Consider the following 56,855-nt stretch of genomic DNA (forward strand, 5'->3'; position numbering starts at 1 on the left):
GCGCTTGAGAGCATCAGCTTTGAAGAATACGCCGAAGCAGTTGCGCCCTATACGCTGGAATACACCTCGGAACTGTCGGGCGTTCCAGCAGACAAGCTGGAGAAACTCGCGCAGCAATATGCGGACCCAACCCGTAAGGTCATGAGCCTTTGGACCATGGGCTTCAACCAGCACACCCGCGGGTCTTGGGTGAACTCGCTGATGTATAATGTGCATCTGCTGGTGGGTAAGATTTCCGAACCGGGCAACTCGCCCTTCTCGCTGACAGGTCAGCCGTCAGCTTGCGGGACTGCACGCGAAGTCGGCACCTTTGCCCACCGCCTGCCCGCCGACATGGTGGTGGCGAATGATGAACACCGCGAGATTTGCGAAACTGCGTGGAACATCCCCGAAGGTACCATTCCGCCCAAACCAGGCTTCCACGCTGTGTTGCAACACCGCAAGCTGAAAGATGGTGAGCTGAACGCCTATTGGGTGCAGTGCAACAACAACATGCAGGCCGCGCCCAACATCAACGAAGAAGGCTATCCCGGTTATCGCAACCCCGAAAACTTCATCACTGTCTCTGACCCTTATCCCACGGTCACCGCCGTCTCTGCCGACCTGATCCTGCCCACCGCCATGTGGGTCGAGAAGGAAGGCGCTTATGGCAACGCCGAACGCCGCACTCAGTTCTGGCGGCAGCAGGTGCAGGCCCCGGGTGAGGCCAAATCTGACCTGTGGCAGCTTATGGAATTCTCCAAACGCTTCACCGTCGAAGAGGTCTGGGGCGAAGAACTGCTGGCCAAGATGCCCGAACACCGAGGCAAAACCATGTTCGACGTGCTTTATGCCAACGGTAAGGTGGATCAGTTCCCGCTGTCCGAGACAGCGGAAGGGTTCCACAACGACGACGCCGAACATTTCGGCTTCTATGTTCAGAAAGGTCTGTTCGAGGAATATGCAGAATTCGGACGCGGACATGCACACGACCTTGCACCGTTCGAAATGTACCACCAGGCACGCGGTATGCGCTGGCCGGTCGTGGACGGCAAAGAAACGCTGTACCGCTTCCGCGAAGGCTTTGACCCGTATGTTCCCGAAGGCGCTGACGTAAAATTCTACGGCCACAAGGACGGCAAGGCCAAGATCATCTTTGCGCCCTACGAACCCGCGGCTGAAGAGCCGGATGAAGAATTTGATCTGTGGTTGTCCACGGGACGTGTGCTTGAACATTGGCACTCGGGCTCGATGACCCGCCGGGTGCCGGAATTGCACCGCGCCTTCCCATCCGCTGTCGTCTACATGCATCCGCAGGACGCCAAGGATCGGGGTCTGCGCCGCGGGCAGGAGATCGTTCTGTCCACTCGCCGCGGCGAGGTCACCAGCCGGGTCGAAACCCGCGGACGCAACAAGGTGCCGCGCGGTTTGGTCTTCATGCCGTGGTTCGACGAACACCAGCTGACCAACAAACTGACGCTGGACGCGACCTGCCCACTGTCGAAAGAAACCGACTATAAAAAGTGCGCCTGCAAGGTCGAGCGCGCGTAACCGGCCCGGATCGCAAAGGTAGCCCCCATGTCTCTGGCTGGTACACCCCTCTCGCCGCAACGGCGCCGTTTCCTGCAGGATTCGGCGCGCGCGGCAGGCGGCTGCGTGGTCGCAGGGTCTTTGCTGGCCTGGCTGGCCCGTGATGCCCGTGCGTTACCGGCCGAGGCGTTGCGTCCACCCGGCGCACTGCCTGAGGAGGCGTTCCTGTCGGCCTGCATCCGCTGTGGGCTGTGCGTGCGGGACTGCCCTTACGATACGTTGAAACTGGCCGAACTTGGGGTGGATGCCGTGGCCACTGGCACCCCCTATTTCACGGCGCGTAATGTGCCGTGTGAGATGTGCGACGACATTCCCTGCGTTGCCGCTTGCCCCACAGGTGCGCTGGACCCGGGGCTGGACAATATCGACGACGCAAAAATGGGCGTTGCCGTTCTGGTCGATCAGGAGAACTGTCTGAACTTTCAGGGCCTGCGCTGCGACGTCTGCTATCGCGTCTGCCCCGTCATTGATGACGCGATCACGCTGGAAGCGGCCCATGACGCCCGATCGGGCCATCATGCGATGTTCATCCCCACCGTGCATGCCGAGCGCTGCACCGGTTGCGGCATGTGCGAAAAAAGCTGTGTCCTACCGGAAGCTGCCATCAAGGTTCTACCGGAACGACTGGCGCGGGGCAGCGCGGCCGACCACTATCGCAAAGGCTGGGAAGAAAAAGAGGCCCATGGCGGGCCTTTGGTGGACGGCTTGATCGATCTGCCCGACCGCTTGCCGGGACCGGGCACAGACAACCTGACCACACCGGGCGGCTTTGCACCGTCATATGACCTGCCGGGGGTAGGCCAATGAGCGCGCGCACGCATATTCCTGTCGGTCACGAAGCGATCGAAGCCAAAGGCTGGATCGGAGCGCATCGTTTTCTGCTACTGCGTCGCACCAGCCAGTTGTTCTTTCTGGTCCTGTTCCTGTTGGGCCCCTGGTTCGGCATCTGGATCGTGCAAGGCACACTGGCCGGGTCCCTGACCCTAGGCGTGTTGCCTCTGACCGATCCGTTTATTGTATTGCAAAGCATCATTGCCGGGCATTGGCCTGAATTGACTGCTCTGATCGGCGGGCTAATCGTTCTGGTCGCCTATGCGCTGATCGGGGGCCGCGTCTATTGCTCGTGGGTCTGCCCAATCAACCCGGTAACCGACGCCGCCAATTGGCTGCACCGGCGACTGGACCTGCCGAAAGGTTGGCAACCAAAACGCAGCACACGCCTGTGGGTGCTGGCAATGGTTCTGGTCGTGTCGGGCCTGACCGGCGTGATCGCTTGGGAGCTGATCAACCCCATCACCATGCTGCATCGCGGGCTGATTTTTGGTGCGGGTTTTATCTGGGCCATGGTTGCTGCGATCTTTATCTTTGACCTGTTCGTCGCGCGCCACGGATGGTGCGGTCATATCTGCCCGATCGGCGCTTTCTATGGTCTGATCGGCAGCAAAAGCTTGCTGCGGGTCAGCGCCGCAAACCGGGCGGCCTGTGACGATTGCATGGATTGCTATGCCGTCTGCCCAGAAAATCAAATCATATCCCCCGCGTTGAAGGGCAAGCCCGGGACAACGCCACTGATCCTTTCCCCGGACTGCACCAATTGCGGCCGCTGCATCGACGTATGCGCTGTCGATGTCTTCACCTTTACTCACCGGTTCGACGACCATGTCGCCGCGCCTTCTGATCCAGTTCCCGCGCCCGACCGGCGCGCAGCCAGACCTATTTAAGGGAGTGCCAAGATGAAAAAATCAATCGTGACAGGCGGAATGGCCCTGATCCCCGTTTTGCTCCTGAGCGGGTTCGCCCTTGCCCAGTCGGCCCAAGTGGAAACCCTGCGTGGGGCGGATGTGGATGAGCTTATTCCACTCGATCAGATCCACAAAAATGTCGAAGGACGCATGCAGCGCAACTATCGCCAGCAACCGCCGCTGGTTCCTCATTCGATCGAACAATACCAGATCGACGTGCGCACCAATCAGTGTCTGTCCTGCCACGACTGGACCAAGGCAGGTGAACGCAACGCTCCGACCCTGTCGATGACCCACTATCTGGATCGCGACGGCAACGAGCTGGATCACATTGCGGGCACCCGCTATTTCTGCAACCAATGTCACGTGCCTCAGGCAGACGCGCCTGCGTTGGTCGACAACGTGTTTGAACCCTCGTCCGGCAACTAATCCAACGCATGTCTGAAAGGAGCACCAAGATGGCAGACTCCCCCGAAAAACGCGGTTGGTTTGGCCGCCTCTGGAACTGGATCTGGACACCGGCCGTGGCGTTCAGCTCGGGCTTTCTGATCCTAGCAGGCTTTCTGGCCGGCATCCTGTTCTGGGGTGGGTTCCACTGGACACTGGAACTGACCAACACCGAGGAGTTTTGTACCTCGTGCCACACGATGGAGGTCAATCTGGGCGAATATCGCGAAACGATCCACTACAACAACCATTCCGGCGTGCGCGCGATTTGTTCCGACTGCCACGTGCCGCATGAGTGGAACCACAAGATCAAGGCCAAGATCATGGCCGTCAAAGACGTCTATCACGAACTGGCCGGAACCATCAGCACGCCCGAAAAATACGAAGCGCACCGTCTGAGCATGGCTTCGGCCGTCTGGAAAAAGATGAAGGCGTCGGACAGCCGCGAATGCCGCAATTGCCACAACTTCGACTATATGGACTTCACCATTCAGGAAACCCGCGCCGCATCCGAACACCAGCGCGCCATCGACACCAACATGACGTGCATCGATTGCCACCAGGGCATCGCGCACAGCCTGCCTTCGGATTACCTTGAGGAATACCAGAGAGTTACGGATGAGCTGGCCGGTGAGACAACGGGCGCACAATCGCATCAGGTTGCAGATAGCAGCGATGAGATCCGGTCATTTCTGAACAAGAGCGCGGACTAAAGAGAGGCACGATATGCTGGAACTTCTGGGAACAATCGGGGCCAACATCATCAGCCTTCCGGGCATTCTGGGCCTTGCGCTTGGCATGATGACCCGCCGCCTGTGGCTGGGCGGCTTGATGGGGGCCGTGGTCGGCGTGCTGGAAACGGTGATCTTCGCCCATTGGAACTTTGCCAATGTCAGTATGGTCGAATTGTTAATCGCCGTCGTCATCGGCCTGTGCGCAGGTACGTTGGGTTCGGTCATCCGCATCAAGGGTGCGACAGTCTGAATTCGCCAAACTTTGCATCAATTCGGCGCCCCGCTGCGGAATGCAGTCGGGGTTCGCCCGAATTCGGCCTTGAACGCACGGGTCATGGCGCTGGCGTTTTCATACCCGCAGCGACCGGCAATTTCCGCGATGGTTTGTTCGGTCTCCTCGACCAGTTTCCGGGCCATAGTCAGCCGCAGGCGCCGATACAGTGCCTGCGGCGTGGTGCGTAATTCGGCCTGAACCCGCATCTCGATCTTCTTTTGCGAACAGCCAAGTTTGCGGGCAACGTCCCGGATCGTCAGCGGTGTTTCTATGTTCCCCTGCATCACCGTTAACGTGCGATTGACCAGCGTATCTTCGGATTTCAGAGGTAAGGCATAGGGATCGGTCGCGCTGCGGCTCATCAGCAGGTGGGCTACCTCCATCGACAGTAGCGGGCCATGATCCCGACGAATGAGGGCCGAGGCCAGATCAAAGGCCGCCATCGCCCCCGAACAAGTCAACCGGTTGCCGTCTAAGACAAAGCGTTCCTGCACAACGTCGACTGCTGGAAAAGCTTCTTCGAACCGCGACAGCTCATCCCAGTGAATCGTCGCGCGGTGATCGTCCAGCAAGCCAGCGCGCGCCAGTAGCCAACTGCCGGTATCCAGCCCGGCCACTTGCGGATGGGTCCGCGCCGCCGCCAGCAGGGCGCGCGTGGTGGCACGGGTATCCAGCGACAAATAGCCGTAAGATGGCATCACGACCAATACATCGCCGCTGTGATCGTGCAAGGCCCCATGCGGCGTGACGACCAGCCCGCTGGAACTTTGCACGGGCTTGCCATCCAACGAACAGAATCGCCAGAGATACAGCGTCTGCCGCGACAACGAGTTGGCCGCCCGTAGCGGTTCGACCATGTTGGCGAGGCAGTGGTTCGAAAACCCATCAAACAACAGAATGTTATAGCGTTGGGACAATTTTTTCTAACTCTGCATACTAAGCGGCTAACTTTGCATGTCGTGACCGTGACCTGTGGCGTTTCATTCGTCAACCACCAGCCAGGGAACACGCGCCATGCAATTCGGTCTGTCAGAAGAACAGGAAATGATCGTTTCAACGGTCCGCAGCTTTGTCGAGAAAGAGATCTACCCCCACGAAGACGCGGTGGAGCGCAGCGGAACCGTGCCGTCAGAGCTGGGCGAAGAGATCAAACAGAAGTGTATCGACCTTGGCTTTTACGCCTGCAACTTCCCCGAAGAAGTCGGCGGCGCTGGTCTGTCGCATCTGGATTTCACATTGGTCGAACGTGAATTGGGCCGCGGTTCCATGGCGCTGACCCACTTCTTTGGCCGTCCGCAAAACATCCTGATGGCCTGCAACGATGATCAGCGCGAGCGCTATCTGCTGCCCGCCGTGCGTGGTGAAAGAATGGACGCGCTGGCGATGACCGAACCGGATGCCGGGTCGGACGTGCGGGGCATGAAATGCCAGGCCGTGCGCGATGGCGGGGACTGGGTCGTCAATGGTTCGAAACACTTCATCTCGGGCGCGGAACACGCGGATTTCTTCATTGTCTTCATAGCAACCGGGGTCGATGAGACCCCGAAAGGTCCAAAGAAGCGGATCACCACCTTTCTCGTGGATCGCGGCACGCCGGGGTTCGAGGTTCGCGAGGGCTATAACTCGGTCAGCCATAAAGGTTACAAGAACTACATCCTTTATTTCGACAATTGCCGCCTGCCCGATGCGCAGGTCCTCGGCGAAGTCGATGGTGGCTTTGCGGTGATGAACGAATGGCTATATGCTACCCGGCTGACGGTCGCGGCCTTTTCAGTCGGGCGCGCGCGCCGGTGCTTTGACTATGCGCTGAATTATGCGGCCGAACGCAAGCAGTTCGGCCAACCCATCGGCAAGTTTCAGGGCGTCGGCTTTCAGATCGCCGACATGATCACCGAGATCGACGCTGCCGACTGGTTGACCCTCGCTGCCGCGTGGCGACTGGACCAGAACTTGCCATCGAACCGCGAGATCGCCTCGGCCAAGCTCTATGCCTCCGAGACGCTGGCGCGGGTGACCGATACCACACTGCAAATCTTCGGCGGCATGGGTCTGATGGATGACTTCCCGATCGAACGGTTCTGGCGCGATGCAAGAGTTGAACGTATCTGGGACGGCACCAGCGAGATTCAGCGCCACATCATCAGCCGCGACCTGCTGCGTCCCTTGGGCGCCTGAAGATGAGCAAAGATCTGAACCGGCTGCTACGCCCGAAATCCATTGCCGTTATCGGCGGTGGGGCGTGGTGTCAGCAGGTCATCCTTCAATCGGAACGCATGGGCTATGCCGGCCAGGTCTGGCCGGTCCATCCCAAGGCAAGTGATATCGCAGGGCACACGGTTTTCGCCCGTCTGGAAGACCTGCCACAGGCCCCGGACGCCGTTTTCATCGGCATCAACCGACACGCCACGATTGAGGCGGTACAGACCCTGTCCGCCATGGGTGCCGGTGGGGCGGTATGCTTCGCCTCGGGCTTTTCCGAAGCAGTGGCCGAAGATGACACCGGCGCGGACCTGCAGGCGCAGTTGCTAACCGCCGCAGGAGACATGCCCATTCTGGGACCGAATTGTTACGGCTTCATCAACGCGCTGGACGGGGCGCTGCTATGGCCGGATCAGCATGGTGCAACGCCGGTGGACAAGGGCGTTGCGATCTTGACGCAAAGCTCGAACATCTCGATCAACTTGACGATGCAGAAACGCGCGCTGCCGATTGCCTATATGGTGACTTGCGGAAACATGGCGCAAACCAGTCAGGCCGAGATCGCCTCGGCCCTGATCGACGACCCGCGCGTGACCGCCGTTGGCCTACATATCGAAGGGTTCAAGGATATCCGACAGTGGGAGGCGCTGGCCGCTAAGGCGCATGCAAAGGGCATCCCCCTGATAGCGCTCAAGGTCGGCGCGTCGGAACAGGCGCAGGCGGCAACCGTGTCGCACACCGCGTCTCTGGCAGGCAGCGACGCCGGGGCGCAGGCGCTGCTGGAGCGATTGGGCATACCGCGCCTGTCTGCCCTACCCGATTTCCTGGAAACGCTGAAACTGTTGCACTGCTACGGGCCATTGCCGGGTGGCAACATCGCCTCGATCAGTTGCTCGGGGGGCGAGGCCAGCTTGATCGCCGATATGGCCATTGGCACTGGTCTGAGTTTCCCTCAGTTGACTGACGACAAGAAAACCCAACTGCGTGATGCGCTTGGTCCGATGGTCGCTTTGAATAACCCGCTGGACTACCACACTTATATCTGGCGCGATGAGGGTGCGATGACGCGGGCGTGGTCGGGAATGACAGGCGACGATATCGACCTGACCTTCTCGATCGTCGATTACCCGACCACTGATCCGACAGATTGGACCTGCGCATCGCGAGCGGCGCTGAAAGTGCGGGCCGAGACCGGAGCTCGTTTCGCCATCGCGGCAACCCTGCCTGAACTTCTGCCCCAGGACATCGCGCAAGACCTTATGGCCGGTGGCGTAGCCCCTCTTATGGGTCTGCAAGAAGCGCTTAGCGCCACCCGTGCAGCGGGTCAGGTCAAAGCACCCGCCGAGGCCGTAGTTTGCCTGCCCGGCACGATCGAGGCAACGCGTACATTGACCGAGGCCGAGGCGAAATCAGCGTTGGAAGTGTGTGGCTTGCGCGTCCCTCAGAACCGCACAGTTCGGGGCGCTGACGAAGCACGCGCTGCGGCGTCGGATATGACCGCGCCCTTTGCTATCAAAGGCATCGGGTTGGCCCATAAATCCGAAAACGGCGCAGTATGCCTTGGCGTCCAGGTTGACGACGTGGCCGATGTGGCCGCCGATATCGGGACGGATGAGGTGCTGATCGAAGAGATGATCACCGGTACCGTAGTCGAGCTTTTAATCGGCGTCGTCCGCGATCCGGCGCATGGGTTCGTCCTGACGCTGGGCGCAGGCGGTGTGCTGACCGAAGTGCTACGCGATACCGCGTCGCTGTTGGTACCCAGCACATCCGACGATATGCGCGCCGCACTTGCCAAGTTGAAAATAGCCCCGTTACTTGCGGGCTATCGCGGCCAACCTGCCGCTGATATGGATGCGATCATCACCGCAATTCAGGCCGTTCAGGCTTATGTCATGCAAAATGCCGACACGCTTGGCGAGGTCGAAATTAACCCGCTTCTCTGCACGCCCGACACGGCGGTTGCAGTGGATGCCCTGATTAGAAAGGCCTGATACATGGACCCGATCAAAACCCGACGCGACGGAGTGATCCTTGAGGTGACGCTGGACCGGCCCAAGGCCAATGCTATCGACCTGATCACCAGCCGCAGAATGGGTGAGGTCTTTGCCGAATTTCGCGATGACCCCGAACTGCGCGTCGCCATTCTGACAGGCGCGGGCGAAAAGTTCTTCTGCCCCGGCTGGGATCTGAAAGCCGCTGCCGATGGCGATGCAGTTGACGGCGATTACGGCGTTGGCGGGTTCGGCGGCCTTCAGGAACTGCGCGATCTGAACAAGCCGGTGATCGCAGCGGTAAACGGGATCGCCTGTGGCGGCGGTTTGGAACTGGCTCTGTCAGCCGACATGATCCTGGCGGCCGAGCATGCCACATTCGCCCTGCCCGAAATCCGCTCGGGCACTGTTGCGGATGCGGCCAGCGTCAAACTGCCCAAGCGTATCCCCTACCATATCGCGATGGAGCTGCTGCTGACCGGGCGCTGGTTCGACGCCGAAGAAGCCAACCGCTGGGGGCTGGTGAACGAAATCATCCCCGCCAATCAGTTGATGGATCGCGCGTGGGAGTTGGCCCGGCTGCTGGCCTCGGGCCCTCCTCTGGTTTACGCCGCGATCAAAGAGGTCGTGCGCGACGCCGAGGACAGCAAGTTCCAGGATGCCATGAACCGCATCACCAAGCGCCAGTTGCGCACGGTAGATGTGCTGTATGCCAGCGAAGATCAGTTGGAAGGCGCGCGCGCCTTTGCGGAAAAACGCGACCCGGTCTGGAAAGGAAAGTAAGCGTTCAGCGCGGCGGCGGAGTCAGCCATTGCGCTGACATCCCGAAGTTTGACTCTTTGATCTCCTGCTTCGCGATGGCTTGCAGATGCACCTCGTCCGGGCCGTCCGCATATCGCAATGCCCGCGCCCATGTATAGCTGTCGGCCAGCGGCGTATCCGGCGTCATCCCCATGGCACCAAAGACCTGCATTGCACGGTCGGTCACGGCGGCATGCACATTGGGTGCCACTACCTTGATTAGGGAAATCTCACGCCGCGCCGCCTTGGCGCCCACCTGGTCAATCTTCCACGCAGCCTGCAGGGTCAGCAAACGTGCCTGTTCGATCTCAAGCCGCGATTTCGCGATCCATTCCCGGATTACGCCTTGGTCTGACAGTTGCTTGCCAAAGGTTTTCCGTTCTTGCGCGCGTTCAACCATCAGCGACAACGCCATCTCTGCGGCCCCGATTGAGCGCATACAGTGATGGATACGTCCCGGCCCCAGCCGCGCCTGCGCCAGAGCAAACCCGCTGCCTTCTTCGCCCAGAAGATTGCCGACCGGCACGCGTACATCCTTGAACAGCAGCTCGGCATGGCCTTCGGGGTCATGCATATTCAGGATCGTGGGGTTTCGGACAATCTCCAGGCCGGATGTGTTTTTGGGCACGATCACCATGCTTTGCTGTTTATGCCTGTCGGCATTGGGATCGGTCTTGCCCATGACAATGAACATTCTGGTGTTCGGATGGCAGGCATTGGTGATGAACCACTTGCGCCCGTTGATGACATATTCATCCCCCTCGCGCCGGATCGAGGTGGTGATGTTTGTCGCGTCCGAACTGGCCACATCCGGTTCCGTCATCGCAAAGGCCGAACGGATTTCGCCGTTCAGCAATGGCACCAGCCATTCTTGGCGCTGCTCGGGCGTGGCGAACATGTGCAACAGCTCCATATTGCCGGTGTCCGGCGCATTGCAGTTGAACACCTCAGAGGACCAGCTGACCTGCCCCATCAACTCGGCCAGCGGGGCGTATTCCAGATTGCTCAGCCGGGTGCCGGGTTCATCGTCGCGCAAGGAAGGCAGGAACAGGTTCCACAGCCCTTCGGCCCGGGCCAGCGCCTTGAGGTCTTCCATGAATGAGACCGGGAATTTGCCTGCTTCAATCTCTTCCTTATGGGCACGGATGCGAGGGTAGATATGCGCCTGCATAAAGCGTTTCAGCTGCTCGCGGATTTCCGCAGCGCGTGGCGATGGGGCAAAGTCCATGACGGTCCCTTTTCAGAACGTTGCAACACTACGTTGCCTCTGCGGGTACCCTATCCGCACCCACCGCATTTGTGAAAGCTGCCAGTTGGTTTCCAACGGTTTTTGCCGCAAGGTCATTTGAGTTGCGACAGGACTTGCCGGGTTTTGTATCGTCAAGCATGGCCGAGTTAACGACCAAGCTGTTGCGACGACAACCATCACCTGTTGCCCATCACCTTGCAGAGCGATAATCGTCTGATCATATGACCAAAGCACCAAAGCGACGGAGTTCAGGTGTCTGAGCAGCAGATCAAAAAATCGGATGACATTGCGCAGAAACTGTTGACCAGGATTGTCCGTGGCGCATTGAAACCCGGCGAAAAGCTGCGGCAGGACCTGATCGCGCGTGAGTTCGGAGTCAGCCAGGTCACTGTACGCGAGGCGCTGCTGAATCTGGCATCAAAAGGACTGGCCGTCGCTGTACCACGCCGAGGTATGTGCGTGGCGCCAATGGACCAGAACGCCATTCAAGAGCTGCGCGTGATGCGACGCGCGCTTGAACCGGTGGCCTTGCTACATTCCGTTCCAAACCTGACGGCCCAGCAGATTGCCCAGATCGAACAAGTACACGAAGACTGCGACAGCGCCCAAACTGCTGAAGATTGGGAAGACGCCAATCAGCGTTTCCATATGGCCGTCATCGCGGCCTGCAACATGCCGCGCATGATTGACGAGATCAGGAACCTGCAAGTGCTGTACACGTGGCATTTCAACAACCTGTACACCGCCAAATGGCGACCGCGCGCCGATCCGGATCACGCTGCAATTCTGGCTGCCATCAAGGATCGCGATGCGGCCAAGGCGCATTCAGTTATGCAGCGCCACCTGACCCGCCTGCCCTAGGCGGGATCAATCGGGTTTCCGGGCGATGATCCAGGTCGGGTGATAGGTCAACGGAACCCCGTCCTTGCCGCCAAACTGCCGAACATAGTCATTATTGAAGGAAAGCAGGCTCGACTTTGTCCACGGCTTCTGCGCGCGCCCGTTCACTCCGGTTCTGCGCAGATGGTCCAGCACGTCGCGAGGAGAGGAAAACTGCATCTGCTGTTTGGATTCTCCGGCACTGACGACGTTCAGAATACCTTCGACAGCTGCGGTCAAAACCTCCGGTCCACAAAGACCGGGCGCCTTCGCCGCCGATCCAATCTGCACCAGTTCCTGATATTGCAGCGGGCCAAAACCGGAAACCGCCAGCCAGCCTCCGGGGGCCAGCGCCCGCGCGGCCCGGTGCAGGAACGCGGCGGGATCTGGCAACCACTGGATCATTGACGCCGAGGCAATCAGATCCGGTTTCGCAGGCCATGCGACCGTTTCCGCATCACCACACAGAAATCCTGCACCAAAGGACGCGGCGGTCTCATATGCCTCGGGTGACAGATCGTTGACGGTCAAACCATCAAACGCGAACTGCGCGCAAAGCCTTTGGGTCAAATGACCGGTGCCACAGCCAAACTCCAATCCGGACGCAAAATGCGTCGGAGCACCGTCACGTTGCAAATCCTGCGCCAATCGCTCAGCTATCCGCGCCTGTTGGTTGGCAGCCTCGTGGTACGAGCGGAAACTGCGGCTAAAACTACGCTGGACGCGGCTGGTCATCTGGGCATTCATGCGATCCACTCCTGCCAGTTCTGACCGTTGGCAAAGGGTATATGCGCGGTTGGAACAGTTCGGACTGCTTCTTGTTGATCAACCCACGCTGCCTTTTGGGCGGATGTGGAAATGATCCGGTCCCTCAGCGGCATCCAAATCCGGTCGAACCCGGGATCGGGTGCCGGGCCACGTTCGATCACCGCGTGCAACTCTGCTTTTGCCGTGTCGATATCTACTTCGGGCGCCGGGCCTTCCAGCCCAGCTCGGCGGCAGAACTTGGCAAAGCTGGCGGTGCTAAGTTGATCGGCCGTGGCCCGGATCATGTCCGGCGCGATGCCGCGTTCGACATCGGCGGGATGCAAAGTGCCGCTGACCGCGATCAGCCGATCTGGCCGCACCCCCGTTTGTGCCAACCAATGCGCGGCCGAGGCCACGCCAAACGAGAACGCGATCAGGGTGACCCTGTCATAGTTTGACAACTCGCTCAGTGGGTTATCCAAACGGATATAGTCGTCGACGAACAAGACATCCGTATTGCCCTCAAGGCTTTCGAAAGGACCCGGGCCAAGAGCCCAGCCCCCGAAGACCAAAAGCACCTCGGCCGTGCCTGAGCGGGACAACCAGCGCTGTTTCATGACATCCCTCGAACCAGCGATACCATGGCCGAGGTTACGCGGCTTAGCTCATCTGATGAGATGATATAGGGCGGCATGCAATAGATGTTGCGCGCGAACGGTCGCAGCCAGACGCCGGTTTCCAACGCCAACCCATGCGCCACCGACGGGTCGACCCAGCCTTCCATCTCGATAACACCGATGGCACCCAAGACGCGCACATCTGCCACACCGGGCAAGTCGCGCGCCAGAGCCAGCTCCTGCGTCATCTGCGCAGCGATACCCGCCACTTCCGACCGCCAATCGCGGACCGAGAATTGTTCCAGACTGGCCACCGCCGCCGCGCAGGCCAGCGGGTTAGCCATATAGGTGGGCCCGTGCATCATGACGCCGGCCTCGCTTTCCCCAATCCGTCGTGCGACGGTTTCGGTGGTGACCGTGGCCGCCAACGTGATATGCCCACCTGTCAGCGCCTTACCCACGCACAGGATATCTGGCAAAATGTCGGCATGGTGCAGGGCAAACAGCTCACCGGTGCGGCCAAAGCCAGTGGCAATCTCATCGAAGATGACTAGCACGTCATGTGCCTTGCACATCTCATGGGCGCGCTGCAGCCAGGTCGGGTGGTAGAAATACATCCCCCCTGCCCCCTGAACCACAGGTTCAAGGATCAGCCCCGCGATTTGGTCAGCTTTCGCCTCCAGCAACTGTTCCAGTGCATTCAGCCCGTTCAGGTCACCATCCTCGGACCAGTCCTGACCAAAGGCGATCTGTGGGCGCGGCAGGAAATGCTGAACGGACAGGGCGCCCGCAAACAACCCGTGCATTCCGTTGACCGGGTCGCAAACGCTCATCGCCTTCCAGGTGTCGCCGTGATAGCCGCCACGGATGGTGGCGAATTGAGTGCGCCCCCTACGGCCCTGTGCCATCTGGTACTGCACTGCCATTTTCAAGGCCACTTCGATGGCAACCGACCCGCTGTCGCTGTAGAAAAAGCGGTCCAACCCGTCAGGAAGCAGGTTGATCAGTTTACGGCCCAACTCAATCGCGGGTGAATGCGTGAGGCCCCCGAACATCACATGAGGCATCTCATCCAACTGTGCCCGCATGGCACCGATAATGGCCGGGTGACGATGCCCATGCACCGCACACCACCAGGACGACATCGCGTCGATCATCTGCGTGCCATCCTCGGCCGTCAGCCAAACGCCATCTGCCCCGGTGATCAGATGCATCGGGCCGGGTTTCAGCACGTTGGTATAGGGGTGCCACAGATGGTGGGCATCAAACTCCAGCGGTGTCATAAGGCACCTCGGATCGCGTCAATGTCGATGGCAGAGAATGCGTCGGACAGGGTTTCGCGTGAAAGGTTTTCGACGAAGGGCAGCCTGCCCAAATGGCGGATATTGGTCATTTCGGCGATGGTCTGTTCCACGTCCGGCTCTGGGTCGCCAACAAAGGCCACACCAATCACATTGCATCCTGCATTGCGCAACGCCATCAGGGATAGGGTCGTGTGATTGATCGTACCCAGTGCGGTACGCGCCACCAGCACAATCGGGGCCTGCCACTGCGCAATCACATCCAGGAAAAAGACCTGACGGTTCAGCGGCACCATCAACCCGCCCGCGCCTTCAACCACAAGTGGGCCGAGCACCGGCGGCAAGGTCAGGCGGGCCGGGTCGATCTTAATCCCCATATCCTCGGCCGAGAGATGTGGCGAGGCGGGCATGTTCAGCCGATACGCCTCGGGCAGCACCTCGGCACCGGTCAGGGCCTTGACGGTTTCCGAGTCTGTGGCCTCTTCCAGCCCCGACTGCACAGGTTTCCAATACCGCGCGCCAAGGACTGCTGTCAGGCCCGCTGCAAAGACAGTTTTCCCGATGCCCGTATCCGTTCCGACTACGATGACAGGGCTCATGCGGCCTCGCTTTGTTGATGCGCTAGGGTTTCGAACAAGGCGGTAATATTGGCCTGTGAAACATTGCCTGAAATCGAAACCCGTAGCCGCGATGTGCCGCGCGGAACCGTAGGAGGGCGAATGCCGCGCACGTCAAAGCCTTGCGACTGCAGGGTTGCGGCCGTCTGCATCGTGTGCGCTTCGTCCCCAAGAATGACGGGGATGATCTGACTGTTCAGCGCACCCGGCGACACGCCGTTCCGGCGCGCTTCGGCATGGGCATGATGTATTCGAGCGTTCGCCGCCTCGGTCAGTCCGGTGTCTGATTGCAAATGCGCCAGTACAGCCCGCACCAGGGCCGCGTTGAACGGAGATGGCGCGGTCGCAAAAATAAAAGGCCGTGCCCTGTTGATCAGCGCGTCGATCATCAGCCGCGGGCCACAGATCAGTCCGCCCGAAACGCCCAGACCCTTACCGCAGGTATGCAATGTGAGCACTTCGGCCTTCAACCCATGCGCCAGTCCTTTGCCGTGTGGGCCGAAAACACCGGTCGCATGGGCTTCGTCCACGACCAACACCGCGTCCTGCTCCACAGCCAGATCGGACAGCGCATTCAGGGGCGCGAGATCACCCTCCATCGAATAGACGCTCTCCACGGCAATCCAGATTTGACCGGACCCTCCTGCGGAAAGCCAGTCGGCAATAACACGGCGCGCGTCGGCCACATCGTTATGGGCAAAGGCCCGCGTGTCGGCCCGGCCCATACGCATGCCTTCATGAGCGCTGGCATGAACCAGATCGTCATACAGGATCAGATCACCGCCGGCGGGAAGGGTCGAAAAAATCGCCTGATTGGCCTGAAACCCGCCGCCCATGAACAAGGCGGCCTCGGCGTCGAAAAACGCGGCGGCCTCAGCCTCCAACGCCTCATGTTCCGGGTGATTGCCGCGCAGCAACCGCGACCCACCCGATCCCAGCGGCACACCGCGATCCAGCGCCTTTTGCGCGGCACCTTGCAGCCATGCAGATTCGGACAGACCCAGATAATCATTCGAGGCAAAGTCCAGCCCACGCCTCGGGGTCAGCACCCGGCGACGATGCCGGGCGCCTAATGTTTCAAGCATCGAGTTCAGGCGACCCAATGCTTTCATTCCGCAGCTTCCGCGCAGCTTTGCCCGGCCACGGTTTCGGCTTGCAGCCCAAGCTTGGCAAACAGGATCGCATCGGTGTCTTCTTCCGGGTTCTCTGCCGTCAGCAGCGTTTCCCCCACAAAGATCGAGTTCGCCCCGGCCAGGAAACACATCGCCTGATGCTCATCGGTCATGTCGCTGCGTCCGGCAGACAAGCGAACATAGGATTTCGGCATCATGATACGGGCGGTGGCGATCACACGCACGAACTCGATCGGATCGATCGGCTTGGCGTCCGCCAGCGGTGTGTCTTCCTGCGGCATCAGCATGTTGATCGGCACTGATTCAGGTGCTGGTCCCATATTGGCCAGTGTGACCAACATATCGACACGGTCGCCGACCTCTTCACCCATCCCCAGGATACCGCCGGAACACACTTTGATCCCGGCTTCTTGCACGCGGGTCATTGTATCGATCCGGTCGGCAAAGGTGCGGGTGGTGATCACCTCGGGGTAATAACGCTCGGACGTGTCGATGTTGTGGTTGTAATAGTCCAGGCCGGCGTCACGCAGCCGAAACACCTGGTTGTCGTCCAGCATGCCCAGCGTCATGCAAGTCTCCATGCCCATCTCGCGAACGCCTTCGACCATGGCCACCAGCGCATCCATGTCGCGATCTTTCGGTTCACGCCAAGCCGCGCCCATGCAGAACCGGGTAGCACCACCATCCTTGGCCTTGCGGGCCTCGGCCAGCACGCGCTGAACCTCGATCAGTTTCGAGGCCGACAGTTTTGAGCCGTTGCGCGCCGATTGCGAACAATAGGCACAATCCTCGGCGCAGCCACCTGTCTTGATCGACAACAGCTTGGAGGTCTGAATCTTGTTGGGATCGAAATTCTCGCGATGCACGGTCTGCGCGCGGAACAGCAAATCCATTAGGGGAAGATCATATACGGCCTGCGCCGCCTCGCGGGTCCAAGTAGGGGAGGTGTTTTCCATTTTATCGATAATCTATCCAAAACTCCATGCCTAGCTTTTCTAATATCGATAATTGCTCAAACTACAACTTAAATCTAATTCAACAGCGCCGAACCGCGAAGCGTGATCAAAGCCCAGCCACCTGCGGTAAAAGGTAGACTCCTGTTTCAGGGGCACAATTGACCGCAATACGGCAGCCATACGCCTGACTGAGCAAATCGTCGCACAATGTATCCACCGGCGTGCCCTGGCTGAGGATTTGCCCATCCGACAGTAGAATCACATTGTCGGCACACATGGCCGTCAGGTTCAGATCATGCATCACCATGACCACCCCGCCGCCGCTGGCCGCGAAATCCCGAACAATTTGCATCACCTGCAATTGGTGGCCGATATCCAGGCTGGAAACGGGTTCGTCCAGAAACAACCAGCGCGACCCTGTCGGCCCGGTCGGTTGCCACACCTGCACCAGAACGCGGGCCAGTTGAACACGCTGCTGCTCACCCCCTGACAGTTCCTGATAGAACCGCCCTTCAAATCCACCCAAACCGACACGAGTCAGCGCATGCAAGGCAATCCGGTCGTCCATAGCCCTGCGCATACGCCCCATGCGGATCACCTCTAACACGGTGAAAGGAAAGCTCATCGGAGTCGCTTGTGGCAAGACGGCACGAATGTCGGATAGCTCAGCAGCGCTGGTTCGCGCGATATCCCGACCGTTCAACGTAACGGCCCCGTCATGGTCCAGATCGCCGGTCAGCGCGGCCAACAAGGTAGATTTACCCGCCCCCGACGGGCCGACAACAGCAGTCACCTGTCCGGGCTGGGCTGAGAAAAATAGATTGCTTAGGATCGTGCGGCGTCCCCGCTGAACGCTCAGGTCTGTGACAATCAACATGGTCTAAAGGTCCACAATTCCGCGTTGCCTCAACAAAATCCACAGAAAGAACGGCGCGCCGATGACTGCGGTGACAATCCCAATGGGCAGCTCAGACGGCGCGATGATCATTCGGCTGATCAGGTCGGCCAGCACCAGAAGCGCCGCACCCAGAAGGGCCGAATTGACCAGCAGGTATTTGTGATCGGGCCCCGAGGCCAGTCGCAGCAGATGTGGCACCACGATACCCACAAACCCTATCCCACCACTGACGGCCACAGCTGCCCCGGTCGATGCGGCGACGACCAGAATGGAGCAGGTTTTCAGATGTTGCACGCGGATGCCGATATGCCCGGCTGCGGCTTCGCCCAGGGCCAGACCGTTCAGACCCAGCGCCAGAAATGGCGACAGCATTAGGGGGATCAGGATCAACGGGGCCGCAACCATGATCTTGCCCCAACTACTGCCCGCCAGAGAGCCCATGGACCAAAAGGTGAAATCCCTCAACTGCGCGTCATCGGCCATATAGACAAGGATGCCCGTCAATGCCATCGCCAGCGCGGTCAGCGCAATCCCGGCCAGCAGCATCGTTGCAACAGAGGTTCGTCCACGCCGCGTCGCGACCTGGTAGAGCAGCATTGTGGTGATCCAGGCGCCAAGAAACGCTGCAATGGGAACAAGCCATGTTGCCAGCCCGGCGGCAACGGTCAAAGTCCCGCCCAGAACAATCGCACCGACCGCCCCCAAGCTGGCCCCGGCGCTGACGCCAACTATGCCCGGATCGGCCAGCGGGTTGCGGAATAAGCCCTGCAGCACCGCCCCAGACACAGCCAGCGCCGCCCCAACAAGACAACCCATGATCACACGGGGCGCGCGGATATCCAGCAAAACCACCCGGTCCCGTAAGGACAGGTCTTGGCCCTGTGCCATATCAATCAATGCCTGCCACAACGACGTGCCCGCCGACCCCGTTGCAAGCCCGGTCAGCACCACCACACTCAATACAAGGATCAAAACCCAGCTGAGCCGACGCGCGGTTACGCTCCGGTCGCCGTCGATTGTCATCCCGTCAGCGGTTTGGTCAGCCATTGGCGCCGCGCAATCCAGCTGCAAGATCAGAGATGGCCTGCCCGGTGCGCACCGAAAAACCCAACAACAACATGCCATCCATCCGCAACAATTTAGCATTCTGACCTGCCGGTGTGGCCGCAATCGCAGGGTGTTTGAAAACCTCTTCATCTGTCAGGGAAATCTGTCGACCGCTCTCCATCAGCAAGATGACATCGGGGGCTGCTGTAATGATCGCCTCATCCCCCAATGGTTTATAGCCCTGAAACCCCTCAACAGCATTTGTGGCCCCGGCCAGTTCGATAATACCCTGCGCTGCTGTATCCTGCCCTGCGGCCAGCACGCGCCCACCCTGCATTGCCAGTACAAACAGAACACGCTGATCGGCCAATTCACTGTGCGCAGTGGCGGCATCGATTGCGCCGCCAACGCGTTGCGCCAGTGCTTCGCCCTCGTCAGGAACATCCAGCGCCTTGGCAACGGCCTTGATCTTGGCGACAACCGCCGCGCGATCATGGCCCATCGGTATACTGACAAAAGGGATATGAGTTTCGGCCAGAACCTCCAACGTTTCCGGCGGGCCTGCGCCCTCTTCTGCCAAGATCAGATCGGGGCTGACCGACAGCAACCCCTCGGCGGACAAGCGGCGCACGTAGCCTATGTTTGGCAATGCGGCGACCTGCGGCGGATGGTTCGACGTGCTGTCGCGTGCCACCAACCGGTGTTCTTGTCCCAGCGCATAAATGATCTCGGTGATCGATCCCCCGGCCGAGACAATGCGTTGCGCCGGGTCGGCATGCAGACCAAATGCAGATACCAACAGCAACAATCCGGCAAGTTTCAGTTTTGCGCGCACCCGAGTCATGCCGGAACCTCCTCTGGGCGGCCCTCAAGCGACGCAACAAGGTCGTTCCAGATTGCAGCTGAGGCAGGCTCGGCCAGCACGCCAAAGATTTGCAATATCAGTGCACCCTGCGCGTCAAACGCCTCGACCGAGATCGCATCGCCTCGTTTGGTGGATTTCCTGGCCTGCCAGACCTCGGCGATGTGATCGGTTCGTAGGTGCAGGTTAAAGCCAGGATCCAGCACATTCAGCCATGGGCCCATCTGCTTGACCTCCTTGATGGGTCCGGTGTGAATTTCGATGCACCCCTGATTACCAACAAAAACCATGATCGGCAGGCCTGTTTTGGCGGCGCTGTGCAGAATTGTGTCGACGGCCGATATCACCAGAGCCCGCACATATGGCGCCCCGGCCATGCGATAGGCCCCCAACCTGTTCAGCTTGAGCTTGCGAACCATCTGGAGAAACTGATGGGTATCTGTGATTTCATCCCATCCAGCACGCAGACGGTCGGTTTTCTCGGGCTCGACCTTGGCGGGTTCAACCGCTGCGCGCGATTCAACTGTCAGAGTGTCTGACTGGTCCGGCAGTTTCAGGGCCTCGATCACGGCATCCCATTCCTCGATCACAGAGGTATCGCGCAAAAAGACCTTGTGAACCGCATCACCTGCGGCGTCGAAAATCTGAAGGGACAGGCGTTCCGAGCCATCCTCAAGAGTTTTGTGTACAGCAAAGCCGTAAACCCAGTGACGTGGGAACATGCGCAGATCAATCTCGTGATTGGCGATCAGCGCCGCGTGGGGGCCGCCACGGTAATCATCGTAAATCCCCACCTTCTCGATCACGCAGCTTTCGTTGCGAGTCAGTGCCATGACCTCGCCCAATCGGTTCACTAAGGGCATCAGCCGGTCCATGTCGGGGCTTATGCGGGTGGCTCCGTGTCCGACATGCGCGGCCACCAGCTGTGCCTCGGTGATGCCGAGTTGATCCGCCAGATCACGCTCGCGCCGCTTGGGGTTTTCCAACCGCGCAGCACGGATTTCAGAAGGGCTTGGATGGGTCATGGTCGTCTCCACAATGGTATCGAAACGCATTTGGCTGGGACCGAGACGACCGGGCTGCGCGCTGTTTTTAGCTTTCTTTGCCCTTGTCCTAAGCGGTCCTGCCTGTGGCATCAAGGGCACGCAGCATTTTTCTGACAAAAATAGTCTGGTATAGAAAAATCTAATCCGCTAAGGAGCCGCCCACATGGACCACAGCGCGCAGCATCTAGCGCGCAGGCCCGTAGAAACACCCAGCACATCGCGAGGTAGCATCTGAATTTCGCCTGTTTCAGGCGGGTGCATCTCTGACTGCACGATACACATACTGGGGGTTTCAATGAAATCAGCATTAAAGCGGCCTACCGCAAGCGTGGCCCTGACCAGCGCCGTTTTGGCGGCAACGCCGCTATGGGCGCAAGAACAAGAAGACGACATCATCCAACTCGATGACATCATCGTCACCGGCACCGGGCTTCCAACCGAGGTTTTCGACAGCCCGTCCTCCGTCACCGTTGTGGATGCCGGTGAAATCCGCGAAATCCCCCCGGCCTCAGTCGCCAATCTGTTGTCGGATGTGCCGGGCGTTCAGGTGTCCGAGAATGATCTGGATCGTATCCGTATCCGTGGCGAAGATTCGCAGCGCGTCGCCATCCTGCTGGACGGTCAGCGCCTGTCGGATCACAACCGTTATGGAACACCTCTGCTGGTGTCACCCACCGATATCGAACGGATCGAGATCGTGCGTGGTCCTTCATCGGTTGTCTCAGGCAATCGGGCCATCGGTGGCGTCGTGAACATCATCACCAAACGCGGCGCAGACAAACCGGTCGAGGTTTCCGGCACCGCAGGTTACATCGGGTCCAATGACGGCTATCGCGCCGCTGCCAGCATCGCAGGTACGTTCAACGATTTTGACTATCGTCTGTCGTATTCGAAACTGGACCTGAACGACCGCGAAACACCCGACGGTGATCTGGTGCCCTCCAGCAGTGAAGAACACGGCGTGCTGGGCTTTGTCGGATACCGCTTTGGCAACAGCTATGTCGGCCTGCGCGCACAGGATTTCGACGCCTCGACCGAGGTGTTCACCGGCAGCCCGGATGCCAAGATCAACCTGCCCAAACGGGACCTGCGCAAATACAGCGCGTTCTACGAAGGCGAAGACCTGACGCCCTGGATGTCGATGCTGAAGTTCAGCGCTTACACGCAAAAGGTCGACCGCGTGTTCGACAGCGAATTCACCAGCAGCGGCGGGCCGGTCACCACCATTGTCAACGCGGGATCGGACGATGAACAGACAACCAGCGGGTTCGTGGCAACAGCAAACTTTGAATTTGCGCCCGGTCACCGATCGGTCATCGGGCTTGAATATGACGATGACCGGCTAGAGACCACCAAGACCTCTGATATCACGATCATTCCGCCCTTTGGACCGCCCAGCCAAATCAGCGTGCCCTCTTTCACGGATGCGGAAATCCGAACGGCCAGTATTTTTGGACAGCATGAAGCAACCTTTGGCGATTTCGTCGCCACGGTCGGCGCGCGCTACTATAGCGTCGAAAGCGATCTGAACGAACGAACGGTCAACGGGTTTCCGCTGCCGGATGCCAGCAACAGCGATGACCGCTGGCTGGGCTCGATTGGTGCCGTCTACAATCTGTCAGATGACGCCATCCTGCGGGCCAACATCTCGCAAGGTTATACATTCCCGTCCCTGTCCGAGCTGTACCTGTCCACGTCGGCTGGCGGCCAGGTCATCAATGGCAATCCGAACCTGAAACCCGAAACGGCGACCAACTATGAAATCGGTGCGCGCGTGGATCGCGGGAACTTCGTGCTGGATACGGCCATTTTCTATACCGAAGCCAAGGACTACATCACCACCGTGGCCGATCCGGTCAATCCGGCCGAGCTGATTTATGACAATGTCGAAAGCGCAGACAGCTGGGGCATTGAAATCGCGGCCGAGGTTGATCCCGGCTGGGGCGGTGTGCGCCCCTATGTCATCGTGTCGAATGTGACCCGAGAGTTCACCTATTCCAACGGGTTCAGCACCAAAGACAGTGGCACCCCGGAATGGACAGGGACGCTTGGTGTGCGCTCAGACTGGCAGACAGCCAGCTTGACGGGCACCTGGGATATGTTCCTGCGGGGCGAAAGCGCGGCCAAGTTGCGAGACGAAAACGGCAATATCGTCGACAGCGGGACAGCCACCGGCACCAACCCGACCTCGGGCTGGACCACGCTGAACTTCCGCGGCAGCGTGGATTTGACCGAGAACGCATTGCTGACGCTCGAGCTTAACAACATCCTCGACAGGTCCTACCGGGCCAATGACCAGATCCCGGCTGCAAAACGCAATATCAACCTATTCGTCACTGCAACCTTCTGACCCGAAGAACAGCGGGGCCACGGGGTAACCCGGTTGGCCCTGCACACAGGAGAACCTTATGATATCCCGATTGATCCTGTTTATGGCCCTTGCGATGGTACCGGTTGCCCTCGCCGCGCAAGACACCCTGACACCCCCAGCGCCAGAGGTTCTGGTGTCAGGCGACCAGATTGGACCAGCGCAACCAGTTTCGGCTGAACCCAACGAGCCCGTGCCTGGGCACAGCACAGGTGTGGAAACCGCGCAGGATGCCTCGGTCCAGGCGGCCGAGTTTCTGCGCAAAGGCGGACCATCGATCTGGGCCATCGCGGCACTGTCTGTGGTCACCGTTGCCCTGATCCTGTGGAAGATTTGGCGGCTGGCCCTGATCGGGGCATGGTCGAGAGGCAAGGCCGGTCAGGCCGTGGATTTGTTCGAGACTGGGGAGCCCGATGCCGCTGCTACGACGCTCTATGGCCGCCGGGGAATTCGATCCAAGGTGATGAGCCATGCCATCCGGTCCATTCGCACCCTACCCGAAGACCGCGCCCGCGAAGAGGTTTCGCGCGTGGCCAAACGCGAGATTGCCGACGCCGGTACCGGCCTTCGAGCACTAGAGCTGATCGCAACGATCGCACCTCTGTTGGGTCTGTTGGGCACAGTTCTGGGCATGATTGCAGCGTTTCAGGCGCTGCAACAGTCAGGCAACCGCGCCGATCCCTCCCTATTGGCTGGCGGCATCTGGGAGGCGCTTCTGACCACCGCAGCAGGTATGGCCGTGGCCATCCCAGCCTCGGCCGCGCTGACGTGGTTCGAGGCCGTAATCGACCGCATCCGCCGCGATTTGGAAGACGGCGCAACCCGTATTTTCGTATCAGGCAAGCCGGGCAATCTGAAACTGGCTGCCGAGTGATCTGATGCAATTCGCCCCAATTGCAAAACCCAGACGCAAGCCCAACCTCACGCCGATGATCGACGTGGTGTTCCTGCTTTTGGTGTTCTTCATGTTGGCGTCCCGCTTCGGCATCGAGTCCATCTTGCCGCTGCCGCTGGCCTCTGCGGGCCACGAATATAGCGGACCGCCGCGCCTGATTGACGTCCTGCCCGACCAAGAGTTGCTGAACGGCATCGCCAGCGCGGATATAGCCCGTGATCTTGCACCACTGATGCAGGTCCCCACGGATTTGGTGATCTTGCGCGGCAGGGATGGCGCGACATTGCAACGGATCGTGACCGTCACTGAAATCCTGCGTGACGCTGGGTTTATTTCGGTCGTTTTGGTGGAATAGCGCGATGAACTTCTCGGACCCATCCGGCAAACCGCACCCTGCATCCATCCTGCCGATGATCAATGTCGTGTTTCTACTGCTGATCTTTTTCCTGATGACGGCGAACCTAATCAAACCCGAGCCGTTCGAAGTTACCCCGCCAAAATCGACATCCGACACCGACCCCAAGGTCGAGCGGGTGCTTTATGTCGACAAAACTGGCCGTATGTCCTTCGAAGGGGAGGAAGGAAACGCGGCGCTGGTCGCCTTGGCAACGATTAGCGAAACCAACAGCGTCGTCCAGGTTCGCGCCGATGCGCAGCTTGAGGCCAAAGTGGTGTCCGGGCTGCTGCGTGGTCTTGCACAAGCGGGGCTGAACCGGGTCGAGCTTGTGGTGGCCGGAAAATGAAACGCTGGGTTGAAGCCTTTGTTTTTGTCGCTCTGGCCGCCGCCTTGCATCTCGCCGCCTTTGCCAGCCAGCCAAAGTCTGGTGTTGTTGCGGGCGGTGTTGGTGGTGCGGATCTGGCAACGATAAAAGCTGCCGCCCCCTCGGTGGCCGAGATGGTCAAAACGTGGGAGGCTGCGCCCATCACGCCCACCCGGCAGACGCCGACCGTGCAAGTGCCGCAAACCCCGGCCGTCCCCGCCGGGCCAACCTTGAAAATCGATCAGGCCCCAAAGGCTCAAATGACAATCGCACTTGCCCCGCCAGAACCGGAGAAGCTGCCGCAGGTGGACACGGCACAGCCGCCACCAGTTGCCACGCCGACGGAAAGGGCCGAGCGTGAATCTCAACAGCCAGACAAGACACCCGCGCAGGACGGTCGAAAAGCCAAGGTAACCGCCGCAGGTGTCAACAAACAGGTTGCCGCAGGTTCAGGTGACGGATCGCAGGCCGGGGCGGGATCGGCGGAAGTGAACGCTGGGTCCTCTGGAAAGCAAGCAAAGCTCAAGGTGTTTTGGGGTGCAAAAGTTCGCGCCCGCATCGAGCGCAACAAGCAATCGTTGCGCCGCACGGATGGTGGCAGCGCCATGATCACCCTGACCGTTTCGCGCGATGGGCGTCTGTTGTCGCATAAACTGCTGAAATCCTCGGGCAATTCGGCACTGGATCAGGCCGCGCTTAGCGCTGTGGCCCGTACAAAGCGCGTACCGAAAGCACCCAAGGGGTTACAGGGCGATAGCTTTCGCTTTTCTGTACCGATCAGGTTTGAGCCCCGTTAACCGGCGCCACCGTCAGGAAAACGGATGTGGTTCCAACAGAATTCGAACCGAAATCGCGATGAAAAACAGCGCGCTGCCGGTCAGGACAAACACGTGCCAGATGGTGTTGTGAAACGGCAGGTGTTCCGAAAGATAGAATGCAACGCCGACGGTATAAACGACACCGCCCGCCATCATCAGCCACACTATTGTCGGCGACAGCTCGGTCAGCATGGATTGTCCGGCCCAAATGATGGCCCATCCCATCATCAGATACAGGCCCAGACCAAACCACCGAAACCGGTTTGGATCGATCAGCTTCAATGTTGATCCCAGCGTCGCCGACGACCATAAGCCAATCAAAAGCCCCCATGCCTGCCCGCCCGAAAGCAAAACGAACGGCGTGTAGGTGCCAGCGATCTTGACGTAGATACCCGAATGATCCAGCCGGCGCAGTAGATCGGACCATCTGTCATTGTCGACCATGTTGTAGAGGGCGGAAAACGTCAGCATCAACACCAGCGTCACGCCATAGATCGAAACTCCCAGTACCGCCTCGGGCTCGGAGCGGTGCTGGGCGGTGATCGTGATCAGAACTGGCACGGCAACAAGGGCCGCGGCCACGCCCAATACGTGTACAACCCCATCGCTGATACGTTCGGCCCGGGTATAGGCCGGCCGGATATCTGCAAAAGACCACATGTCTCAAATCTAGGGGCCGGATCGCAACCCGACAAGTTTAGGTCGGATCATCCCCTGCCTTGGGGTCTTTGTACCTGTTCAGGTCAAACACCCCTGCCTGTATTGGCTTCTGATCCAGGAACATCTCGTAAATCCGATCGCTGAGCGCCCAGAATTCGGGGCTTGTCCGGCGCACGCCGTATTCTGCCACCAGGGCCATGTAATCGCTTTGCGATCTGACGGATTTCAACGCGGTTATGAAGGGGGCCACCTGGTTCTGCCGGACATGGAAATAAAAGTTCGGATAACTGCCGATCAGACCCGGAAGAATTGTCACCTTGTCCTCGGCCGGGACTCGGCGCGCCTTTTCTTCAAACAGAAAGGCGACGTTGGAATGCGCCTTGTCATGGGCCAGGGTGAACAACTCTGCCGCGCCGCCATCTTGCTCGACCACAAGAACGGACAGGTCGGGCAGATATTTCACCCAATCTCCGATCTGATCCGCCAGATCGCGCAGCAAAATGCCTGACTGATCCGAGGGGCAATCACCGTCCACACATCGGTTGATCGGGTCGGTGGTGGGCCACAGGCCGTTGCCACGTTCCAGCAAGGTCAAGAGGAACTCTTGCTTAGGAGTGGTGGTTGCAAAGGTGATGCCGGTGGGGAAATGTCCATCAACTTGGCGACGGTGCCAATAGGTAAGCCATTCGGCCAACACGCCCTGATACCAGCCTTGATGCATCTGCGACCTGACATCCCGTGGCATGAAAAACAGAAACGTATCCTCACTCTCCATCCGCAGCTCGTTCATGTAAAGCCGCGTGGTCAGTTGATGCTCGACCCGGCCGAAAACATCATAGCCCGCGACAAGGTCATAGTAGATACGTTCGAACACCGGGAAATCCAGAACCCACGCGGTTTCGGGAATGCCGCCGTGAAATCCGGTCATGGCCGAGGCGTTGTCGAAGTGACGGAACACGGTGATCAGAGCATTGGGGTTCGAGCCGTCGCCGTCCCAGATCGAGCCATAGTCAAACCCGGTTTCGTATATCGGGGCCTTCTTGTACCGTGCGTCCCGAAACTCGAGATACCGAACCTGGTTCTTGTGCGAAAACCCCGGCAACGCGCCCAATGCACTGGCGTCGGCCTCTGACACGGGCAACTCCAGATAGATGGCCCCGTCTTGCAGAAAGCTGGGGTCGGTAACTGACAAATCCGCTTCCGGGTCAAGGAAGCTGACCCAGAACCGGTCTTCGATCACATCAACTGCGGTCGCTCCGTGACAGACAGGGCCGCGTATGAAGCTGCGGACAAAAAACAGCGCATCATCCAACAGGAACTGATAGCGGCTTTTGGCGGGCATCTGCATATAGGTGCTGAATGGATTGCCGCCCTCGGCATCACCATAGGGGGGTAGCTCAGTGAGTGTCCAATCGGGATCCAGAAACAATTGTTGATAGCGCGCCATGCGATCTGGTCCCATCGAATAGACCAGATGTTCCTTGTGTACGATCGTTTCGGTGACCTGCTGCAAACGATAGTAGAACGCACCCGCCCCCGGATCATCGAATGGCCGCCGCGTGGCAATAATGTCTATGGTGTCACCCGGCGCGGTGGTCGAGCGGACAAGTTGGAAGAACCGCCGCGCATCGTCGCCCTGAAAATGGAGGCGGGCCAGAAACAGGTGTTCGTACAGATACCGGCTCATCAACTGGCTGCGCATGTCGTTTGAATTCAGGAATACCTCCCACTGCGTGATCTGGTCCTGAATCTCTGAGGGAATTTCGGTTGCAACAGATGGCAGCGCTGCGCCGCTGCGCGCCCAGGTCATGAGGGCCTGAAATTCGGCATCCGCCAACGGTGCAGTGCCATAGGGCATGCCGGCAAGCTCATGATCGCGGCTGAACTGATCAAATTCTCCGGATGTCGAACAAACCAGAGGGCGATCAAGCGCCAGACCAAGCTCGCTCGGAAGTGGCGCGTTAATCGGCATCGGATTCTGTCGCCCCAGCTCAAGATACCGTTCCAGCAGGCCCGGAGTTTCGGCATCATTTGGATCACGGGTTACCGTGTGAAATCCCAGCGCCCGCCATTCGGGGACCGTTTGCGCATCAATCCCCAGCCGCGTGGGCTGGGCATCGGTCAAACGCTCGGTATGATAAACGGCCTGTTTGCTTGCCCCGCGCTGAACGCCTGCGGGCGAGGTGAGCTTCAACTGACAGGGTGCGTCATAGCAGCTGTGGCAGACGACACAGCGACGGTCCATGATCGATTTCACATCAGCCAAGCTTTGATCCTGCGCAGCGGGGCTGGTCGTTCCTTGGGCCCGGGCATCCAGGGTAAAAATACCAATGCTGACCACAGTCATCGCGATTGCGACTTTCAGCAGCAATAGACGTTTTCGCATCTGCGCTCCCCCCGTAACTTGCCGATATCATTGCAGTTACAGGTGGCATTAGGCAAGAATCGCTTGATCGTCAGCTGGTGTGATATCCGGGTGTCGAGCGTGAGATCGCAGTCTCTTCTTCTGTCATCTCAACCGGGAACCCGTCGAACAGGGGTGTACTCAGATACCGCTCACCCGTGTCAGGCAGCATGCACAGGACCGACGCGCCGGGCTCGGCCTGTTCAGCAATCTGCATTGCGACGGCAAAGGTCGCGCCACCGGATATGCCGGTTAGGATACCCTCTTGGCTGGCCAACTTCTGCGCCCATTCAACCCCTGTCGGACCAGCCACCGGGATCAGCTCATCAAAATAGCGGTTGTCGATGGATTCCTGCAAAACTGCGGGAATAAAGTCCGGCGTCCAGCCCTGAATGACATGCGGTTCGAACGCGGGGTGGCTTGAAACTGGATCGCTATCCTTGCCACGTTCGGTCGCGACGCCGCTGCCCACCAACTGCGCGTTGGCCGGTTCGGTCAGGATAATTTTAGTCTCAGGACTTTCAGCGCGCAAAACCCGCGACACTCCGGTGACCGTGCCGCCGGTGCCATAGCCAGTCACGAAATAGTCCAGCCTGTCGCCATTGAAATCCCCCAGAATTTCCCGCGCGGTTGTTGCAGCGTGGATCTCGGCATTGGCCCGGGTTTCGAACTGACGCGCCAGAAACCAACCGTGTTCCTCGGCCAGTTCGACTGCCTTGCGGTACATGCCAAAGCCTTTTTCCACCTTTGGCGTCAGAACAACCTTTGCACCCAGCATACGCATCAAGCGACGACGTTCAGTCGAAAAGCTTTCGGCCATGGTAACAACCAGCGGATAACCCTTTTGCGCGCAGACCATCGCAAGACCGATGCCCGTATTACCACTGGTGGCCTCAACAACCGTCTGGCCAGGTTTCAGGGCACCGCTGCGTTCTGCGGCTTCGATGATATTGACGGCAAGACGATCCTTGACCGATCCGGCGGGGTTGAACGCCTCGAATTTAACGAACAGGTTGACGGCTTCGGGTCCCAGATTGTTGATGCGGATCGTGGGGGTGTTTCCGATCGTGTCGAGTACACTGTCAAAAATCCGGCCATTGCCCGATGTGGTTCTGAGTTTGGCATCAGTCATTGGGTTTCCTTACATGGTCGCGCGTTTCATCAGACCTGTTTACCCGGCGCTTACGACAATGTCCCGAAAACCTTTCACCTCAGAGATCCAGCACAACCGTATCCGACCCCTTGGCGGGTACAGCGCAACAGATCAGCACCTCGTCTTCTGAATGTTCAGCTGATGGTTCGGTGCGATAGGCAACTTGACCGGCAATCTTGCGGGTTAGACAACTGCCGCATGATCCTGAACGGCAGGAAAAGGTTGGTGTCAACCCCTGCGCCTCGGCCACCTCCAGTAAGGTCGGATCGCCTTGCGCCCATTGCATCTTTTGATTGCTGGCTTTGAATTCCACACTGGCTGCCTCAGCCTCAGGCTCGGGCTGGAACGCGACGGCGTTCTCGTCGACGCGCCGCGCCAATGCGGCAGGGCCAAAGGCTTCGGCATAAATACGGTCATTCCGCACGCCGAGACCGCGCAGCATGTCATAGATCGCTTGCATGAAAGGGGCCGGGCCACAAAGAAAGAAGTCGTAGTCATCCAGAGGCAGCGTATCTTGGATCAGTTCGGGCGTGATGTAGCCTTCGGCGTCAAAATCCGCCCCCACGCGGGTGCCTTCTTCGGGTTGTGAGACAACCGAGACATAACGGATCTTTCCGCCGCCCTCGGCCGCAGCCTGTTGCAGGTCACTGTGAAAAGCCCGCTGTCCCACGGTTTGCGCGGCGTGAAAAATGGTCAGGTTGCGCGTGTGGCGGGTTCGCGCGCCTTCGTGCATCACGTGGCGGGTCATCGACATCATCGGCGTGATACCGACCCCGCCTGCAAACAGCACAGCAGGCCGGGTTTCAGACGCATCCAGAAAAAACTGACCTTTCGGGGCTTTGACCTCGACCAGATCACCGACCGACAGTGTTTCGTGCAAATGGTTTGACATCACACCACCCGGTTCGCGCTTGACGGAAATCCGATACCCGGCATCGCCGGGCGCCGAGGAAACCGTGTAGGTCCGCGTTACTGGCGCCGTGCTATCGGGGCTAGTGCGAAGTGTCAGAAACTGACCTGCTTCAAACGGCAACAGAGGCAGGTCATCCGTGGCCTCGAAGATGAAGGAACGGATCACGTCGCTTTCATCCTGAACAGCAGCCACCCGCAGGGTTCGCCACTGACGGCGCAGTGCTTCAGCTTCTTGCCGGGCCTCGGCAGTTTGCCAGTCATCCGCCATCAGACTGTTGGGCGAAAACTCCAGAAATTCAGCTCGGAAAGGCAGCGCGTCATGAAGGCTTAGGCCGTGATCCAGATGAAACCACCAACCCCGGCTTGCACCATGGAAGCCCGCGATATCGGGATGGTCTTCTGACAGCACCTCAACCGTCCCAGTCAGCATCAGCACATCGCCGGTCTGATAATCCGGAAATACTAGGCCCGCCCTCGGATTTACGAGGAAGTTGCCCAGCGTGTTGAAGAAATTATTGCCTGCAAAATCAGGAACCAACAGGCTGTTGCCTTCAACCCGCACAAACCCCGACCGCCCGCCCCGATGTGAAACGTCAACGCCCGTATGGTCGGGGGTGTTGGCGTGGCTGGCGACATAAAACGAATTGGCCGTCGCGATCATGTCCCGGGCTCTTGGGTCCAGCTCAAGCAGCCGATCGACAAAGCGGGCGACGTTGGCGTCCGGCTCTCGGACAAAGGTAACATCATGGGTCTGGATGTACTGCGGACAATTCCCGAAAGACTGCACCACATCCAGAGAGAAACCGCCATTTTCGATCCGCCCAACGGTGGCATTCATACGGTTGCGGCGCCGCGTGGAAAGTTCGACCCCGACGACACCGATGGGCGCGCCGGGCTTCAGCGCCGTTCGCAGTGGGTCGTCTGGCAGAGGCTGGACGTCAACATCAAGCCGACGGTCATGCGGTGAATGGATAAACCCCGGCCGACCCGAGATCATCGACGCCCAGGGCCAACCATCAGGATCGACGCTGCCCACTACAAGAAAAGGCAGCTTGCCAAAGAACTCTCGATGCTGATCGGGCATGTAGGGGCGGATGTAGTTCCGGCCAACTGCCTCCATCTTTTCCCGTTTACCGATGCGGGATTGCATATCCCGTTCACCTGCGTGGAAAGGCGATGTATCTGATGCGGTCGGGGCGTTCATGGCAGACCTCATATGTCAGGGGCGGGTTGACCAGCCACAAATGCGCAGCTGGCCAAGGGGTGGATCAGGCCGCGTTCAGACCAACCGCGGTGCGAGGCATCGGGATAAAGCCGTCCAGCGCCTCGACATTGGCCAGAAGGCGGCGCACGTTTGCGTAAGGTTCCAGCGAAACGTCACCTTCAGGCGCATGCGCGGTGTAGCTGTAGATGGCGACATCCGCGATTGTTGGGGCATCCCCAACCAGCCACTCGCGGCCTTCAAGATGCGCATCCAGCTTGGCAAGAACCTTTGCCGCGGTGGCGTGGGTAAAGTCCTTGTTCAAGGGTGCATTGAAAACATTGATCAAACGCGCAGCGGCGGGGCCAAAGGCGATCTCACCAGCTGCGAGGGTCAGAAACTTCTGCACTTCGGCCTCATGCACTGGGTCCGCAGGCAGATAGGACGGTGCATATTTGCGCGCCAGATAAACCAGAATGGCGTTGCTGTCGGTGATGACCGCATCACCATCTTCAAGCACCGGTACCTGCCCCGCGGGGTTCATCGCCAAAAACGGCTCGCGCTTTTGCTCACCACCAGCCAGGTCCACATCGATGACGTCGTGATTAATACCGGCAATGCTGGCAAACAGGACGGCACGATGGGCATGGCCGGACAAGGGGAAACTGTGAATTCGGATTGCGTTGGACATTTGAAAGCTCTTTCTCTGATTGAAGGGGTTCGGCTGAGGGTCAGCATCTACGCGCCAAACTTAGATTGCTTTATCAGGGGCGATAATATACGCATTTAGAGAATTACTATGAACGCAGTGTAGACAATGGACACGATCCAAGGCATGCGCACCTTTGCGGCGGTGGCGGCACATTCTTCGTTTACCGAAGGCGCAAAACAGATCGGCATCAGCACCAAGCTGGCCAGCAAATATGTCGGTCAGCTTGAGGACCGCCTGAACGCGCAATTGTTCAACCGCACCACCCGCAGCGTCACCCTGACCGATACCGGACGGTCCTATTACGAGCGTTGCCTTTCACTGCTGGACCAGTTTGATGAATTGGAAGGGCTGGTCCAGAAACGCCAGACCGAATTGGCGGGGCGTATACGGATCACCGCACCAACCGGGTTTGGCTCGGCCGAACTGATACATCTGCTGAAACCGTTCCAAACCGAACATCCGAAAGTCACGATCGAATTGCACCTGTCTGACCATCACGCCTCGATGGTCGAAGAAGGGTATGACCTTGCCATTCGCTTTGGCGCACTGAAGGATTCCAACCTTGTGGCGCGCAAGCTGACGGACATGCGTATTGTCTGCTGTGTGTCGCCCGAATATCTGGCGCAACATGGGACGCCGCACGAGCCCGCCGCCTTATCCACCCACAACTGTCTACTACAGACCACCGGCAATATGATCGACAATTGGGCTTTCAAGGGATCGGACGGCGAATACGTGGTTTCTGTATCCGGAAACTTTCGCACAAATTCCCCTCGCGCTGTGGCGCATATGGCAGCGGACGGGCTGGGGATTGGCCGGATTCCCTTGTACACGGCACAGCCCTTTTTGGACACGGGTCGTCTGCAATTGCTGTTTGAAGCACAAGAGGCAATATCGCTGGGACTCTACGCAGCCTATCCGCAAAACCGCCACCTGACCGCTCGGATTCGGGCGTTAATCGACTTTCTGGTGAAACAGTTACGCGGGGCTTAGAGCCCCAACACCTTCGAATATTTCTAACCGCAAGATGTGGGGGCTGAATCATGGTTGCAAAATTATCTACCTTCTGATAGGTAGGCATTCATTGATAATACTTCCAAAGGAATCGCACCTATGAAAATCCATGATATCGAAGGGTTTCCAAACCCAACCCGCGTCCGCATCGCCTTGGCTGAAAAGGGCGCATCTGACAAAGTTGAGTTCATTCCGGTGGACGTGATGGGCGGTGAGCACCGCACCCCTGAATTCAAAGCTAAAAACCCTGACGCCGCAGTTCCCTGCCTGGAGCTGCCCGATGGCACACATATCGCGCAGTGCAACGCGATCACCGAATACATTGATGCGACATTCGACGGCCCATCGCTGACTGGGGAAACAGCCAAGGAACGCGCACAAATCTCGATGATGAACCTGCGGGCGGAAAACGGACTGCTGAACGCGGTCGGCACATATTTCCACCACGCCACCCCCGGCCTTGGACCGGATCTTGAAACCTATCAATGTGCTGAATGGGGCTTGAAACAGAAAGAGGTGGCCGGGCAAACCATGGCTTATCTGGATTCAGTTCTGGCCGAGAATGAATATCTTGCTGGCGACACTTTCTCGGTGGCAGACATCACGGCCTTCGCCGGATTGGCTTTTGCCGACTTCGCCAAGGTCGACATCCCGGAAAACCTGACCCATCTAAATGCATGGCGTGCAAAAATGGCGGCGCGCCCGTCCATCGCGGCCTGAACCAGCCCCTGCCACTGAAGTCGAAAGGAATACTATCAATGGAACTCAACTCGGATTTCTCATCCCGCGTCGTCGTTCACTCTGATCAGCTTGAGTGGCAGGCCTCGCCCATGAAGGGCGTGGACCGGCGCATGCTGGACCGGATCGGCGGCGAAGTTGCCCGCGCCACCACCATCGTGCGGTACGCACCGGGCAGCAAGTTTTCGGCTCATACTCACACTGGCGGTGAAGAGTTCATCGTACTCGATGGTGTATTTCAGGACGAACACGGTGACTTCCCCGCAGGAACCTATGTGCGCAATCCTCCAACCTCGGCGCATACGCCCGGATCGGAACCCGGTTGCACCATCTTCGTCAAGCTATGGCAGTTCGATCTGGACGACCGCACCCAGTTCCGCAAGACCATGGCGGATGAACTGGCCGCCCCGGTAAATGGCGTGTCAACCGCCACGCTGCACAAGGATGACCGTGAGATCGTCACCTACAGTCACCTTGATCCGGGCGCGGTTCTCAACTCTGACGCCGCTGGCGGCATCGAACTTTTGGTCATTGACGGGTCCATCACCACCGGCGGTGATGACCTGACCAAAGATGGCTGGTTGCGCCTGCCCGAAGGCCAGGCCCTTTCAGCCACCGCGGGTTCCCATGGCGCAAAAGTCTGGATGAAAACCGGGCATTTGCCCTTTGCCAAGGCTCCGGCGGTCTAGCACGTGAAACGCGATCCCTCTGGCATTTTAGGGGCCGGGCCGGTACTGCTTTGAGGGTGTCAAAGGCAGGGGGAACACCGCTGCCTTTGAATAGCTCGGAAAGGGATTGAACACAGATGGGGACCGATACCAAAACCGCCTTGCTGGATGTTGCCGAACATGCCGCCCGCGCGCGCGGGTTCGATGGGTTCAGCTATGCCGATCTGGCTGATGCGGTGGGTATTCGCAAGGCTTCGATCCATTATCACTTTCCCACCAAGGCCGCCCTGTCGGCTGCTTTGATGGATCGCTACCACTCGACCTTTGAGGCCGAATGCCGCAAAGCCGAGGCCGCCCATGACACCGCGTCGCAACGATTGCTGGCCTTGAGCGGGCTGTACCGAAATGCACTCAACGATGGCAAAACCCTGTGCCTGTGCGTTTCGCTGATCAGCAGCCTTGAAAGCCTGTCAGACGAGGTGATTGAAAAGATCAAAGCCTTCCGCGCCATGGTGATCAAGCAGATCGAAGAGATCTTTGAACTGGGCCTGCAAGACAAGTCAATCACAGGCGTGACAAATCCAGCGGCCGAGGCCCGCGCCACCTTGGCCGTGTTGGAAGGGGCGCTTTTGACCGCCCGCGCCGAACAAGATGTACAGGCCTTTGATGCGGTCGTGGACGTTTTGAAATCCCGCTGCTGAGGCGAGCCGCACGCCGCAGATAGCTGGCCATCCCCACAGGTTTGTTTCAAAATTCTTAACTTTGTCACCTGTGCGTGAAAGCTCTTTCAATTCGTTGAATTCAGCCGCCGTTTCACAATTTTAAAGGCACAAAGCAACGCAACCGGCATGAAAGGTCATCCCATGGCGATGTCAGAAACTGCGCATTCTTCGACGGGTCTGTTCCCACGATTCAACATCCCGCTTTTGGGTATGATGTTCATTTCAGGTTTCTTCGCGTCCAATGCGTTTGACCTGTGGGGGCAGCTGATCAGCCCGTCATTGGGGTTTGCCAATTTGTCTCCGCACGGGCTTGCGCGCAGCCTGCTCGGAACACTGGGCCTGCCCAATGGCGATTTTGCCGGGTATTTCGTTCACTTCTATCTGGTTGGCCTGATCGGCTATCCGATTGGCTGGCTCTACGTCTTCAACCCGGTTTGGGCGACGCTGTTCAAAGGCCGCCACATATTTGTGGGATCAGCAGTCTACGGTTTTGGGCTTTGGGTATTTGCCATCGGTGGCATCACGACCATCGCCGGTTTGCCGTTCTTCTTGAATTTCACCGGTATCACATGGGTCGCGCTAGTCGGGCATGTGATCTATGGCATCGTGCTGGTCTGGGCCATTCGCCTGATCGAACGCTGGTCGTAACCGGGATGCGTTGGCCGGGGGCAGCCCCCGGCCAGACAGCTTTGGATCGCGGTAGATCTCTACTTCTTACCGGCCACGATCCGATCCAGGATCAGCGCACAGAACAGGATCGCCAGACCGGCCAGAATACCCTGACCTGCCGCCGCATACTGTAACGCTTCCAGCACGTCCTCACCCAGACCCTTGGCGCCAATCAGTGAGGCAACAACCACCATAGCCAGCGACATCAGAATGGTCTGATTGACGCCTGCCATGATGGTCTTATGAGCCAGCGGCAGATCCACTCGCCACAGCAGGTAACGCGGCGTGGCCCCAAAAGCGAGCGCAGCCTCGCGCACCGTTTCCGGCACCTGCTGCAAACCCAGAACGGTGAAGCGGATCACCGGGGGACTACCGAAAATCATCGTGGCCACGACGCCTGCTGGTTTGCCTGACCCGATGAAAGCCACCACGGGAATCAGGTAGACAAAGGATGGCATCGACTGCATGAAATCCAGAATGGGCCGCACGATGGCAAAGGCACGTGGGCGGCGGGCGCAATAAATACCCAGCGGGATGCCCAGCGTGATCGAAATCAACGCCGCTGCACCCAGCAAGGCAATCGTGGTCATCGCCTTTTCCCAGAAATCCAAAAGCCCAAGATAGGCCAGCGCCGCGCCGGTAAAGATTGCCACGCGCGCACCGGCGGACAGGTAGGCCAGCATGATGATCACCAGAGCCACCACCGGCCAGGGCGTATCAACAAGCACCACCTCAATCCAGTCCAGCAGGGTGCGCATGCCATAGGTCAGGCCGTCAAAGAAGCCGCGCCCGGCAGTCTTGGTCCATTCAAAAACCGCCTGCACCCCGTCGCCCACATTCAGCCGCCAGTCGCGATTGGTCGGGAAGGTCTTCAGCACCGCCAAAGCGTCAGGCTGCGCAAATTTGATCATCGACAGCACAACGACAATGCCCGTCAATGCCGCGGCCACAACCATCCGAGGGGTCGACCAGCCATTTGCGACACTTGTGTCCGAGCGCCAGCGCGCAAACTGACCCTCAAGCGTCCAGTTGGCCAGCGACGCTGCCAGAAACTTGACCGCCAGCAACAGCACAATTCCAACCATCAGATAAGCGACACCGGTGGAATCCGCACTGCGCGCGGCCTCTTGGGCCCCGACCAACGCGCCCTCAAGCGATTCCGCCGCACGTTTCAACGACTCCAACGTGGCGGAGCCAGATTGTTCGGCAGCGGCAATCTGTTGGCGGCGCAGTTCCAGCGTCTGTTCGATCTGGGCTGCGCGTTCACGGAACTCGCGACCAAGGTCACCGAACAGCCCCAGCCCGATCTGGATATAGGCCAGTGTTTCCAGCACCAGAAAGCCCAGAAACCACGACCACAACCCACGCGCACCAAACCAGATCGGCCCCAGGATCGCTGCGGCCTTGTTCAGCGTGAACCGATAACCGGGCGCCTGCATCATATAGGCAAAGGTTTTTTGGTAGTATTCCTGCCCCTGCCCCACGAAATCGGCGATCAGCCCGTTCAGCCGATCAGCGGTTTCCGGTTGGATCTGTTGCACATCAACATGTTTCATATCGGTCCCCTTATGCCTGGCTGTCCTGAATGGCGCGGATCAGACCCGCGCGGTTGATCACCCCGACCGTGTTGCCATCCTGGGTGACCGCGACGACACCGTGGCCGTCGACGCAAAGGTTCATCAGATCGGACAAATCCATCTCGGGATGCGCTTCCTTTGCATCCTCCGGCACCTCGCCATGATGGGCCTCGAATTCGTCCACCGGTTTCATCACCGAATGGGCGAAGATCATGTTGAGCTTGGATATACCGGCAACGAAATCGGCAACATAGTCGTCGGCGGGGTTGAGGATAATCTCTTCCGGCGTACCAATCTGCACGATACGCCCGTCTTTCATAATCGCGATGCGGTGGCCGATGCGAATGGCCTCGTCCAGATCGTGGGTGATAAACATCGTCGTTTTATTCAGCTTGTGGCTGAGGTCCATGAACTGATCTTGCAACTGCTTGCGGATCAGCGGATCGAGGGCCGAGAATGGCTCATCCATCAACAGGATTTCCGGATCGGCTGCAATGGCGCGGGCAAGGCCCACGCGCTGCTGCATGCCACCCGAAAGCTCATGGGCGTATTTGTCTTCCCATCCGTTCAGTTCGACCAGCTCCAACACCCGGTCCGCCTCTTCCCAGCGGCGGGCTTTGCCGGTGCCACGTATTTCTAACGGCATCGCCACGTTGTCACGCACGGTGCGGTGCGGCATCAGGCCGAAGTTTTGGAACACCATGGCAACACGCCGGTTGCGTAAATCGCGCAATCCTTCGTCATTCAGGCCCATCACGTCATCGCCATCCAGATAGATATGACCGTCCGTTGGCTCGAGCAGTCGGTTTACATGGCGCACGAGGGTCGATTTGCCGGAACCAGACAGGCCCATGACACAGAACAGCTCCCCACGCTCAATTTCGAAACTGGCATCGGCCACGCCAACAACGCAGTTGAAGCGGTCCAGCACTTCGGCCTTGCTCAGCCCTTCGCTGTGGATGGCTTTCAAAGCCTCCTGCGAACGCGCGCCGAATACTTTCCACACGCCTTTTGCGTCAATTGCGATATCCGCTGTCATACTGACCCCACCGCTGTTGAGAGTGTTACAGGGCGCCCCCGAAACACCGGGGGCGCGACGGCTTTAGTTTGTTTTCAGACCAAGCCAACCATCGACGGTATCACCATTCCCGGCGATCCATTCGGCCACGACCTCGTCAATCTCGCGGCCCTTGACCACGACCTCGTAGGTCAATCCGCTAAGCTGGGCTGCGTCCATGTCGATATTGGCCAGAAAAGAGGCAGCCGCCGGATTGCGCTGTTCCAAAGACTTGGAATGCGCCACGGTCACGGTTTTAACCGGCTCGCCGGTGCTGACATGGGATTTGTTGTACCAGTCGGCATCCTGATCCGGCTGCACCATCTTATAGGTGGCCGCGTCATGCTCGGGCTCTTCCAGAATGGTTACGTCATAGAGGGCATGCACATAGTGCGGCGCATAGCAGTAAAACGCGGCCCCTTTCTGCTGGTCGATCTGATCCTTAAGACGCGAATAAAACACGGTTTCGTCTTCGGTGGTGGGTGTCAGGAAGGTTTCGATGCCGTAGTCCCGTACCCGCACCTTGAACGTGTTAGTCGACGCCCAGCCGGACGCGCCGACCCAGACCTCGCCCAGCCCGTCACCGTCTGAATCGAACAGCTCCTGCGCCATTGGGGTGGCCAGATCGTAGATGGATTTGATGTTGTGATCTTCGACCATGTAGTTCGGCACGCAAATCCCGGCGCGGCCTTCGTAGCTGCCCGAAGACAGTCCAACCGTGCCCTTCTGATCAACGTACTCATCTGTGAACGAAGACTGGTTCGGCAACCAGACGTCCGGGTGTACGTCGATATCGCCGCGCCCGCCATCCATGGCGGCAAAGATCACCGCGTTGGCACCAGGAGCATAACCGACTTCGCCGCCCAAACGGGTTTCGATGACCTGACCGATTACCCGGCTCATGATTTTGGCACCGGGCCAGCTGGGTTCACCCACCATGACCTTCTCCTGCGCCATTGCCGTTGTTGCGCCCAAGATCATGGTCAAGGTTGCCGTGAATGTTAGTTTCCTCATATGTCTTCTCCCGTTGCGTTGAGTTGCATGCGCCATCAAGCGCGCGCCCGCTTGCGTTGCGGGTCTATGAATGGAATGTCCGAGACGGTGACACACAGGCGCTTCATCCGCCCATCAAGCTGTCCGATCTCAAGTTCGGTGCCATTTTCTGCGTGTTCGACCGACAGCCGCGCCATCGCGATGGCGTGTTCCAACATCGGTGAGCGGGTGGCCGAAGTGACCACACCCACCTGCCGCTCACCTGCAAAGACAGAGGCCCCGTGGGCGGGTACATCATCGCAGCCAATCAGAAGCCCCTTGAGTACCCGGCGCGGTTCGCGCGCATTGCGTTCCAGCGCAGCCTTGCCGGTAAAGTCGGATTTGGTCAGGTCGACGGCAAAACCCAACCCCGCTTCGAACGCATCGACACCCGGCTCGAATTCGGCGTTGGCCGCGGCCAGACCGGCCTCGATCCGGATAACGTCCAGCGCGGCCGAACCCATTGGCGTGATCCCGAATTCCTCACCCGCTTCCATCACCGCGTCCCAGATTGCGACTGCATCGGATTTGGAGCAGAAGACCTCATACCCCAGTTCTCCGGTATAGCCTGAGCGCGACAGCATGAACGGTGCGCCCTCGCGATCGCGCAGACGGGCGACGGTGACGCCAAACCATTTCAGGTGATCCAGCCCGGGCACATGAGGTTGCGTAAAGGCGATCTTGCGCAACAGGTCGCGCGATTTCGGACCCTGGATTGCCAGGTTCGGCATCGCACCGCGCAATGCATGCACGCGCACTTGCAATCCGTGTTCATCCGCCAGCGTCTGCAACACGCGCCCGCTTTCTTCCGAGCCACAGCACCAGCGAAAAATCTCGGGCGCAAGGCGGAACAAGGTGCCGTCATCAATGAGGGCCCCGCTTTCGTCACACATCAAAGTGTAAGACCCACGCCACACCGGCAACTTGGCCACGTTTCGCGTGGTCGCCAGCTGCAACAACGCCTCGGCATCTGGGCCGATAATGTCGAATTTGCGCAGCCCGCTCATATCCTGAACCGTAACCGCCTGACGGCAGGCCCAATATTCTCCCAGCGTGCCATGGGCGGGATAGCTGACCGGCGCCCACAAATCGCGCGCCGGCGCGAAATGCTGGGTCAGCGGAGCGAGCCGGTCGTGAAACGCGGATTCCTGACTGATCGACATCGGGGCATCTTCCTTTTCGCGATAGGCCACCGCGCGGCGGATCGGTGTTTCGGGGCGATAGATGCGCACATGCACATCTGTCGGATTCCAACCATTAATCGGATCAATGTCATCCGGGCAGGCGGTCGAGACACAGACCAGATCCTCGATCGCGCGCATCGCGACATAGTCCCCAGGACGAGAATGGGATTCCTCGGTCTGGATGTGATGGGTCGCCGGATCGATCCATGTGTTCCAAAAGAAATTGATGGCCGGCCAGGCCGCACGCCGTGCGACGCCATACGGGGCCAAGGCATTCGACATGTTGTCGGAACAATTCAGATGACCGGGAAACCCCCGCTCCTCATACCCGCGTGCGGTGCAAGCCAGACCAAAAGTGTCATGCCGCCCGCAGGTATCCTGTATGACATTTAACAGCGGACGCATCTCGCGATCAAAAAATTTGTCCAGCAACCCGGGCCCCGGGAATGCACGACGCACCATCGAGCGGGTGGCGGTGGAGTCGATCATCCATTCGTCACCACGATCCAACCCATCAGCGCGCAGCGCCATGAAATCTGAACACTGCTGGCCTTCGACGTCGATGATCTGAACAAATTCTCCGGCATTCAGTTCATAGGCAACTGCCCTGCCCCGCGGTACGGTGAATTCATCCCGTGTATCACCCAGCAAAGGTGGCAGGTGCGGGTCTTGCGCAGCGGATGATTTGTGTTGAACCGTAACGCATCCGGCCCCTGCACCTTCGATCAACCCCGAACGCTCATTGGGACGGATCACCCAAACCGTAACGGACGTGTCGGCGCGCAGAATCACCGGATCGGTCACTTGATCCAACCTGTGCCCGGGAACCGGTTCCGCCCCGCCCTGTGCAGCAATCCATCCTGAAAATCGGGCACTATCAAAGTCGGCCGCTGCGATCTGTCCGTTTGCAGTAAGCCCCAAGGTTGCCAACATTGGTTGCCCAACCTCGTCAAATGCCGTCAAATCCAGAGGTTGCGCCGGGCCAACCCCTTCTATCGACAGCAAATCCCCAGCGGACATTTTCAGTTGCACCGCCTCGCGCGGGGCCAGGATATGCGTACGCGCATCTGAGATTTTCGGAAAGCCCGGAAACCGCCGGCCAAGGCCGTTAAACCCCGTATTCGCGAACGTATGTAAGACTGAAGATCCGTGCATGGTGCAGCCAGATAGCCAAAATGTAACTAGTTACAAAGGTTGCTGAAACTAGTTACATATGTCAACACTTTCTTATACGACCGCAGAAACGGACCCAGAAAACGGTGAAGCCAAGAAACCTTGAACCCAAAAAACGCGCAAATCTCAGAGACGTGGCCAAAGCGGCGGGTGTATCGGTCGCAACGGTGTCTCGTGTTCTCAATGAACCAGGCGTGGTGAAGAAAGACACGCTTGAGAAAGTCCAGGCTGCCATTGACGCGTTGAAATTCGTACCCAGCGCCGCCGCACGGGCGATCAATTCCGGCCGCACCCGATTTGTCGGAGCTTTGGTGCCAACGCTGGACAATGCGATCTTTGCCCGGTTCCTTGCCGCGCTAGAGCGTGAGCTGTCCGAACACCAATTGTCCCTTGTCGTTGCGACAACGAACTCGGACCTCGAAATCGAAGCCGAGAAAGCGCAAAGCCTTGTTGATATCGGAGCCGAAGGTCTGATTATCACAGGTGCCACCCACAGCGACGCACTGCACTACTTGATCGATCGGACGATGCTGCCGACGATCATCACATCCTTTTATGACGCAACAAACCCTCTGCCGACCATCGGGTATGACAACGAGGCGGTGGCTCAACTTGCCCTACAGCATCTTGCCGACCTTGGGCATCGCCACATAGCTGTTATACACGGTCCGGTGCATGATAATGACCGAACACGCGCACGTCTTTCCGGGCTGCACGACCTGCCCTGGGCCGGAGAGCTAACCTGCTACGAGACCGAGATCAGCCATCGCGGCGGCGCGGAAAGTGCCAAACACATCTGCGGACAGGCTCAAAAACCGGACGCCATTTTGTGCCTGTCAGATGTCGTTGCCTTGGGGGTTTTGTTCGGTCTTCAGGCCGAGGATGTCCGCGTGCCCGACGATATCTCTCTGGTTGGGGTCGACGATCTGCCCAGTTCTGCCGTCGCAGTGCCTGCCATCACCACAGTGCATTTGCCAGTGTCTCAAATGGGCGAGAAAGCCGCCGTTGCCCTCGCACGCTGGATTTCGGATCAGGAAAGACCCAGCGCCGAACGGCTTGACGGTCAGCTGATCGAACGGCGGTCAGCCATTCCGAACCCGTCCCATTTGACGTCCTGAAAACCAAGTTCCCGTTTCATTCAGGTACGGTATGATCCTCATAACCGTTGGCACGTTACATGGAATCCCAGCTTCCTACGGCGTCAGACGCTCGACCCAATTGGTGCGCAAAAATATGTCATTTTGCGCACCACACAACAGGTCTTTTAGTGCGGTCCTATCTCACCTTCCCGCTTTATGTTTCGCCGCGAAACTCACGCAGGTAATCGGCCAATCTTTCAACGATGTTCTGCGCGTCTTCGGCAGGGATATCCACTCCACGAATACGAAGGCGCAATTCGCCTGCCGACACTTCGGCCAGAATGTCGCTGCCTCCGGTCAACGCCACCGGAGCCAGGCGCTGAACCTGTTGCGGACGCCCTCCCCTCGCCTTGTCTTTCACAGGGGCAGGTGACGTCTTTAGGGCGGCTTCCAGCAACGCCCATTCCGTTTTTTGGTCCAGCTCGCCCATCTCGGCCAAAGCCTGACGCAATTGGGGTTGTGCCCCCTCCCGCAATGCGGCCGCTAGTTTCAGTCCTGCTTTTTCGGACAGGGCGACCGGGTGCTGCAACAAGTCACCAAGTGCTTCGTGTACCACCGCAAAACTACGAACCTTGGATCGTTTTGCCTTGGACGCGGCAGCAAACAAAACGTCAACAGCAGCTTCGGTCGATGCAAATACCCCCTGTCCCGCGGCCAAAACCGCAATGCGTCCACGTTCATAAGGGCTGAGATTTGCCCTAAGTTCGTTTTCCTCGACCATTGAGACATAGGCGCCCTGCCCCGAACCAGCCTCTCGGACAAAGGCTGGGATTTCAGAAAACCGCGGATCTGTCTCGGCCAGACGCCGGAAGGCATTCAATCGTCGGAAGCCAGAAATCAACCCGTAACCTTCGCCGTCACGCGTGACCTCAATTGGTGTGCGCAACCCGTGAACGCGCAAGGACTCCAAAAGTTCCGCCATGGCTTCTTCATCTTCAACCATCCGGTCGCGACGAATGAAATCGGCATCAATCCGATCCAGCGACAGCATTTCCGCCACCAGTCCGGCATCCTGCGCATCGCGCCATCGAGCTGCGTCACCTTGATCCTGCACCAGAGCAAGGCGATCGGTCACCGCTGCCATGCCGTTGAGCGTTGCAGCCTCAGCCGCGACCTGTGCAATCGGAGGCGTCGATGACTTGGTTTCAAACGGGCTGATCGACGGTTTCGCCGCGAAACCAGCCTCAAGCTGTTCCAATTCTGATGTGTCCGGGGCGGTCAGTCTTCTGCGTTTAGCCATCTGCGTTTCCTTCCATCTGAGCGTCGCGCCACCAGCAGCCGATCAAGACCTGCTTGAATTCGGCATAGGTCCGGTCGAATGTTTCCCGACCTCGTACATACGTATCGCGATTGAAGTCCCTGTAATCCGCTTCGTAGATACCGTTGACCTGCTCACCCGCCTGGCCAACCAGAGCGGTATAGTCCTGACGGTATGCATTCATGAAGTCCCCGAAATAGGCCTGAATCACATTTGCCATATCGGTTTGCTGGCTGGCATCAAACCGAGTGATTATGGCCCTGACCACGTCCCATTCAAACTTGAGCTCGGGTAAACCAGCCGCCCTTTGCGCCGCGTTCTCACCGTCCTCGATACTGGCAAAAGTCGTGTAGAGCATGTCAAAGAACCGGCCCGTTGAATCAAATTCAAGAAACGAGGCCCCCAACGGCACAAGCAAAATATCGGCCGCAGCCAGCGCATTGATCGTTAGGTACCCAAGTGCAGGAGGCGTATCGAGAAAAACAATGTCGTAATCGTTCAACACTCCTTCATCCTGCAGAAAGTTGGTCAAACCATCCCAAAGCGGCCAACTGCGCAAACCCATGCGCCAAACGGGTATCTGAAACTCGGCCCAATACAGGTTCAACTGGGCGCCAATCAGGTCGATATTGGGCCAATGCGTTTTCTGAATAACATCGCGGGGCAGGGTATTGAGTGCTTCTTGCAGCGTTTCATCCAGGGGGATTTCAGGCTGCCCAGCCGCATTGCGGACCCGGTTTTCCTCTTGTACGGCACGCGCGTAGTCTTTGGCTATAAGTGGAAAAACCGTTTGCCATTCATCTGCAACACTTCCACCTAGAATTGAGGTCATCGAGCCCTGGCTGTCCAGATCTATAACCAGTACTTTATATCCGTCCAGCGCAGCTGACATTGCCAGATGCGCAGCAGTTGATGTCTTACCGACACCCCCTTTGAAATTGGCCACAGCAACCACCTTTGCAGGAAGGCCATCTGGTCGGTACGGCAGATATTCCTTGGTGCTGACACCCTCGGCTGCAAAGTGTTGTCGGAGGGTCAGTACTTCCTCCAGCGAAAACCACTTCGAGCCAGCCTCGCCTTCACCCTGCGGCAATTCGGGATTGGCTTTGAGCACCCGCCGCAGATGCGCAGGTGCAACAGGGATCAGGTATTTGGTGATCTCCCAGATGGAAAATCTACGCAGTCTTTTTTCGCCGTCCGGAGCATACCCACGTCGCGCCAGGTCTTCGCGCCCTTTTGCGCAGAATGTAGCCGCTTTGGCGAATCGAGAAGTTCCGATAGGATCAGGCAACTTTTGCGCTGCTAGCTCTGGATCCAGATTCAAATAGGGCGGCAGAGGAGGTTGGTTAGATTTATTCACTGTCGATGCCTCGGGTAATGTTCGCCTTAGCGGCGTATATTGCCCAACATAGCGAACATTTTCCAATGACGCTATCCTCAGAGTGAGAGTTTTCCACAGAATAAGCCTCTCTGAGTGGGTTTCGCCACGAAACCAGTAAAATAGGCAACACCAGAGCCAACAAAGAGTTTATTTATTTTAGACGTTTTAGAATCTTTACGATAAAAATAGTGTGTAAAGCCAATAACTTAAATTCACTTCAGCACCTGTTTACGGTATGAAAGGGACCAGATTCCGGTATCAAAGGTACCCGTCTACAGGTTGCCGAGTGCCGAGTTTCAGGAAGAAGGGGGCCGATTCGCAGGACGCTGAAATTTCGAACAGATTAGACCCTAGATTTTCGTTTTTCGCCGGGTCGCAGAACATGTAAAACCCTCTAATTGGGCGACCCTCGATCCGGTTCTGTGGATAACTGCGAGGATTTTCAGGTCAGGTACCCAGATACAGGATTCACTCCTTCCTGTATTTGGGTACCCAAATAGAATTGATCCATGGGTACTTTTTGTGCAAGAAATACCGAAACGAGCAGCCAGGCAGAATCATGCCGGATACACAATTGGATATGGATCAGCTCTCTGGTGCATTGCGCCGGGAGACGGTTAAGAAAAACGTCGCCGCGATTCACATCAGCGGCAAGCTTACGCTTTTGCAGCGTAAGCTCTCGAATGTCCTGTTGTTGAACGCGTATGACGCACTAACCTCGGCGCAGACACATACTATCGACGCGCGGACGCTTGCGATGATGGTCGGCTATAATTCAAACGACTTCGATACGCTGCGGGCGAGTTTGCGAGCGCTGGCCGAGACCGTCGCGGAGTGGGACATGTTGGATGAGCAGGGCAGACAAGAATGGGGCGTGTCCTCATTGCTCAGCTTCGCCAAGCTGAAGAACGGGGTCTGTGAATACGCCTACTCCCCGGCGCTGGCCCAAAAGCTCTATGATCCGAAAATCTATGCCCTGATCAATGTGCAGATCCAAAGGAACTTTAGCTCTGGGCATGGCCTGGCGCTGTATGAGAATTGTTATAGGTTCGTCAGAACCGGTTCTACGGGCTGGTGGGCGCTGGACGTGTTCCGCAAACTCATGGGGGTAGACGGCAGCGATTATTACGGCAGCTTCAAACACCTCAACGCCAAGATCATCAAACCCGCTGTGGCTGAGGTGAACAAAAGTTCGGACATACTGATAGAGCCACAGTTTCAAAAAAAGGGCCGCACGGTTACGGATATCCGGTTTCTGATCAAAGGTAATCCACAGAAGGCGATGTTCGAAATCGATGACAGCGATGGCGTCCGCAATCTGCAAGTTTACAAGACGCTCCGTAAGCAAGGGGTGTCCGACCGGTTGGCGCGACAGTGGATTGCGGAACATGGTGAAGACTATGTGCAACAAAAATTGGATTATGTAAGCGGGCAGGGGGATGTGAAATCAACGGTTGGATATTTGTCCGCCGCCTTGCGCGACGACTATCAACCGCCGGAAAACGATTCTCCGCCTGAACCCAGCCCCGAAGCCGTCGAGGCCGCGCGCGTACGGGACGTTGAGAAGGCGCTAGAAGATCAGGCTTACGCAGCCCGAGTGGCTGAGCGTACCGAGCGGTCGCGAAAGCTGTCTATCGTTGAAGAACTGGTTTCGCGGCGAAACCCAACCCAGCGGGATGCGGACAAACGCTTGTTTATGGCAGGGCTCGACAATGATCTGGACCGGGAACACTTCCGCGCCCATGGCTGGCGTTCTGGTCTGAACGCCAATGCCATCTTTGATTTTTGGGAAGAGCTTGAGCCGGACGCCTTCGCCTAGGCGTCAAAGGCAAAGGCTGTGAATGCCCGTTTTCATCAACGGTCCTTCATCGCAGATTTCAACGCATCCGCAAATGCGCTGTTATGCGCATTACTGTCAGATTTTGCGCGTTGCGGACCTTTGAGTTTTGACGGACCGAAGTTCTTTTTTGGTCCTCGACTGGCCCGATCTTCGCGAGCTGATGTTCCGCCATCCTTGCGCATGGTTAGGCCAATCCGCTTGCGGGGAACATCCACCTCGACCACGGTGACCTTGACGACTTGTGCGGTCTTGACCACCTCGTGCGGGTCTTTGACGAAGCGGTCGGCCAATTGACTGACATGGACCAGCCCGTCCTGATGCACCCCGATATCCACAAAAGCGCCAAAGGCGGCGACATTTGTCACTGTGCCTTCCAACACCATGCCCGGTTTCAGGTCGGTGATGTCTTCGACACCGTCGGTGAACGAGGCGGTGACAAAACTGGGGCGAGGGTCGCGACCGGGCTTTTCCAGCTCGGCAAAGATGTCGCGCACAGTCGGCAAGCCGAAGGTGTCGTCGACGAATTGTTCTGCGCGCAACCCCTTTAGCGCTCCGTCGTGACCCATGATCTGACGGATGTCGCGCCCGCAGGCCGAAACAACCCGGCGGGCCACGTCATAGGCCTCGGGGTGAACTGAAGAGGCGTCCAGAGGTTCCGACCCGTCGCGTATGCGCAAAAAGCCTGCACTTTGCTCATAAGCGCGCGGGCCAAGGCGGGCGACCTTCAGCAGCTCTTTACGTGATTGAAATGCGCCATTCATGTCGCGATGCATGACAATTGCTTCGGCCAAGCCGGGCCCCAACCCCGAAACATGAGAGAGCAGGGGGGCTGAGGCCGTGTTCAGATCAACGCCCACCGCGTTCACCACATCTTCGATCACCGACGCCAAAGATTGCGACAGCCTGTGCTGGTCCACGTCATGCTGGTATTGGCCGACCCCAATGGATTTAGGTTCGATCTTAACCAGTTCGGCCAGCGGGTCCTGCAGCCGACGGGCGATGGAAACCGCACCGCGTAACGACACGTCAAGATCGGGGAATTCGCGCGCGGCCAGTTCTGAGGCGGAATAGACCGATGCGCCAGCCTCGGACACAACAACCTTGGTCGGGGCCGAAACAGCTTTTGGCATCAATTTCAACGTATTACCCACCAGTTTCTCGGTTTCCCGGCTGGCGGTGCCATTGCCGATGGCGATCAGTTCAATCTCGTGCGCAGCGATCAGGTTCAGAATGGCGGCCTGCGCGCCGCGTAGATCGTTCTTGGGTTGAAACGGATAAAACGTATCGGTCGCGACCACTTTACCTGTGGCATCAACCACCGCAGCTTTGACGCCAGTTCGAATGCCGGGGTCCAGACCCAAGGTTGCCTTGGCACCCGCCGGCGCAGCAAATAGTAAGTCTTTGAGATTGCGCGAGAAAACATCAATTGCTTCATCCTGCGCTCGGCCACGTAGATCCGCCATCAGCTCGACCATCATCGACAGCGACAGCTTAACCCGCCAAGTCCAACCCGCCACTTTACGTAGCCACAGATCTCCGGGACCGTCTCCACGTGTGTGAAGGTGCGCGGCGACAATCGCTTCGGCACGGGCGGCGCCGGTTTCGGGATCGGGCGCGATATCCAGTGTCACGATCCCCTCTTTCGAGGCCCGCAGCATCGCCAACGCACGATGCGACGGGGCTTTTGCCCAAGGCTCCGAATGGCTGAAATAGTCGCTGAACTTCGCGCCTTCCTGTTCCTTGCCTTCAATTACCTTTGAAGTCAGCAGGGCCTCGCGCTGCATGAAATTGCGCAGCTCACCCAGTAGGGCGGCGTTTTCGGTCAGCCGTTCGGTGATGATGTCCCGCGCGCCGTTCAGCGCGTCCTTGACGGTTGCCACTGCTTCGGTGACATAGCCCTGCGCCAGAATTTCTGGGTCAGCCGACCGATCCGCCAGAATGGCATCCGCCAGCGGTTCCAACCCATTCTCGCGGGCAATCATCGCCTTGGTGCGGCGCTTGGGTTTGTAGGGCAGGTAAATGTCTTCCAGCTGCGCCTTGGTATCGGCCTGCGCGATGGATTTGACCAGATCGTCGGTCAGCTTGCCCTGATCTTTGATCGAGCCCAGGATCGTCTCGCGCCGCGCTTCCAGTTCTCGCAGATAGGTCAGGCGGTCAGACAGGGTGCGCAGTTGGGTGTCGTCCAGCCCACCCGTCACCTCTTTGCGGTAGCGGGCGACAAAAGGCACGGTGGCCCCTTCGTCCAGCAATTTCACCGCGGCCCCCACCTGTTCGGGGCGGGCATTGATTTCGGTGGCGATGGTGCGGGCGATGCGGTCCAAGGGGGCCTCCTGAATATGTCTGGAGGGACTTCTTAGCCAGCCACATCGCCAAGGGAAAGAGGCTTTAGCGTGCCTGCGCCTGTTCGGCCAAAGCCTGCAGGTCGTCGTGCAGGGTCTTGGCAACCTCGACATAGCCACGTTCGGTGTTGCGGGCCCGCGCGGCAAAGCGCCGTTGCGACGGCAGACGCGCTCCCTGATCGGTGATATCGGCGAACAAACGCTCGGCCCGCGCGTCATTCTCATCGACTCGACCGCCGCTGAATTGCGCAGGATCGAAGGCCAGCAGGATTTCCCCGTGATAAGGTGCGCCGCCGGCGCCATCGGCGAATTCCATGCTTTCCAGACTGGTTAGATCATCGATCAGCGGACCGGCCAGCAGTTCGATCATAATCGACAGGGCCGAGCCCTTGTAGCTGCCAAAGGTCAGCATCGCACCGTCCATCGCGGCCTGTGGATCGGTGGTCGGGTTGCCGTGTTTGTCGATGGCGACACCTTCGGGCAGGGGCTTGCCTGCGCGGTGGTACAGTTCGATCTCTCCCCGGGCAAAGGCGCTGGTGGCGAAATCGAAGGTAAACGGGTCTTTATTCTGGCGAGGCCAGCTGAAGGCCAGCGGGTTGGTGCCAAGGCTGCCGCGCGTGCCACCGGCGGGGGCGACCCAGGCGTGGCTTGGGCCCATCGCCATCGCCGCCAGACCGACCGCGGACAGACGCTCCACCTCGGGCCAGAGTGCCGAAAAATGGAAGCACCGGTTGATCGCCATGGCGGCGATACCGTGGGTGCGGGTTTTCTCGATCAAAACCGGCAATGCTTTTTCGAACGCCAGCAGGGACATCCCTCCCTGCGCATCAACCCGAACGACTGCGTTTTCCGACGGTTCAAGGATTGGATCTACATGCCCGTCGATCTGCCCCGCTTTTATCGTGTCAGCGCACATGAACAGGCGGAACAATCCATGTGACTGGCAATCGTCTATTTGACAGGTGGTTAGCGTATCGGCGATCGCTGCGGCATGGTCTGGCCCGAAACCAGATGTGGTCAAAATAGAAAGGCTGAGGTCTCGGATTTCGTCCAATGACAATTTGACCGTTTCGCTCATGCCCTGCGTCTCCCTCATCGTGGCTGAGACAAGGGATAGCGTGGCAGAGCGGGCAAAGGGAACCCGGTTTTCGCCGGGTTCGGGTTCAGCCCTGCGCTTCGGCCTGCAGATAGGCGATCAGGTTGGTGATATCTTCGTCTTTTTTCAGGCCGGGAAACTGCATCTTGTTACCGGGAATCGTTCTGCGCGGGTCAGAAAGGAACGCAGTCAGGGTGTCAGCGGTCCAGACAATGCCCGACTCTTGCAATTGGGCCGAATACCGGAACCCGTCCGCCTGACCGGCTGTAGCGCCGATAACCCCGTGCAGTGACGGACCGACAGTGTGGCGGTCTTGCTCAAGCTTGTGGCAGGCGCTGCATTTGCGGAACACTTTCTTACCCGCCTTGATGTCTCCTTCCACTGCGGCGACGGCAGACGGGGCAGCAGGGGCAACCGCAGCCTGTTCGCCATCCAAGTTGAAGATCAGCCGGGCCGTCACCGGAACCGTGCGAGTGATGCCGGGCAGGCTGGCCAGCTCCATCAGTTTTTCGACCCCAGCATTGACGCCTGCGTCTTCGGCGCTGATGAACACCATGTCGTTGGTCGACACCATCACCGAGGACTCAGAAAGGCGGGCCACAAACATCTCGGCGTCGAAGGCCACATCCGTTCCAGCCAGGGAAAACACGGCCTCGGTATCGACGGTGGTGGTTTCGCCAATACCCAGACTTGAGACTTCGGCCATGTCAAACGTGGCCGTCAGCGCCGCAGTACCTGCTTTGCGAAACACGTACTCGATCATCCGTTCGTTACGGATGTCGATATTGGTCTCGACCGAGGACAGGTCGATATGAATCTCGGCTTTGCCGTCCGGGCTGACATGACCGCTGAGGTTGGTGAAGGAATTGACCTCGCCCACGGTGTCTTTCTTGATGGTCCCATAGGCCAGATGCGATCCTTCGGGGACAAGGATCCAGCCGTCCGCCAGCGCCGGGGTTGCAACAATTGCCGACGCAATCGTGACTGCCTTCAACAGAAGTTTCATTTCTTTCCTCCTCGGGTTATGTCAGTCCTGACCCCGCGGGCCCGGTCCGTGGAAAGCAAACACACACAGGTCGCGATTTATTCGATGGGTGGTGAGATTAGTTCGGAACAGGCCGTGCGCGGCGCGATCCAGATGCATTCGAAACGCGTCTGGCGGTTTGGGCTGGCACTGTCCGGCGCATCCGACGTGGCCGACGATCTGCTACAATCCACATGTCTGCGCGCGTTGGAGCGACACCACCAGGTCACGTCACATGACCGGCTGGATAGCTGGCTGATGACGATCTGCCGCTCGATCTGGTTGAATGAGGTGCGGGCACGTTCGGTTCGCAAGGCGCAAGCGCTGTCCGTGACACCCGAAGCAGACTTAATTGCACCCGGAAACGATTCAGAAACGAATATTTTCGCCACTGAAGTGTTTACACAAGTGATGCAGCTGCCAGAGGCGCAGCGGGAGACGGTCGTGCTTGTGTTCGTCGAGGGCTATAGCTACCGCGAAGCTGCCGCGTTGCTGGAGGTGCCGATAGGAACTATCATGAGCCGGTTGTCCAATGCCCGGCAGAAACTGAAAACTGTGATGCAGCATGAGGCGGCAGACACCGTTCGACGGAGTGGCAAATGAAGTTTTCCGACGAGACGCTGTTGGCGTATCTGGAAGGCAAACTGGATGAGGCCGAAGCCGCCGCGATCGAAAGCGCGGTTGAGGCGGATCCCGCATTGGAACAGCGCCTGATGGCGCTGGACCCGTTCGCACCTGTGGTGCAGGCGGTTTTCGAACGTGTGCCAGTGGAAACGCCCCAGGTTGATTTGCCACAGCCGGTGGCCCCGGTCGTGCGAGCCGGTGGTGGGCTGCGTCTGCTTGCCGTTGCGGCTTCGGTCGCGGTCGTTGCTGCGTCGGCGACCTTTTGGGCGACCCGTCCAGAGCCGCTGGGCTGGGTTCAACAGGCAGCGATTTATCAGTCGTTGTATGTGCCAGAGACGATTGCGTCGCTGGACAGTTCCTCTCAGGCTTTAGACGAGCAGTTCGCACAGGCTGAGGCACAGCTGGGTCGGTCGTTGAACCGCGAAGAGCTTGAAACCCTGCCGGGGATGGAGCTGAAACGCGCGCAGGTCCTGTCATTTAAGGGCAAGCCGTTGGTTCAGGTGGTGTTTGCCGATGCGGAAGGTCGGCCCTTTGCCTTTTGTGTCATCCGACAGGGTGAGGGCGCGCCGAACAAGGACGTACAACAGGCCGTGCTGAGCGGATTGGCCACAGCCAACTGGGCGCGGGACGGATATGGCTACATGCTGATCGGGAATAACGATCAGACTGATCTGAGCGGTCAGCTGGATTTTCTCACTGAAAGTTTTGCGGGTTAAACGCGTAATGCGCAAAAACGCCTTGTGAAGCGAGGCAAATCCTCGAAATATAATGGGTATGAAGAAAAAGCCCGTCATGCCTGATCCGGATGAGGACGCCGATGCGGTAGGCCCTTCCAGTATCTATGATGTGGACCCGCCCGAAGACGATGACTTGTGGTTTCTGCCGCCCGAGGATGAAGAGGCGGTCGAGGATTTTTTGCCCCCAGGCCCGAAAGTGGATCGCCGTTTGCTGTTCGATCCGCGCGATTGGCGTGCGGCTCAGGCCGAGCTGTCTTTTGAACTGGCCGACCTGGCGGCAATTTTCGGTGCTTTGGATGAGAGGTTGCGGGCCGGGCCGGATGGATGGACGCATCGGCTGGCGCTGATGGATGTATCCGATCTGGGCTGGTGGACCGGGGACCGGATCAGTGTTGACCGGCTGGCGTTGTGGACCGGTCTGCGGATCGGTGCAACCGGTGATGACGTTCAGGCTTTGTTTCGGGCCGGTTGGGCGGTACGGCGTTTAACTTCCGGACCGGGCCCGTCTTCGGATGGGTGGGAAATTGGCCTGACCGCTTTTTTGGATCGCATGGCGCAAGGTATCGAAGACATCCCCGAGGCAGTGGCCGATCTGGCAGAAGTGATGCGCAATTCCGAAGGCTTGCATCCGGTGACGCAGGCGGCCATGGGGTTCCATGCCTGGCGCGCGCTGTCTCAGGGGATCGGACAGGATACCGAAGCCGCAATTATCGCGGCCCGCCACGCGGCAACGATGGGGCGGGGCGGGGCGATGTTCATGCCTTTGGCGCTGTCCGGTCCCGGGGCGCTGCGCGGGGTTGGCGAGGTAGACGAAAAGCTTTCGGCCTGGATCAGAGGGGCAGGGCAGGCAACCTTAGCCGCGCTGATGCATCTTGATCGGGTCAGCGCTTGGGAACAACGCGCGCGCGAGGCAACCAGCGGGCTGAGCGGGCGGACACCGCCTTTGTTGATCGACGTTCTGACCGCCTGGCCCATGGTTTCAGCCCCACTGGCCGAGGAACTGACAAAAGCGTCACGTGCAGCGGTACAGCGCAATATCGACCGGTTCGCCCGGCGCGGCCTGATCCGCGAGGTGACAGGGCAGGGGCGTTACCGGGTCTGGACCGCCGCATTGTGATCCAGCAGCCATTCGCGAAAGGCACGCGCCGGTGGCCGCAGGGCTGCGCGGGATGGATAGACCAGATGGTAGGTTTCGTGACCTGCCACTTGAATGTCAGGCAGGCAGGGGATAAGGCCCGACATTTCCATGATCCGATCTGATGCGGGCGCGCGGGCCAGTGCGATGCCACCGCCGCTGGCCGATATCTCAGCCGCTATCAGGGAGTTATCCGCAAAGAAAAACCGCGCCTGACCTGTCGGCAGACGTAAGGTCTCGAACAGATGCAGCCAACTGGCGCGGTGAGTCGAAACCTCGATCAAAGGGAAACGGAACAGATCTTGGGGGTGGTGAATCTGATTGGCGATATTTGGCGGGGCTACGGGATACAGGCGTTCATGCAACAACACATCACTGTCCGCGCCATAGAGTGTCGGATTGCCGAAAACGATCTGCAAATCGGTGAACTGGTTGGCGAAATCTGAAACCAGATTGCCGGTGGTCAAGGACAGGCTGATCTGCGGGTGCGACGCGTGAAAGTCTGGCAGCCCACCGGCCAGAATGCCGTGCGCATAAAGCAGAATGGATTGCACAAACAACCGCTGTTCCCGCGTTTCACCGAACAGCCCCGTGGTGGCGGTTTCCAACATCAGCAGCGATTGTTGAACAGACGGCAGATAAGCCCGCCCCGCCTCGGTCAGGGTTACGGCATGGGCGTGGCGGTGAAACAGCGGCGTGCCCAATCGCGTTTCCAGCGCTTTCACCTGCTGGCTGACGGCTGCAGCCGACATGTTCAACTGCGTGGCCGCGCGGGCAAAGCTTTCGGTGCGGGCCGCGGCCTCGAACACGCGCAGCCAGTTGAGGGACGGGATACGGGACGACATGAGAATAGGCTAAGCTGAACTTAGCCTAACGGGCAACAGGTTGTGCGCTGACCTTGTGGCGTTCCGGCCTATCCTGCGTGAATCATCATTCAAGAGGTGCCTCATGCCGCAATCAGCTAACTCACCCCACGCCCTGACGGTGAACCAGTCCGAGAAATATTGGGAAGACGGATTTCTGTTCCCTCTGACGGTTTTTTCTCCCGATGAGATCGCCGAAATCCGCGCGGAATTCGAACAACTCGAGACCGACTGGCTATCTGCAGATCTGCCTTTGCCATTGAACACCTACAAGCGTGTAAACGCACATCTGGTCATACCTTTGGCCGCGAGGGTGGCACAGGACCCGCGGGTATTGGATGTGGTCGAAGGCGTATTGGGGCCGGATATCATGGTCTGGTCCGCCGAGTTTTTCGTCAAAGAGGCCCATACCGAACACACGGTGGGCATGCATCAGGATCTGACCTATTGGGGCATGGGTGAGACACCGGATCAAGTGACCGCCTGGATCGCGCTGTCCCCGGCCACGGTCGAAAGCGGTTGTATGGATTTCGTACAGGGCAGTCATAAAAACCCGATCCTGCCGCATAACGACACCTATTCCGACACC

Annotated in this window: 53 protein-coding genes (2 of these 53 cut by a window edge); 26 read left to right on the plus strand and 27 right to left on the minus strand. The window is 58.6% G+C overall.

Annotated elements, in window-relative coordinates; all coding sequences use genetic code 11:
* The 6 genes in view from napA to ACR0DL_RS10140 are tightly spaced (at most 29 nt apart) and all read left to right on the plus strand, a layout consistent with a single transcriptional unit that may run on beyond the window.
* A protein-coding gene (napA, locus tag ACR0DL_RS10115; protein WP_170361756.1) for a nitrate reductase catalytic subunit NapA crosses the window boundary here: on the plus strand, positions 1 to 1,530 show its 3' portion. 963 nt of this gene lie to the left of the window's left edge; 1,530 of the gene's 2,493 nt are visible here — the last part of the coding sequence; its start codon lies off the left edge, out of view; its stop codon occupies positions 1,528 to 1,530.
* A 27-nt stretch (positions 1,531 to 1,557) separates the two neighbouring features.
* Positions 1,558 to 2,376 (plus strand): ferredoxin-type protein NapG, encoded by an 819-nt coding sequence (gene napG / locus ACR0DL_RS10120; RefSeq protein WP_170349931.1) that lies wholly within the window; start codon positions 1,558 to 1,560, stop codon positions 2,374 to 2,376.
* Complete coding sequence (gene napH, locus ACR0DL_RS10125) at positions 2,373 to 3,290, plus strand: quinol dehydrogenase ferredoxin subunit NapH (protein ID WP_480688924.1); 918 nt, start codon at positions 2,373 to 2,375, stop codon at positions 3,288 to 3,290. Before napG ends, napH begins: the two co-directional genes overlap by 4 nt.
* A gap of 12 nt (positions 3,291 to 3,302) precedes the next feature.
* Positions 3,303 to 3,740: a nitrate reductase cytochrome c-type subunit gene (locus ACR0DL_RS10130; RefSeq protein WP_170361759.1), complete on the plus strand. Its 438-nt coding sequence runs from the start codon at positions 3,303 to 3,305 to the stop codon at positions 3,738 to 3,740.
* Between the two features lie 29 nt (positions 3,741 to 3,769).
* Positions 3,770 to 4,471: a NapC/NirT family cytochrome c gene (locus tag ACR0DL_RS10135; RefSeq protein WP_480688926.1), complete on the plus strand. Its 702-nt coding sequence runs from the start codon at positions 3,770 to 3,772 to the stop codon at positions 4,469 to 4,471.
* Between the two features lie 13 nt (positions 4,472 to 4,484).
* Positions 4,485 to 4,742 carry a hypothetical protein gene (locus tag ACR0DL_RS10140; protein WP_170349935.1) on the plus strand — a complete coding sequence of 86 codons (258 nt, stop codon included), beginning with the start codon at positions 4,485 to 4,487 and terminating at the stop codon, positions 4,740 to 4,742.
* A gap of 17 nt (positions 4,743 to 4,759) precedes the next feature.
* Here ACR0DL_RS10140 and ACR0DL_RS10145 read toward each other — a convergent pair whose 3' ends face one another.
* The gene (locus tag ACR0DL_RS10145) at positions 4,760 to 5,683 is read right to left on the minus strand and encodes a GlxA family transcriptional regulator (protein ID WP_480688928.1); all 924 of its coding nucleotides are present in this window, start codon (positions 5,681 to 5,683) and stop codon (positions 4,760 to 4,762) included.
* 97 nt (positions 5,684 to 5,780) lie between these two features.
* On the opposite strand from ACR0DL_RS10145, the gene ACR0DL_RS10150 reads away from it, so the two are divergent.
* The 3 genes from ACR0DL_RS10150 to ACR0DL_RS10160 are packed head-to-tail and all read left to right on the plus strand — an operon-like array spanning position 5,781 to position 9,742.
* On the plus strand, positions 5,781 to 6,941 hold the full coding sequence (locus ACR0DL_RS10150) for an acyl-CoA dehydrogenase family protein (RefSeq protein WP_170349936.1): 1,161 nt from the start codon (positions 5,781 to 5,783) through the stop codon (positions 6,939 to 6,941).
* 2 nt (positions 6,942 to 6,943) lie between these two features.
* Positions 6,944 to 8,959 (plus strand): acetate--CoA ligase family protein, encoded by a 2,016-nt coding sequence (locus ACR0DL_RS10155; protein ID WP_480688930.1) that lies wholly within the window; start codon positions 6,944 to 6,946, stop codon positions 8,957 to 8,959.
* 3 nt (positions 8,960 to 8,962) lie between these two features.
* Entirely contained in the window at positions 8,963 to 9,742 is a 780-nt protein-coding gene (locus ACR0DL_RS10160) for a carnitinyl-CoA dehydratase (protein WP_480688932.1), read from the plus strand.
* 4 nt (positions 9,743 to 9,746) lie between these two features.
* Here the strand turns inward: ACR0DL_RS10160 and ACR0DL_RS10165 are convergent, their stop codons facing one another.
* Complete coding sequence (locus ACR0DL_RS10165; protein ID WP_170349939.1) at positions 9,747 to 10,988, minus strand: acyl-CoA dehydrogenase family protein; 1,242 nt, start codon at positions 10,986 to 10,988, stop codon at positions 9,747 to 9,749.
* Positions 10,989 to 11,261: 273 nt separating this feature from the next.
* Here ACR0DL_RS10165 and ACR0DL_RS10170 point away from each other — a divergent pair, with 273 nt between their 5' ends.
* The gene (locus ACR0DL_RS10170) at positions 11,262 to 11,870 is read left to right on the plus strand and encodes a GntR family transcriptional regulator (RefSeq protein WP_170349940.1); all 609 of its coding nucleotides are present in this window, start codon (positions 11,262 to 11,264) and stop codon (positions 11,868 to 11,870) included.
* Between the two features lie 6 nt (positions 11,871 to 11,876).
* Here ACR0DL_RS10170 and ACR0DL_RS10175 read toward each other — a convergent pair whose 3' ends face one another.
* From ACR0DL_RS10175 to ACR0DL_RS10220, 10 genes are all read right to left on the minus strand, one after another.
* The gene (locus tag ACR0DL_RS10175) at positions 11,877 to 12,635 is read right to left on the minus strand and encodes a methyltransferase domain-containing protein (RefSeq protein WP_170361764.1); all 759 of its coding nucleotides are present in this window, start codon (positions 12,633 to 12,635) and stop codon (positions 11,877 to 11,879) included.
* Positions 12,632 to 13,252: a pimeloyl-ACP methyl esterase BioG family protein gene (locus ACR0DL_RS10180; RefSeq protein ID WP_480688934.1), complete on the minus strand. Its 621-nt coding sequence runs from the start codon at positions 13,250 to 13,252 to the stop codon at positions 12,632 to 12,634. The genes ACR0DL_RS10175 and ACR0DL_RS10180 overlap by 4 nt, the downstream gene beginning before the upstream one ends.
* Positions 13,249 to 14,535 carry an adenosylmethionine--8-amino-7-oxononanoate transaminase gene (gene bioA, locus ACR0DL_RS10185; protein WP_480688936.1) on the minus strand — a complete coding sequence of 429 codons (1,287 nt, stop codon included), beginning with the start codon at positions 14,533 to 14,535 and terminating at the stop codon, positions 13,249 to 13,251. The genes ACR0DL_RS10180 and bioA overlap by 4 nt, the downstream gene beginning before the upstream one ends.
* Positions 14,532 to 15,152: a dethiobiotin synthase gene (gene bioD, locus ACR0DL_RS10190; protein ID WP_480688938.1), complete on the minus strand. Its 621-nt coding sequence runs from the start codon at positions 15,150 to 15,152 to the stop codon at positions 14,532 to 14,534. The genes bioA and bioD overlap by 4 nt, the downstream gene beginning before the upstream one ends.
* The gene (locus ACR0DL_RS10195) at positions 15,149 to 16,282 is read right to left on the minus strand and encodes an 8-amino-7-oxononanoate synthase (RefSeq protein ID WP_480688940.1); all 1,134 of its coding nucleotides are present in this window, start codon (positions 16,280 to 16,282) and stop codon (positions 15,149 to 15,151) included. Before ACR0DL_RS10195 ends, bioD begins: the two co-directional genes overlap by 4 nt.
* Positions 16,279 to 17,259, minus strand: coding sequence for a biotin synthase BioB (bioB, locus tag ACR0DL_RS10200; RefSeq protein WP_170349946.1), 981 nt, complete (start codon positions 17,257 to 17,259; stop codon positions 16,279 to 16,281). The genes ACR0DL_RS10195 and bioB overlap by 4 nt, the downstream gene beginning before the upstream one ends.
* A 106-nt stretch (positions 17,260 to 17,365) precedes the next feature.
* Positions 17,366 to 18,136, minus strand: coding sequence for a heme ABC transporter ATP-binding protein (locus ACR0DL_RS10205; protein ID WP_480688942.1), 771 nt, complete (start codon positions 18,134 to 18,136; stop codon positions 17,366 to 17,368).
* A 3-nt stretch (positions 18,137 to 18,139) separates the two neighbouring features.
* On the minus strand, positions 18,140 to 19,204 hold the full coding sequence (locus tag ACR0DL_RS10210) for a FecCD family ABC transporter permease (protein WP_480688944.1): 1,065 nt from the start codon (positions 19,202 to 19,204) through the stop codon (positions 18,140 to 18,142).
* Complete coding sequence (locus tag ACR0DL_RS10215) at positions 19,197 to 20,048, minus strand: heme/hemin ABC transporter substrate-binding protein (protein WP_480688946.1); 852 nt, start codon at positions 20,046 to 20,048, stop codon at positions 19,197 to 19,199. The genes ACR0DL_RS10210 and ACR0DL_RS10215 overlap by 8 nt, the downstream gene beginning before the upstream one ends.
* A complete protein-coding gene (locus tag ACR0DL_RS10220) occupies positions 20,045 to 21,091 on the minus strand; it encodes a hemin-degrading factor (RefSeq protein WP_170377008.1) in 1,047 nt (348 codons plus the stop codon). Before ACR0DL_RS10220 ends, ACR0DL_RS10215 begins: the two co-directional genes overlap by 4 nt.
* A gap of 316 nt (positions 21,092 to 21,407) precedes the next feature.
* Between ACR0DL_RS10220 and ACR0DL_RS10225 the strand changes: the two genes are divergently transcribed.
* Genes ACR0DL_RS10225 through tolA form a run of 5 tightly spaced genes read left to right on the plus strand, consistent with a single transcriptional unit; the run spans position 21,408 to position 25,933 of the window.
* Positions 21,408 to 23,462 (plus strand): TonB-dependent receptor, encoded by a 2,055-nt coding sequence (locus tag ACR0DL_RS10225; RefSeq protein WP_170349951.1) that lies wholly within the window; start codon positions 21,408 to 21,410, stop codon positions 23,460 to 23,462.
* A gap of 58 nt (positions 23,463 to 23,520) precedes the next feature.
* Entirely contained in the window at positions 23,521 to 24,354 is an 834-nt protein-coding gene (locus tag ACR0DL_RS10230) for a MotA/TolQ/ExbB proton channel family protein (RefSeq protein ID WP_170349952.1), read from the plus strand.
* Positions 24,355 to 24,358: 4 nt separating this feature from the next.
* A complete protein-coding gene (locus ACR0DL_RS10235) occupies positions 24,359 to 24,730 on the plus strand; it encodes an ExbD/TolR family protein (protein WP_170349953.1) in 372 nt (123 codons plus the stop codon).
* A gap of 4 nt (positions 24,731 to 24,734) precedes the next feature.
* A complete protein-coding gene (locus ACR0DL_RS10240; protein WP_480688948.1) occupies positions 24,735 to 25,118 on the plus strand; it encodes an ExbD/TolR family protein in 384 nt (127 codons plus the stop codon).
* Positions 25,115 to 25,933 (plus strand): cell envelope integrity protein TolA, encoded by an 819-nt coding sequence (gene tolA / locus ACR0DL_RS10245; protein ID WP_480688950.1) that lies wholly within the window; start codon positions 25,115 to 25,117, stop codon positions 25,931 to 25,933. Before ACR0DL_RS10240 ends, tolA begins: the two co-directional genes overlap by 4 nt.
* Before the next feature lie 12 nt (positions 25,934 to 25,945).
* Here the strand turns inward: tolA and trhA are convergent, their stop codons facing one another.
* The 5 genes from trhA to ACR0DL_RS10270 form a co-directional block, all read right to left on the minus strand.
* Positions 25,946 to 26,614 carry a PAQR family membrane homeostasis protein TrhA gene (gene trhA / locus ACR0DL_RS10250; protein ID WP_170349956.1) on the minus strand — a complete coding sequence of 223 codons (669 nt, stop codon included), beginning with the start codon at positions 26,612 to 26,614 and terminating at the stop codon, positions 25,946 to 25,948.
* A gap of 37 nt (positions 26,615 to 26,651) precedes the next feature.
* Entirely contained in the window at positions 26,652 to 29,000 is a 2,349-nt protein-coding gene (locus tag ACR0DL_RS10255) for a fatty acid cis/trans isomerase (protein ID WP_480688952.1), read from the minus strand.
* Between the two features lie 70 nt (positions 29,001 to 29,070).
* Positions 29,071 to 30,150 (minus strand): PLP-dependent cysteine synthase family protein, encoded by a 1,080-nt coding sequence (locus ACR0DL_RS10260; protein WP_480688954.1) that lies wholly within the window; start codon positions 30,148 to 30,150, stop codon positions 29,071 to 29,073.
* Between the two features lie 79 nt (positions 30,151 to 30,229).
* Positions 30,230 to 32,287 (minus strand): FAD-binding oxidoreductase, encoded by a 2,058-nt coding sequence (locus ACR0DL_RS10265; protein ID WP_480688956.1) that lies wholly within the window; start codon positions 32,285 to 32,287, stop codon positions 30,230 to 30,232.
* Between the two features lie 64 nt (positions 32,288 to 32,351).
* A complete protein-coding gene (locus tag ACR0DL_RS10270; RefSeq protein WP_480688958.1) occupies positions 32,352 to 32,975 on the minus strand; it encodes a glutathione S-transferase family protein in 624 nt (207 codons plus the stop codon).
* Between the two features lie 126 nt (positions 32,976 to 33,101).
* Between ACR0DL_RS10270 and ACR0DL_RS10275 the strand changes: the two genes are divergently transcribed.
* The 5 genes from ACR0DL_RS10275 to ACR0DL_RS10295 all read left to right on the plus strand — a co-directional run bounded on the left by ACR0DL_RS10275 (position 33,102) and on the right by ACR0DL_RS10295 (position 36,786).
* Entirely contained in the window at positions 33,102 to 33,989 is an 888-nt protein-coding gene (locus ACR0DL_RS10275) for a LysR family transcriptional regulator (protein ID WP_480688960.1), read from the plus strand.
* Between the two features lie 120 nt (positions 33,990 to 34,109).
* Entirely contained in the window at positions 34,110 to 34,730 is a 621-nt protein-coding gene (locus ACR0DL_RS10280) for a glutathione S-transferase family protein (protein ID WP_170552037.1), read from the plus strand.
* Between the two features lie 38 nt (positions 34,731 to 34,768).
* Positions 34,769 to 35,437: a cupin domain-containing protein gene (locus tag ACR0DL_RS10285; RefSeq protein WP_170376984.1), complete on the plus strand. Its 669-nt coding sequence runs from the start codon at positions 34,769 to 34,771 to the stop codon at positions 35,435 to 35,437.
* A gap of 116 nt (positions 35,438 to 35,553) precedes the next feature.
* Complete coding sequence (locus ACR0DL_RS10290) at positions 35,554 to 36,117, plus strand: TetR/AcrR family transcriptional regulator (RefSeq protein ID WP_480688962.1); 564 nt, start codon at positions 35,554 to 35,556, stop codon at positions 36,115 to 36,117.
* 162 nt (positions 36,118 to 36,279) lie between these two features.
* On the plus strand, positions 36,280 to 36,786 hold the full coding sequence (locus ACR0DL_RS10295) for a hypothetical protein (protein WP_226689430.1): 507 nt from the start codon (positions 36,280 to 36,282) through the stop codon (positions 36,784 to 36,786).
* Positions 36,787 to 36,845: 59 nt separating this feature from the next.
* Here the strand turns inward: ACR0DL_RS10295 and ACR0DL_RS10300 are convergent, their stop codons facing one another.
* From ACR0DL_RS10300 to ACR0DL_RS10315, 4 genes are all read right to left on the minus strand, one after another.
* The gene (locus ACR0DL_RS10300) at positions 36,846 to 38,363 is read right to left on the minus strand and encodes an ABC transporter permease (RefSeq protein ID WP_170349964.1); all 1,518 of its coding nucleotides are present in this window, start codon (positions 38,361 to 38,363) and stop codon (positions 36,846 to 36,848) included.
* A gap of 10 nt (positions 38,364 to 38,373) precedes the next feature.
* Positions 38,374 to 39,423 (minus strand): quaternary amine ABC transporter ATP-binding protein, encoded by a 1,050-nt coding sequence (locus ACR0DL_RS10305; RefSeq protein WP_170349965.1) that lies wholly within the window; start codon positions 39,421 to 39,423, stop codon positions 38,374 to 38,376.
* A 63-nt stretch (positions 39,424 to 39,486) separates the two neighbouring features.
* A complete protein-coding gene (locus tag ACR0DL_RS10310) occupies positions 39,487 to 40,455 on the minus strand; it encodes an ABC transporter substrate-binding protein (protein WP_170349966.1) in 969 nt (322 codons plus the stop codon).
* A gap of 35 nt (positions 40,456 to 40,490) precedes the next feature.
* On the minus strand, positions 40,491 to 42,812 hold the full coding sequence (locus tag ACR0DL_RS10315; RefSeq protein ID WP_480688964.1) for a DUF1989 domain-containing protein: 2,322 nt from the start codon (positions 42,810 to 42,812) through the stop codon (positions 40,491 to 40,493).
* Positions 42,813 to 42,964: 152 nt separating this feature from the next.
* On the opposite strand from ACR0DL_RS10315, the gene ACR0DL_RS10320 reads away from it, so the two are divergent.
* A complete protein-coding gene (locus ACR0DL_RS10320; protein WP_480688966.1) occupies positions 42,965 to 43,948 on the plus strand; it encodes a LacI family DNA-binding transcriptional regulator in 984 nt (327 codons plus the stop codon).
* 175 nt (positions 43,949 to 44,123) lie between these two features.
* Here the strand turns inward: ACR0DL_RS10320 and ACR0DL_RS10325 are convergent, their stop codons facing one another.
* Together ACR0DL_RS10325 and ACR0DL_RS10330 are read right to left on the minus strand one after the other, a co-directional pair.
* On the minus strand, positions 44,124 to 45,209 hold the full coding sequence (locus ACR0DL_RS10325) for a ParB/RepB/Spo0J family partition protein (RefSeq protein WP_480688968.1): 1,086 nt from the start codon (positions 45,207 to 45,209) through the stop codon (positions 44,124 to 44,126).
* Positions 45,202 to 46,587: an AAA family ATPase gene (locus tag ACR0DL_RS10330; protein ID WP_170349970.1), complete on the minus strand. Its 1,386-nt coding sequence runs from the start codon at positions 46,585 to 46,587 to the stop codon at positions 45,202 to 45,204. Before ACR0DL_RS10330 ends, ACR0DL_RS10325 begins: the two co-directional genes overlap by 8 nt.
* Before the next feature lie 580 nt (positions 46,588 to 47,167).
* Here ACR0DL_RS10330 and ACR0DL_RS10335 point away from each other — a divergent pair.
* Positions 47,168 to 48,427: a replication initiation protein gene (locus ACR0DL_RS10335; RefSeq protein WP_170412243.1), complete on the plus strand. Its 1,260-nt coding sequence runs from the start codon at positions 47,168 to 47,170 to the stop codon at positions 48,425 to 48,427.
* Between the two features lie 35 nt (positions 48,428 to 48,462).
* On the opposite strand, the gene ACR0DL_RS10340 is transcribed toward ACR0DL_RS10335, so the two are convergent.
* The 3 genes from ACR0DL_RS10340 to ACR0DL_RS10350 all read right to left on the minus strand — a co-directional run bounded on the left by ACR0DL_RS10340 (position 48,463) and on the right by ACR0DL_RS10350 (position 52,889).
* Complete coding sequence (locus ACR0DL_RS10340; protein WP_480688970.1) at positions 48,463 to 50,769, minus strand: Tex family protein; 2,307 nt, start codon at positions 50,767 to 50,769, stop codon at positions 48,463 to 48,465.
* Positions 50,770 to 50,833: 64 nt separating this feature from the next.
* Positions 50,834 to 51,865 (minus strand): Ldh family oxidoreductase, encoded by a 1,032-nt coding sequence (locus tag ACR0DL_RS10345; RefSeq protein WP_480688972.1) that lies wholly within the window; start codon positions 51,863 to 51,865, stop codon positions 50,834 to 50,836.
* Positions 51,866 to 51,950: 85 nt separating this feature from the next.
* Complete coding sequence (locus ACR0DL_RS10350; protein ID WP_480688974.1) at positions 51,951 to 52,889, minus strand: c-type cytochrome; 939 nt, start codon at positions 52,887 to 52,889, stop codon at positions 51,951 to 51,953.
* 48 nt (positions 52,890 to 52,937) lie between these two features.
* On the opposite strand from ACR0DL_RS10350, the gene ACR0DL_RS10355 reads away from it, so the two are divergent.
* The 3 genes from ACR0DL_RS10355 to ACR0DL_RS10365 are packed head-to-tail and all read left to right on the plus strand — an operon-like array spanning position 52,938 to position 55,385.
* Positions 52,938 to 53,510 carry an RNA polymerase sigma factor gene (locus tag ACR0DL_RS10355; protein ID WP_226689425.1) on the plus strand — a complete coding sequence of 191 codons (573 nt, stop codon included), beginning with the start codon at positions 52,938 to 52,940 and terminating at the stop codon, positions 53,508 to 53,510.
* Positions 53,507 to 54,247 carry a hypothetical protein gene (locus ACR0DL_RS10360; protein WP_226689424.1) on the plus strand — a complete coding sequence of 247 codons (741 nt, stop codon included), beginning with the start codon at positions 53,507 to 53,509 and terminating at the stop codon, positions 54,245 to 54,247. The genes ACR0DL_RS10355 and ACR0DL_RS10360 overlap by 4 nt, the downstream gene beginning before the upstream one ends.
* 58 nt (positions 54,248 to 54,305) lie before the next feature.
* Positions 54,306 to 55,385, plus strand: a complete 1,080-nt coding sequence (locus tag ACR0DL_RS10365) for a helix-turn-helix domain-containing protein (RefSeq protein WP_170361833.1) — start codon at positions 54,306 to 54,308, stop codon at positions 55,383 to 55,385.
* On the opposite strand, the gene ACR0DL_RS10370 is transcribed toward ACR0DL_RS10365, so the two are convergent.
* Positions 55,358 to 56,248, minus strand: coding sequence for a LysR family transcriptional regulator (locus tag ACR0DL_RS10370; protein WP_480647348.1), 891 nt, complete (start codon positions 56,246 to 56,248; stop codon positions 55,358 to 55,360). The two genes, ACR0DL_RS10365 and ACR0DL_RS10370, sit on opposite strands and share 28 nt — an antisense overlap.
* A gap of 103 nt (positions 56,249 to 56,351) precedes the next feature.
* On the opposite strand from ACR0DL_RS10370, the gene ACR0DL_RS10375 reads away from it, so the two are divergent.
* Positions 56,352 to 56,855 carry the 5' portion of a phytanoyl-CoA dioxygenase family protein gene (locus tag ACR0DL_RS10375; RefSeq protein ID WP_170349977.1) on the plus strand. It continues 378 nt past the right edge of the window, so only the first 504 of its 882 coding nucleotides appear in the window; its start codon is at positions 56,352 to 56,354; the stop codon falls past the right edge of the window.

This window comes from Ruegeria sp. BB5, from assembly GCF_056539405.1.

What these genes read in the sequence shown, in the direction of transcription:
- ACR0DL_RS10265 (WP_480688956.1), bottom strand. Translation starts at nt 32,287, where the DNA reads ATGAACGCCCCGACCGCATCAGATACATCGCCTTTCCACGCAGGTGAA.
- ACR0DL_RS10365 (WP_170361833.1), top strand. Translation starts at nt 54,306, where the DNA reads ATGAAGAAAAAGCCCGTCATGCCTGATCCGGATGAGGACGCCGATGCG.
- ACR0DL_RS10140 (WP_170349935.1), top strand. Translation starts at nt 4,485, where the DNA reads ATGCTGGAACTTCTGGGAACAATCGGGGCCAACATCATCAGCCTTCCG.
- ACR0DL_RS10255 (WP_480688952.1), bottom strand. Translation starts at nt 29,000, where the DNA reads ATGCGAAAACGTCTATTGCTGCTGAAAGTCGCAATCGCGATGACTGTG.
- napG (WP_170349931.1), top strand. Translation starts at nt 1,558, where the DNA reads ATGTCTCTGGCTGGTACACCCCTCTCGCCGCAACGGCGCCGTTTCCTG.
- ACR0DL_RS10260 (WP_480688954.1), bottom strand. Translation starts at nt 30,150, where the DNA reads ATGACTGATGCCAAACTCAGAACCACATCGGGCAATGGCCGGATTTTT.
- ACR0DL_RS10150 (WP_170349936.1), top strand. Translation starts at nt 5,781, where the DNA reads ATGCAATTCGGTCTGTCAGAAGAACAGGAAATGATCGTTTCAACGGTC.
- ACR0DL_RS10305 (WP_170349965.1), bottom strand. Translation starts at nt 39,423, where the DNA reads ATGACAGCGGATATCGCAATTGACGCAAAAGGCGTGTGGAAAGTATTC.
- ACR0DL_RS10335 (WP_170412243.1), top strand. Translation starts at nt 47,168, where the DNA reads ATGCCGGATACACAATTGGATATGGATCAGCTCTCTGGTGCATTGCGC.
- ACR0DL_RS10175 (WP_170361764.1), bottom strand. Translation starts at nt 12,635, where the DNA reads ATGAATGCCCAGATGACCAGCCGCGTCCAGCGTAGTTTTAGCCGCAGT.
- ACR0DL_RS10155 (WP_480688930.1), top strand. Translation starts at nt 6,944, where the DNA reads ATGAGCAAAGATCTGAACCGGCTGCTACGCCCGAAATCCATTGCCGTT.
- ACR0DL_RS10285 (WP_170376984.1), top strand. Translation starts at nt 34,769, where the DNA reads ATGGAACTCAACTCGGATTTCTCATCCCGCGTCGTCGTTCACTCTGAT.
- ACR0DL_RS10295 (WP_226689430.1), top strand. Translation starts at nt 36,280, where the DNA reads ATGGCGATGTCAGAAACTGCGCATTCTTCGACGGGTCTGTTCCCACGA.
- ACR0DL_RS10310 (WP_170349966.1), bottom strand. Translation starts at nt 40,455, where the DNA reads ATGAGGAAACTAACATTCACGGCAACCTTGACCATGATCTTGGGCGCA.
- ACR0DL_RS10165 (WP_170349939.1), bottom strand. Translation starts at nt 10,988, where the DNA reads ATGGACTTTGCCCCATCGCCACGCGCTGCGGAAATCCGCGAGCAGCTG.
- ACR0DL_RS10240 (WP_480688948.1), top strand. Translation starts at nt 24,735, where the DNA reads ATGAACTTCTCGGACCCATCCGGCAAACCGCACCCTGCATCCATCCTG.
- ACR0DL_RS10315 (WP_480688964.1), bottom strand. Translation starts at nt 42,812, where the DNA reads ATGCACGGATCTTCAGTCTTACATACGTTCGCGAATACGGGGTTTAAC.
- ACR0DL_RS10280 (WP_170552037.1), top strand. Translation starts at nt 34,110, where the DNA reads ATGAAAATCCATGATATCGAAGGGTTTCCAAACCCAACCCGCGTCCGC.
- bioA (WP_480688936.1), bottom strand. Translation starts at nt 14,535, where the DNA reads ATGACACCGCTGGAGTTTGATGCCCACCATCTGTGGCACCCCTATACC.
- ACR0DL_RS10325 (WP_480688968.1), bottom strand. Translation starts at nt 45,209, where the DNA reads ATGGCTAAACGCAGAAGACTGACCGCCCCGGACACATCAGAATTGGAA.
- ACR0DL_RS10350 (WP_480688974.1), bottom strand. Translation starts at nt 52,889, where the DNA reads ATGAAACTTCTGTTGAAGGCAGTCACGATTGCGTCGGCAATTGTTGCA.
- ACR0DL_RS10215 (WP_480688946.1), bottom strand. Translation starts at nt 20,048, where the DNA reads ATGACTCGGGTGCGCGCAAAACTGAAACTTGCCGGATTGTTGCTGTTG.
- tolA (WP_480688950.1), top strand. Translation starts at nt 25,115, where the DNA reads ATGAAACGCTGGGTTGAAGCCTTTGTTTTTGTCGCTCTGGCCGCCGCC.
- napH (WP_480688924.1), top strand. Translation starts at nt 2,373, where the DNA reads ATGAGCGCGCGCACGCATATTCCTGTCGGTCACGAAGCGATCGAAGCC.
- ACR0DL_RS10275 (WP_480688960.1), top strand. Translation starts at nt 33,102, where the DNA reads ATGGACACGATCCAAGGCATGCGCACCTTTGCGGCGGTGGCGGCACAT.
- ACR0DL_RS10220 (WP_170377008.1), bottom strand. Translation starts at nt 21,091, where the DNA reads ATGACCCATCCAAGCCCTTCTGAAATCCGTGCTGCGCGGTTGGAAAAC.
- ACR0DL_RS10210 (WP_480688944.1), bottom strand. Translation starts at nt 19,204, where the DNA reads ATGGCTGACCAAACCGCTGACGGGATGACAATCGACGGCGACCGGAGC.
- ACR0DL_RS10235 (WP_170349953.1), top strand. Translation starts at nt 24,359, where the DNA reads ATGCAATTCGCCCCAATTGCAAAACCCAGACGCAAGCCCAACCTCACG.
- ACR0DL_RS10290 (WP_480688962.1), top strand. Translation starts at nt 35,554, where the DNA reads ATGGGGACCGATACCAAAACCGCCTTGCTGGATGTTGCCGAACATGCC.
- bioD (WP_480688938.1), bottom strand. Translation starts at nt 15,152, where the DNA reads ATGAGCCCTGTCATCGTAGTCGGAACGGATACGGGCATCGGGAAAACT.
- ACR0DL_RS10135 (WP_480688926.1), top strand. Translation starts at nt 3,770, where the DNA reads ATGGCAGACTCCCCCGAAAAACGCGGTTGGTTTGGCCGCCTCTGGAAC.
- ACR0DL_RS10205 (WP_480688942.1), bottom strand. Translation starts at nt 18,136, where the DNA reads ATGTTGATTGTCACAGACCTGAGCGTTCAGCGGGGACGCCGCACGATC.
- ACR0DL_RS10270 (WP_480688958.1), bottom strand. Translation starts at nt 32,975, where the DNA reads ATGTCCAACGCAATCCGAATTCACAGTTTCCCCTTGTCCGGCCATGCC.
- ACR0DL_RS10345 (WP_480688972.1), bottom strand. Translation starts at nt 51,865, where the DNA reads ATGAGCGAAACGGTCAAATTGTCATTGGACGAAATCCGAGACCTCAGC.
- ACR0DL_RS10225 (WP_170349951.1), top strand. Translation starts at nt 21,408, where the DNA reads ATGAAATCAGCATTAAAGCGGCCTACCGCAAGCGTGGCCCTGACCAGC.
- ACR0DL_RS10160 (WP_480688932.1), top strand. Translation starts at nt 8,963, where the DNA reads ATGGACCCGATCAAAACCCGACGCGACGGAGTGATCCTTGAGGTGACG.
- bioB (WP_170349946.1), bottom strand. Translation starts at nt 17,259, where the DNA reads ATGGAAAACACCTCCCCTACTTGGACCCGCGAGGCGGCGCAGGCCGTA.
- ACR0DL_RS10195 (WP_480688940.1), bottom strand. Translation starts at nt 16,282, where the DNA reads ATGAAAGCATTGGGTCGCCTGAACTCGATGCTTGAAACATTAGGCGCC.
- ACR0DL_RS10360 (WP_226689424.1), top strand. Translation starts at nt 53,507, where the DNA reads ATGAAGTTTTCCGACGAGACGCTGTTGGCGTATCTGGAAGGCAAACTG.
- ACR0DL_RS10230 (WP_170349952.1), top strand. Translation starts at nt 23,521, where the DNA reads ATGATATCCCGATTGATCCTGTTTATGGCCCTTGCGATGGTACCGGTT.
- ACR0DL_RS10300 (WP_170349964.1), bottom strand. Translation starts at nt 38,363, where the DNA reads ATGAAACATGTTGATGTGCAACAGATCCAACCGGAAACCGCTGATCGG.
- ACR0DL_RS10130 (WP_170361759.1), top strand. Translation starts at nt 3,303, where the DNA reads ATGAAAAAATCAATCGTGACAGGCGGAATGGCCCTGATCCCCGTTTTG.
- ACR0DL_RS10180 (WP_480688934.1), bottom strand. Translation starts at nt 13,252, where the DNA reads ATGAAACAGCGCTGGTTGTCCCGCTCAGGCACGGCCGAGGTGCTTTTG.
- trhA (WP_170349956.1), bottom strand. Translation starts at nt 26,614, where the DNA reads ATGTGGTCTTTTGCAGATATCCGGCCGGCCTATACCCGGGCCGAACGT.
- ACR0DL_RS10370 (WP_480647348.1), bottom strand. Translation starts at nt 56,248, where the DNA reads ATGTCGTCCCGTATCCCGTCCCTCAACTGGCTGCGCGTGTTCGAGGCC.